At 60.8% G+C, this 45,430-nt stretch carries 37 protein-coding genes and 1 pseudogene; 11 read left to right on the top strand and 27 right to left on the bottom strand.

Annotated features, from left to right (window positions below; all coding sequences use genetic code 11):
* Positions 1-393 (bottom strand): circularly permuted type 2 ATP-grasp protein (locus tag R3355_RS21810; protein ID WP_318963163.1); only part of this gene is annotated, 393 nt, incomplete at its 3' end.
* Positions 394-821: 428 nt separating this feature from the next.
* Here R3355_RS21810 and R3355_RS21805 point away from each other — a divergent pair.
* From R3355_RS21805 to galU, 4 genes are all read left to right on the top strand, one after another.
* A complete protein-coding gene (locus R3355_RS21805; protein ID WP_318963161.1) occupies positions 822-4,343 on the top strand; it encodes a chemotaxis protein CheB in 3,522 nt (1,173 codons plus the stop codon).
* A gap of 45 nt (positions 4,344-4,388) precedes the next feature.
* Complete coding sequence (locus R3355_RS21800; RefSeq protein WP_318963160.1) at positions 4,389-7,349, top strand: EAL domain-containing protein; 2,961 nt, start codon at positions 4,389-4,391, stop codon at positions 7,347-7,349.
* A 109-nt stretch (positions 7,350-7,458) separates the two neighbouring features.
* Positions 7,459-8,823 (top strand): UDP-glucose/GDP-mannose dehydrogenase family protein, encoded by a 1,365-nt coding sequence (locus R3355_RS21795; protein WP_318963159.1) that lies wholly within the window; start codon positions 7,459-7,461, stop codon positions 8,821-8,823.
* Positions 8,824-8,859: 36 nt separating this feature from the next.
* A complete protein-coding gene (gene galU / locus R3355_RS21790) occupies positions 8,860-9,699 on the top strand; it encodes a UTP--glucose-1-phosphate uridylyltransferase GalU (protein WP_318950717.1) in 840 nt (279 codons plus the stop codon).
* 45 nt (positions 9,700-9,744) lie between these two features.
* Here galU and R3355_RS21785 read toward each other — a convergent pair whose 3' ends face one another.
* A complete protein-coding gene (locus R3355_RS21785; protein WP_318963158.1) occupies positions 9,745-10,167 on the bottom strand; it encodes a VOC family protein in 423 nt (140 codons plus the stop codon).
* Positions 10,168-10,261: 94 nt separating this feature from the next.
* On the opposite strand from R3355_RS21785, the gene gorA reads away from it, so the two are divergent.
* The 4 genes from gorA to R3355_RS21765 all read left to right on the top strand — a co-directional run bounded on the left by gorA (position 10,262) and on the right by R3355_RS21765 (position 15,729).
* A complete protein-coding gene (gorA, locus tag R3355_RS21780; protein WP_318963157.1) occupies positions 10,262-11,623 on the top strand; it encodes a glutathione-disulfide reductase in 1,362 nt (453 codons plus the stop codon).
* Positions 11,624-11,630: 7 nt separating this feature from the next.
* Positions 11,631-12,254: a trimeric intracellular cation channel family protein gene (locus R3355_RS21775; protein ID WP_318963156.1), complete on the top strand. Its 624-nt coding sequence runs from the start codon at positions 11,631-11,633 to the stop codon at positions 12,252-12,254.
* 390 nt (positions 12,255-12,644) lie between these two features.
* Entirely contained in the window at positions 12,645-14,366 is a 1,722-nt protein-coding gene (locus tag R3355_RS21770; protein WP_318963154.1) for a type I secretion system permease/ATPase, read from the top strand.
* Positions 14,359-15,729 carry an HlyD family type I secretion periplasmic adaptor subunit gene (locus tag R3355_RS21765; RefSeq protein WP_318963153.1) on the top strand — a complete coding sequence of 457 codons (1,371 nt, stop codon included), beginning with the start codon at positions 14,359-14,361 and terminating at the stop codon, positions 15,727-15,729. The genes R3355_RS21770 and R3355_RS21765 overlap by 8 nt, the downstream gene beginning before the upstream one ends.
* A 239-nt stretch (positions 15,730-15,968) precedes the next feature.
* Here R3355_RS21765 and R3355_RS21760 read toward each other — a convergent pair whose 3' ends face one another.
* A complete protein-coding gene (locus tag R3355_RS21760; RefSeq protein WP_318963152.1) occupies positions 15,969-21,578 on the bottom strand; it encodes a putative Ig domain-containing protein in 5,610 nt (1,869 codons plus the stop codon).
* Between the two features lie 310 nt (positions 21,579-21,888).
* On the opposite strand from R3355_RS21760, the pseudogene R3355_RS21755 reads away from it, so the two are divergent.
* Positions 21,889-22,163, top strand: a pseudogene (locus R3355_RS21755) (hypothetical protein); the annotation flags it as partial.
* A gap of 429 nt (positions 22,164-22,592) precedes the next feature.
* Here the strand turns inward: R3355_RS21755 and R3355_RS21750 are convergent.
* The 6 genes from R3355_RS21750 to R3355_RS21725 all read right to left on the bottom strand — a co-directional run bounded on the left by R3355_RS21750 (position 22,593) and on the right by R3355_RS21725 (position 26,881).
* Complete coding sequence (locus R3355_RS21750; RefSeq protein ID WP_318963151.1) at positions 22,593-22,763, bottom strand: hypothetical protein; 171 nt, start codon at positions 22,761-22,763, stop codon at positions 22,593-22,595.
* A 159-nt stretch (positions 22,764-22,922) separates the two neighbouring features.
* A complete protein-coding gene (locus tag R3355_RS21745) occupies positions 22,923-23,645 on the bottom strand; it encodes an LrgB family protein (RefSeq protein WP_318963150.1) in 723 nt (240 codons plus the stop codon).
* On the bottom strand, positions 23,642-24,007 hold the full coding sequence (locus tag R3355_RS21740; protein ID WP_318949317.1) for a CidA/LrgA family protein: 366 nt from the start codon (positions 24,005-24,007) through the stop codon (positions 23,642-23,644). Before R3355_RS21740 ends, R3355_RS21745 begins: the two co-directional genes overlap by 4 nt.
* Complete coding sequence (locus tag R3355_RS21735; protein WP_318949310.1) at positions 24,004-24,528, bottom strand: DUF934 domain-containing protein; 525 nt, start codon at positions 24,526-24,528, stop codon at positions 24,004-24,006. The genes R3355_RS21740 and R3355_RS21735 overlap by 4 nt, the downstream gene beginning before the upstream one ends.
* Positions 24,525-26,195, bottom strand: a complete 1,671-nt coding sequence (locus tag R3355_RS21730; protein WP_318963149.1) for a nitrite/sulfite reductase — start codon at positions 26,193-26,195, stop codon at positions 24,525-24,527. Before R3355_RS21730 ends, R3355_RS21735 begins: the two co-directional genes overlap by 4 nt.
* A gap of 221 nt (positions 26,196-26,416) precedes the next feature.
* Positions 26,417-26,881, bottom strand: a complete 465-nt coding sequence (locus R3355_RS21725) for a nuclear transport factor 2 family protein (RefSeq protein ID WP_318963148.1) — start codon at positions 26,879-26,881, stop codon at positions 26,417-26,419.
* A 98-nt stretch (positions 26,882-26,979) separates the two neighbouring features.
* Here R3355_RS21725 and R3355_RS21720 point away from each other — a divergent pair, with 98 nt between their 5' ends.
* Entirely contained in the window at positions 26,980-27,387 is a 408-nt protein-coding gene (locus R3355_RS21720; protein WP_318949307.1) for a helix-turn-helix domain-containing protein, read from the top strand.
* A 4-nt stretch (positions 27,388-27,391) separates the two neighbouring features.
* Here R3355_RS21720 and R3355_RS21715 read toward each other — a convergent pair whose 3' ends face one another.
* The 3 genes from R3355_RS21715 to R3355_RS21705 are packed head-to-tail and all read right to left on the bottom strand — an operon-like array spanning position 27,392 to position 29,524.
* Positions 27,392-28,366, bottom strand: coding sequence for a saccharopine dehydrogenase family protein (locus R3355_RS21715; RefSeq protein ID WP_318963146.1), 975 nt, complete (start codon positions 28,364-28,366; stop codon positions 27,392-27,394).
* Positions 28,363-28,764 (bottom strand): VOC family protein, encoded by a 402-nt coding sequence (locus tag R3355_RS21710; RefSeq protein ID WP_318949305.1) that lies wholly within the window; start codon positions 28,762-28,764, stop codon positions 28,363-28,365. The genes R3355_RS21715 and R3355_RS21710 overlap by 4 nt, the downstream gene beginning before the upstream one ends.
* Positions 28,765-28,780: 16 nt before the next feature.
* Positions 28,781-29,524, bottom strand: coding sequence for an SDR family NAD(P)-dependent oxidoreductase (locus tag R3355_RS21705; RefSeq protein WP_318963144.1), 744 nt, complete (start codon positions 29,522-29,524; stop codon positions 28,781-28,783).
* Between the two features lie 138 nt (positions 29,525-29,662).
* Here R3355_RS21705 and R3355_RS21700 point away from each other — a divergent pair, with 138 nt between their 5' ends.
* Positions 29,663-30,556: an AraC family transcriptional regulator gene (locus R3355_RS21700; RefSeq protein ID WP_318963142.1), complete on the top strand. Its 894-nt coding sequence runs from the start codon at positions 29,663-29,665 to the stop codon at positions 30,554-30,556.
* Positions 30,557-30,743: 187 nt separating this feature from the next.
* Here the strand turns inward: R3355_RS21700 and R3355_RS21695 are convergent, their stop codons facing one another.
* From R3355_RS21695 to R3355_RS21625, 15 genes are all read right to left on the bottom strand, one after another.
* Complete coding sequence (locus R3355_RS21695) at positions 30,744-31,241, bottom strand: hypothetical protein (RefSeq protein WP_318963141.1); 498 nt, start codon at positions 31,239-31,241, stop codon at positions 30,744-30,746.
* 241 nt (positions 31,242-31,482) lie between these two features.
* On the bottom strand, positions 31,483-31,875 hold the full coding sequence (locus tag R3355_RS21690; RefSeq protein WP_318951440.1) for a GFA family protein: 393 nt from the start codon (positions 31,873-31,875) through the stop codon (positions 31,483-31,485).
* A 456-nt stretch (positions 31,876-32,331) separates the two neighbouring features.
* Entirely contained in the window at positions 32,332-33,186 is an 855-nt protein-coding gene (locus R3355_RS21685; RefSeq protein WP_090504760.1) for a helix-turn-helix transcriptional regulator, read from the bottom strand.
* Positions 33,187-33,199: 13 nt separating this feature from the next.
* Positions 33,200-33,847 carry a nucleotidyltransferase family protein gene (locus R3355_RS21680; protein ID WP_318963165.1) on the bottom strand — a complete coding sequence of 216 codons (648 nt, stop codon included), beginning with the start codon at positions 33,845-33,847 and terminating at the stop codon, positions 33,200-33,202.
* A complete protein-coding gene (locus R3355_RS21675) occupies positions 33,837-34,808 on the bottom strand; it encodes an XdhC family protein (RefSeq protein WP_318963140.1) in 972 nt (323 codons plus the stop codon). The genes R3355_RS21680 and R3355_RS21675 overlap by 11 nt, the downstream gene beginning before the upstream one ends.
* Before the next feature lie 668 nt (positions 34,809-35,476).
* A complete protein-coding gene (locus tag R3355_RS21670) occupies positions 35,477-36,103 on the bottom strand; it encodes a UbiX family flavin prenyltransferase (protein WP_090504755.1) in 627 nt (208 codons plus the stop codon).
* Entirely contained in the window at positions 36,087-37,040 is a 954-nt protein-coding gene (locus R3355_RS21665; protein ID WP_090504751.1) for a LysR family transcriptional regulator, read from the bottom strand. Before R3355_RS21665 ends, R3355_RS21670 begins: the two co-directional genes overlap by 17 nt.
* Positions 37,041-37,063: 23 nt before the next feature.
* Positions 37,064-38,506, bottom strand: a complete 1,443-nt coding sequence (locus tag R3355_RS21660) for an aldehyde dehydrogenase family protein (RefSeq protein WP_318963139.1) — start codon at positions 38,504-38,506, stop codon at positions 37,064-37,066.
* 71 nt (positions 38,507-38,577) lie between these two features.
* On the bottom strand, positions 38,578-39,366 hold the full coding sequence (locus R3355_RS21655) for a fatty acid hydroxylase family protein (protein WP_318963138.1): 789 nt from the start codon (positions 39,364-39,366) through the stop codon (positions 38,578-38,580).
* A gap of 51 nt (positions 39,367-39,417) precedes the next feature.
* Positions 39,418-40,167: an SDR family NAD(P)-dependent oxidoreductase gene (locus R3355_RS21650; RefSeq protein WP_244527339.1), complete on the bottom strand. Its 750-nt coding sequence runs from the start codon at positions 40,165-40,167 to the stop codon at positions 39,418-39,420.
* Between the two features lie 79 nt (positions 40,168-40,246).
* Positions 40,247-41,509 (bottom strand): TRAP transporter large permease, encoded by a 1,263-nt coding sequence (locus tag R3355_RS21645; protein WP_090504741.1) that lies wholly within the window; start codon positions 41,507-41,509, stop codon positions 40,247-40,249.
* 3 nt (positions 41,510-41,512) lie between these two features.
* Positions 41,513-42,091: a TRAP transporter small permease gene (locus R3355_RS21640; RefSeq protein ID WP_318963137.1), complete on the bottom strand. Its 579-nt coding sequence runs from the start codon at positions 42,089-42,091 to the stop codon at positions 41,513-41,515.
* 75 nt (positions 42,092-42,166) lie between these two features.
* Positions 42,167-43,147, bottom strand: coding sequence for a TRAP transporter substrate-binding protein (locus tag R3355_RS21635; RefSeq protein ID WP_318963136.1), 981 nt, complete (start codon positions 43,145-43,147; stop codon positions 42,167-42,169).
* 141 nt (positions 43,148-43,288) lie between these two features.
* Positions 43,289-44,743 carry a UbiD family decarboxylase gene (locus tag R3355_RS21630; protein WP_318963135.1) on the bottom strand — a complete coding sequence of 485 codons (1,455 nt, stop codon included), beginning with the start codon at positions 44,741-44,743 and terminating at the stop codon, positions 43,289-43,291.
* 497 nt (positions 44,744-45,240) lie between these two features.
* Positions 45,241-45,430: OprD family outer membrane porin (locus tag R3355_RS21625; protein WP_318950560.1), on the bottom strand; the 190-nt coding region annotated here is incomplete at its 5' end.

Raw genomic sequence — 45,430 nt, 5'->3', positions numbered from 1 at the left:
CAGGCCCTGCATGGCGATCTGATAGCCCTCGTTGGCCAGCACCTGTTCGGCCGGAATGATCCCGGCCTTGATGATGCGCTGCTCGTGATAGAGGTCGGCGAGGAACATGTTCAGCGCCTGCACGCGCTGGATGCAGCCGCGTTCGACGATGCGCCATTCGCTGGCGGGAATGCTGCGCGGAATGGTGTCGAAGGGAATCAGCCGCTCGGTACCGAGCTCATCGCCATACAGGGTAAAGGTGATGCCGGCGCGGTGAAACAGCAGATCCGCCTCGCGGCGGCGCTGGGCCAGTTGCTCTGGAGGGATTGCCGCCAGCCAGCGGGCAAACTCTAGATAGTGCGGGCGACACTTACCCTGTGCATCGTACATTTCATCGTAGTACTTGCGATCCATACCGCATTCCTCATCCGCTGATGACGATCACTATCGCAAATCGCCAAGCCTGTGCCATCCAGAAATTTGCTTTATTTGAAAAAGTTGTCGATACACAAATTTTCCGAGGTGATTTTTCATTATCAGTTTTCCCCAACGGTCACTTCGGCCAACTGCGCAGGCCAGTGTTTCGAGGCGCCTCTTGGGGGGGGCGATTCAGTAGCCGCCACGAGGCCAATAGAGGAGCGTAGGCAGGCGATCGTCGCCAAGCAGCTGATGCTGTTCCGCGCAACTGGAGTCCACCAACAACGCTCAACAGCCTGCTGTTTCATGCGTGCGCGGGAGGCAGTTCCTATTGCAGGTATTGGCTTGAATTGCTCTGCTCAGTTGCCCCCTTACTTGCCTGAACGAGAGGGAAGGGCATAACTGGTTAGTGTGCAATTGTCTGGATGCCCGCGTTACACTCCACAGCAAATTCAGGGTGTCTATACATGGCAAAAAGAAAAACAGGCTCCGCCAAAATGGCACAAGAGTCGAGTGATGCGCGGGCAGTTGAGAATAAGTCGACCACCCGTAGTACTGAACCTGGAGATACGCCGGCAAACATTGCGGCAGGCTTTCCCGTGGTAGGGATTGGCGCATCTGCCGGTGGGCTGGCTGCGTTCGAGGCGTTTTTCTCCGGCATGCCGAGCGACACCAATCCGAACATGGCGTTCGTGCTGGTCCAGCACTTGGCGCCTGACCATAAAAGCATGCTCACGGATCTGATTCGACGCTTTACCCGCATGCAGGTCTTCGAGGTGGAAGATGGCATGCGGGTAAAGCCCAATTGCGCCTACATAATCCCGCCCAATCGCGACATGGCCTTTATCAACGGCACCTTGCAATTGCTCTCGCCGGTCGAACCACGTGGCCAGCGTCTGCCGATCGATTTCTTCTTTCGTTCACTGGCCCTCGATCAGCGGGAGCGGGCGATCGGTATCGTGCTCTCAGGTACAGGCAGTGATGGCACCCTTGGTGTGCGGGCGATCAAGGCCGAAGGGGGCATGCTCATGACCCAGGATCCGGACTCTGCGGAGTTCGACGGCATGCCGCGTAGTGCCATTGCCACCGGGCTGGTCGATTATGTGCTGCCGCCGGCCGAGATGCCGGTGCAGCTCATGGCCTATGTGGCTCATGCTTTCGGCAAGCCGCCGCTGTTGGCCAGTATCCCGATATCCAAGGCCGAAGACGCCTTGAAGAAGATCTTCATTGCGCTGCGCAGCCATGTTGGTCACGACTTTTCACAATACAAACCCAGCACTATCTTGCGCCGCATCGAACGGCGCATGGCGGTCCATCAGCTTGAGACCATAGACAGCTATGTCAGGTATCTGAACCAGGCCCCGAGTGAGGTGGAGTCGCTATTTCGCGACTTGTTGATCGGCGTGACCAATTTCTTCCGGGATCCGGCGGCGTTCAAGGCGCTTGAGGAACTGGTGATTCCCAAGCTCTTCGCCAACAATCCACCAGGCTCTGCAATCAGGGTCTGGTCAACCGGTTGTTCGACCGGCGAAGAGGCCTATTCGCTGGCCATTCTCTTGCAGGAATACCGCGAGACGCTCAAACAGGAACACACGGTCCAGGTATTCGCCACCGATATAGACAGCCGCGCGATTGCCACGGCTCGCGCCGGCATTTACCCGACCAGCATGACCGCCGACATTACCCCTGAACGGTTGAAGCGGTTTTTCACCCTTGAGCCGGACGGTAGCGGCTACCGGATCCACAAAAGCATTCGCGACATGCTGGTCTTTTCCGAACAGGATCTGATCAAGGATCCACCATTTTCCAAGCTGGATTTGATTTGTTGCCGCAATCTGCTGATTTACCTGGGCGCCGATTTACAGAAAAAAATCATTCCGCTGTTCCACTACGCACTCAAACCGGGTGGCATCCTGTTTCTTGGCACCTCGGAAGGTGTCGGCAATTTTGACGACCTGTTCGACGTGCTCGATCGCAAGGCGAAGCTGTATCAGCGCAAGGAAGACTTCCATGGTATGCGCCGCACCTTTCTCAGCCGCTTTCTTTCCCCGGTGACAGCCACCGACATGATCAGCGTTGCGCGCCCCCCAGGCAGTGCCAAGGCGGTCAATCCCGGCAAACGACCACTGCGCGAGATAACCGAGCAGACGCTCTTGCAGCACCTCGCGGCGGTCGCTGCGCTGGTCAACGCCCAGGGCGACATCCTCTACCTGCATGGCCGCAGCGGCATGTATCTGGAGCCTGCGCCGGGCGAGGCGGGGATCAACAATATCCTCAAGATGGCCCGCGAGGGCTTGCGCTCCAGCCTGGCCAAGAGCCTGCACCAGGTGGCGACCAGCAACGAGACCGTTCGGCTCAAGGCGCTGCAGGTTAAAACCAACGGTCATTTCACCCCGGTCAACCTGAGTATTTGCCCGGTGAAGTCCGGGCCTGCTGCACCCGTGGAAGCGGCCCTGTTCCTGGTCATCCTGGAGGAGGCGGCAGTCCTGGCTGCGCCGCTGGCACCACAGATTGCCGATCAGGCGGGTACGTCTGCAGCGCAGCCTGGCGGTGACATGGACGAGCGCGTTGAGTCGCTCAAGCAGGAGCTGCAAAGCAAGGAAGACTACCTGCAGAGCACCATCGAGGCGCTGGAGACCTCCAGCGAAGAACTCAAGTCCTCCAACGAGGAAATGCAGTCGGTCAACGAGGAGCTGCAATCCACCAACGAGGAGCTGGAGACCTCCAAGGAAGAGTTGCAATCGGTCAACGAGGAACTGGCCACCATCAATGCCGAGCTGCAGACCAAGGTTCTCGAGTTGTCGCAGGCCAACAACGACATGAACAACCTGCTGGCCGGTACCGGAATAGGTACGGTATTCGTCGATCTCGACCTGCGAATTCTGCGGTTTACTCCGGCGGCATCGCGAATCATCAACCTGATCCCCAGCGACCTCGGTCGGCCGGTCGGCCATATCGCCTCCAATCTGCTCGGCTACGACCGTCTGGTGGCCGACGTCAAGGCGGTGCTGGATACCTTGACGCCCAAAGAGATCGATGTGCAAACCGTGGAAGGGCGCTGGTACAAGATGCGCATTCTGCCGTATCGCACCCTGGACAACGTGATCGAAGGCGCGGTGATCACCTACGTCGACATCAATGAGCATGAGACGCTGCGCCTCAACGAGGAGCGTTATCGGTTGGCGGCCAAGGCGGCAAGAGACGTCATTTGGGATTGGGACATCATCAGGGGCGAGCAGCGCTGGAATGAGGCAGGCATTTCGCTGTTCGGCTGGAGCGACATAGTGTCGGCGCCGCAATCGACCACGTGGTGGCTCGAACGCATCCATCCGGAGGATCGGCAACGGGTCAACGACGGCATCCACGCGGCCTTGGCCGACGTCTCGTGCACGCACTGGGACGATGAATATCGCTTTCGCAAGGCCGATGGCGCCTATGCGACCGTACTCGATCGTGGGTTTGTCCTGCGTAACGAGCGCGGACAGGCCATTCGCATGATCGGGGCAATGCTCAATATCACTGAGCGCAGACAGGCTGAAGAGGTGCTGCGGATCAACGAGGCGCGCCTGCGGGTGGCCCTCGATGCTACGCCTGTCGTGGTATTCAACCAGGACAAGGCATTACGCTACACATGGATCTACAATTCTAATTTGCCAGTCCCTGCCGAAGAGTTTCTCGGCAAGACCGACGCCGACCTGTTACCGGCAGAGGCCGCAGCCAGCTTGACCGCGATCAAACGGCAAGTACTGGAGAGTGGGGTTGGTACTCGGCAGCGAGTTCTCAGCAACATTTTTGGCAAAGCGACCCCTTGTGATTTGACCGTGGAACCGCTGCGTGATGATTCAGGCACCATCATCGGTATTACCGGCGCATCAATTGAGGCCACCGATCAGCAGTATCAGGATGCAGTGCACACAGGGCCGAATCCGCACCTCTCCGGTGAATAAGGGCTGCCAATGAAAGATCATGACACTCGAAAGGAATCAATTGCCATGCCGGCGAAGGCACGGGCATTGTTGCGCCGGATTGCGGAAGAAATCATTGAAGACGATGTGCGGGAGCCGCAAGAGCAGCTGCTGCTCCTGTCACCGGAGGCGGTGCAACAGGCTCTGCACGAGTTGCGCGTGCACCAGGTCGAACTGGAGATGCAGAACGAGGAACTGCGCCATGCGCAGGCCAAGATCGAAGATGCCAAAGAGCGTTATTTCGATCTCTATGACCTGGCCCCGGTCGGCTATCTGACGCTCAGCATGCAGGGCTCGATCCTCCAGGCCAATCTGACGTCTACCCATCTACTGGAAGTGGTTCGCGCCGAGTTGATCAAGCAGCCGCTCACGCGCTTCATCTTTCGCGACGACCAGGATATTTTCTACCAGCTGCGTAAACGGCTGATCACCACAGACGACCCACAGACGTGCGAACTGCGCATGGTCAAAAGTGGCGGGGCGATACTCTGGGCGCACCTGGACGCCTCCAAGGCGCTAGACGAAGGCGGCGTACCGGCCCTGCGTATCGTGCTGAGCGATTTCAGCGCACGCAAACGTGCTGAAATCGCACTGCAGGAGAGCTACCAGGCCCTGCAGAGCATTCTGGACGCTACCCTCGACGGTTTTTGGCGCGTTGATATTCACGGCAATATTCTCGATGTAAATCCGACCTACTGCGAGCAGTCGGGTTACAGCCGTGAAGAACTGTTGAGGATGAACGTTCTCGATCTTGAAGTGGCGGAGTGCGCCGCGGCTACGGCGAAACAGACCCTCACCCTGATCGAAACCGGTCATGGGCAGTTCGAGTCCATCCATCGCCGCAAGGACGGAACTCTTTGGCACGTTGAAGTCAGCAGTACTTATCGCGACGCTGCCGGGGGTCAGGTTTTCGTGTTCCTGCGTGATATTTCCAAGCGCAAACAAGCCGAAGAGAAACTCCAGCTCGCGGCCAGCGTGTTCTCGCACTCCCGCGAAGGCATCATGATCACCGCGGCCGACGGCTGCATTATCAATGTCAATGCCGCTTTCACCCGGATCACTGGCTATAGCCGCGACGAAGCTATTGGGCAAACCCCGCGCATTCTCAGTTCAGGCCGTCACACCAGCGAGTTCTACCAATCCATGTGGCACAGCCTGACCGAACAAGGCCACTGGTACGGAGAAATCTGGAACAGACGCAAGAACGGCGAAATTTATGCCGAAATGAAAACCATCAGTAGCGTGCGCGACTCCCAGGGTAAAGTCGTCCAGTACGTTGCGCTGTTCTCGGATATCACCGAAATCAAGGCGCACCAGAGCAAGCTCGAGCACATCGCGCACTATGACGCCCTGACCTCGTTGCCCAACCGCGTGCTTCTGGCCGACCGCTTGCGGCATGCCATCGCTCAGGCGCAACGGCGAGGACAACTACTGGAAGTCGTCTACCTGGATCTGGACGGTTTCAAGGCGATCAACGACAAGCACGGGCATGAGGCTGGCGACAAGCTGCTGATCGCCCTGTCTGCGAGCATGAAGCAGGCGCTGCGTGAATGCGACACCCTGGCACGAATTGGTGGCGACGAGTTCGTTGCCGTGCTGGTCGACCTGCCGGATGTAGCCTCCAGCATGCCGATGCTCAGCCGGCTGCTTGCCGCTGCGGCGCAAGTGGTGCATGTGGGCGACCTCGCGCTGCAAGTGTCGGCCAGCATGGGGGTGACCTTCTGCCCGCAGCAGGATGAGGTGGACGCGGACCAACTGCTGCGTCAGGCCGATCAGGCCATGTACCAGGCCAAGCTGTTGGGCAAGAACCGCCTGCACTTCTTCGATGTCGAGCAGGATCGCAGCGTGCGCGGCCACCACGAAAGCCTGGAACACATTCGCCTGGCACTGGCCGAACGCGAGTTCGTTCTCCACTACCAACCCAAGGTGAACATGCGCAGCGGCAAGGTCATCGGCGTCGAAGCCCTGATCCGCTGGCTAAACCCGGAGCGGGGGTTATTGGCTCCGGCGATATTTCTACCGGTAATCGAGGATCACTTGCTGGCGATCGAACTGGGTGAGTGGGCGATAGATCAAGTCCTGACCCAGATGGAAGAATGGCTCAAGCTCGGGCTGGACATCGAAGTCAGTGTCAATATTGGTGCTCGCCAGTTGCAGCAGAAGAATTTCGTTGAGCGCCTGCGCGCCATCCTCCACGCTCACCCGCAGATAAGCCCCTCGCGCTTGCAACTGGAAATTCTGGAAACCAGCGCATTGGAAGACGTTGCGCATGTATTTCAGGTGATAGAGGCTTGCCGCGGCTTCGGCGTGATGTTCGCGCTGGATGATTTTGGTACAGGTTATTCCTCGCTTACCTACCTGAAACATCTGCCGGTAGCCTTGCTCAAAATCGACCAGAGCTTTGTCCTCGGCATGCTCGACGATCCGGATGACCTGTCCATTCTCAAAGGTGTGGTTGGCCTGGCCAGCGCATTTCGCCTCGAGGTCATTGCCGAAGGCGTCGAGAGCCCGGAACACGGTGCTCTGCTACTGCAACTGGGCTGCGAGCAAGCCCAGGGCTTTGGTATCGCCGCGCCGATGCCGGCAGACGAACTGCCCGACTGGATTGCAACCTGGTGGCAAGGCTCGGGTTGGTGCGACTTGCCCTTGGCGAGCAAAGAGGATCTATCACGGCTGATTGCCAGTGTGGAGCTGCGCGCCTGGATCAAGGCGCTGAACAACTACCTCAGGGGCGAGTGCGCAACCCCGCCGCCCCTGGATCGGCAACAAAGTTACTTCGGTCGGTGGCTGAAGGGCGAGGGCCTGGTCTGTCATGGTCATCAACCATTGTTTGCCTCTCTCCCCGGGCTGTACCAGCAAACCCATGCACTCTCGGCTGAACTCTGTGAGCTGTACGCCATGGGTAATAGCGCCGCAGTGCGGGCTCGGCTGAGCGAGCTTGGCACGCTGCAGGAGGCCTTGCTCGTTCAGTTGAAAGAGCTCGCCTAGGCGCGTTTCGGCGCCTATGGCTTGCCTGCCACAGGACTGTCGTGTCCGTGTCATACCCCTGCCATGCGCATTCGCTGCAATCGCTGTAACTCATCAGGGGAGTGCAGCGATGCGAATCTGCGTGATCGGAGCCGGCTATGTCGGATTGGTGGCGGCGGCATGCTTTGCCGAAATGGGCAATCGGGTGATCTGTGTCGAGCGCGATCCTTTCCGCGTTGCGCGATTGGCCCGCGGCGAAGTGCCGATCCACGAGCCTGGCCTGGAACCGATGCTCAAAGAGCACTTGGCCAGTACCCAACTGAGCTTCACCCAGCACCTCGACGAGGGCATCGCCCAGGCCGAGATAATCTTCATTGCGGTTGGCACTCCGAGCGGGGAGGACGGCTCGGCCGACTTGTCGCATGTCTTGGCGGTGGCCGCGGCATTGGCCGAGCGCCTCAACCATGCCTGCATAGTGGTGGATAAATCCACGGTGCCGGTGGGCACTGGCGAGCAGGTCGCACAACTGATCAATGCCGGTCTGGACAAGCGTGGCAAGCCATTCCGGGTCGCGGTGGCGAGTAACCCTGAATTTCTCAAGGAGGGTTCGGCGATCGACGACTTCATGCGTCCGGATCGGGTCATCATTGGCTGTGACGACGTGGCGGCTACCGAGGTTTTGCGTCGTCTGTATGCACCATTTCTGCGCAACCATGAACGCCTGTTGTGCATCAGCGTACGAGCGGCAGAGTTCAGCAAGTACGCGGCCAATGCGTTTCTGGCGACCAAGATCTCGTTCATCAATGAAATGGCGGGGCTCTGCGCGCCACTCAATGTCGATATAGAAGAGGTGCGCCGCGGTATCGGCAGCGATACGCGCATCGGTACGCACTTTATCTATGCTGGCTGTGGTTATGGCGGCTCCTGTTTCCCCAAGGATGTGCGCGCGCTGATTCGCAGCGCAGAGATGACCGGGGTTGAACCCGGTATCCTGCGTGCGGTCGAAGCACGCAATGCCCTGCAGAAGACTCTGCTGTTCCAGGCCCTGAGCGAACATTTCTCGGGCTATCTGCAAGGGCGGGTGGTGGCGCTGTGGGGCTTGGCCTTCAAGCCGGGTACCGATGATCTGCGTGAAGCGCCGAGTCTGGTGCTACTCGATGCCTTGCTCGCCGCCGGCGTTACGGTTCAGGCCTGTGATCCGGTTGCCACCGCCGGCGTGGCTCTGCTTTATACCCAGGCCATGGAACGTGGCCAGTTACGCCTGAGCGAGTCACCCTACAATGTCGTAGAGGGCGCCGATGCCCTGGTACTGGTGACGGAGTGGAAGCAGTTTCGCCAGCCCGATTTTGCCCGCATTCGCGGCTTGATGCGTTTACCGGTACTGTTCGACGGCCGCAACATATACGACGCAGAGCAACTCGGTGAACTGGGTTTTCTCTACCGCGGCATCGGTCGGCCGGAGTCCCAGCGTTGTATGGTCCGCGCAGCCTGCTAGACTGCCCGGGTATTCTGTTTCCCGTTAAGGAATTCCATGATCAAGAAATGCTTGTTCCCTGCAGCCGGTTACGGCACCCGCTTTCTACCCGCAACCAAGGCTATGCCCAAGGAAATGTTGCCGATAGTGAACAAGCCACTGATCCAGTATGGCGTCGAAGAGGCGCTTGAAGCGGGGCTGACGGAGATCGCCATGGTCACCGGCCGTGGCAAGCGCTCGCTGGAGGATCACTTCGACATCAGCTACGAGCTGGAGCAGCAGATCCGCGATACCGACAAGGAAAAATACCTGGTCGGCATCCGTCGCCTGATCGATGAGTGCAGTTTTTCCTACACCCGTCAGGTCGAAATGAAAGGCCTCGGCCATGCGATTTTAACCGCACGTCCATTGATCGGCGACGAGGCCTTCGCCGTGGTGCTGGCCGATGACCTGTGTCTGAATCTGGACGGTGACGGCGTATTGACCCAGATGGTCAAACTGTACAACCAGTTCCGTTGCTCGATTGTCGCGATTCAGGAAGTACCCGCGGAAGAGACCCACAAGTACGGTGTGATCGCTGGCGAAATGATCCGCGATGACATCTACCGGGTGAATAGCATGGTCGAGAAACCCAAGCCGGAAGATGCGCCGTCCAACCTGGCGATCATCGGCCGCTACATCCTCACCCCGGATATCTTCGACATCATCAAAGACACGCCACCGGGCAAGGGTGGCGAAATCCAGATCACCGACGCGCTGATGAAGCAGGCGCAGAATGGCTGCGTGCTGGCCTACAAGTTCAAGGGCCAGCGTTTCGACTGCGGCGGTGCGGAAGGCTATATCGACGCCACCAATTTCTGCTTCGAGAACTTCTACAAGGCAGGCAAGGTTTCCTGAACCAGTAGTGCTCCGTACAAGCCACCTTCGGGTGGCTTTTATGCATCAGGGGATCGGCATCGCCTCCGAACCGGGACCCAGTGGTTGGCCGTAACTGAACTCGACGTAGTTGCCCGCGGGGTCACGTAGCCCGCAGTAATAACCGACAGGGTAGGGCTCATCACGTGGCGCCCAGATCAGGCAGCCGGCCTCTTGCGCCTTGGCGGCGACCCGGTCGACCTGTTCGCGGCTGTCCACGGCAAAACCGAAATGGCTGTAATCGTCGGCGGCCAGCTGCCGATCCTGTCCGCCCGGCATGATCACGAAGATGAACCTGTGTTCCTTGCCTGGCTCGGCCATCCAGACGATACGCGAACCTTTGCCCGCACGCTGGTGGATTACCTGCATGCCGCAGAACTCGGAATAGAACGCCACACAGGCATCCAGATCCGGCACATGCAAAGCCAGATGGGTGAGGGTAGGGCGCATGGCGTTTCTCCTCTTGGCGATGTTTCAAGCTTAGGCCCCACTCAGGATTCACGCGCGATTGGGTTATGCTGACGACCTGCTAAGGAGGCTGACCATGACCTATGATTTCGACCTGTTTGTAATCGGCGCCGGTTCCGGCGGTGTACGTGCTGCGCGCTTTGCCGCCGGCTATGGTGCCCGCGTGGCCGTAGCCGAGAGCCGTTATCTGGGCGGCACCTGCGTCAACGTCGGCTGTGTGCCGAAGAAACTGCTGGTGTATGGCGCCCACTTCGCTGAAGACTTCGAGCAGGCCCAGGGTTTTGGTTGGTCGCTATCCGCTGAAGCGAAGTTCGATTGGCCGACCCTGATCGCCAACAAGAACCGCGAGATCGAGCGTCTCAACGGCATCTACCGCAACCTGCTGGTGGACAGTGGCGTAACCCTGCTCGAGGGTCATGCACGCCTGCTCGATGAGCACAGCGTGGAGTTGGGCGGCCAGCGTTACAGCGCCAGGCACATCCTCATCGCCACCGGTGGCTGGCCATATATCCCGGAGATTCCGGGGCACGAACATGCCATTGGCTCGAACGAAGCCTTCTTTCTCGAACAGTTGCCCAAGCGTGTACTGGTGGTCGGCGGCGGTTATATCGCCGTGGAGTTCGCCTCGATTTTCCACGGCCTCGGCGCCCAGACCTCGCTGCTGTATCGCGGCGAGCTGTTCCTGCGCGGTTTCGACGGCGCGGTGCGCCAGCACCTGCGCGAAGAGCTGAGCAAGCGTGGCCTGGATCTGCAGTTCAACAGCGATATCGAACGCATCGACAAACAGGCCGACGGCAGCCTGCTCGCGACCTTGAAGGATGGCCGCGCGCTAGAAACCGATTGCGTGTTCTACGCCACCGGCCGGCGGCCGATGCTGGACAACCTGGGCCTGGAAAACACCGCGGTAGAGCTCGACGAGCGCGGCTACATCAAGGTCGACGAGCACTACCAGACCTCCGCACCGTCGATTCTGGCGCTGGGCGATGTGATCGGCCGGGTGCAACTGACCCCGGTGGCCTTGGCCGAAGGCATGGCGGTGGCGCGGCGACTGTTCAAGCCCGAGGAGTACCGCAAGGTCGACTACCAGACGATTCCCACCGCGGTCTTCAGCCTGCCGAATATCGGCACTGTCGGCCTCAGCGAAGAGCAGGCGAGGGAGGAGGGCTACCGGGTTGAAGTCTACGAAAGCCGTTTCCGGCCGATGAAGCTGACCCTCACCGAATGCCAGGAACGCACCCTGATGAAACTGGTGGTGGATGCCGACAGCGACCGCGTCCTGGGCTGCCATATGGTCGGTCCGGAAGCAGGGGAAATCGTCCAGGGACTAGCCGTGGCCTTGAAGGCTGGCGCGACCAAGCAGATTTTCGACGAGACCATTGGCGTGCATCCGACGGCTGCCGAAGAGTTTGTTACCATGCGCGCCCCCGTGACCAGCTGAAAACGCCATGCCACAACTTTTCTACCTGGCTGACCTGTTCGGCGTAGCCGTATTCGCCATCACCGGTGCCTTGATGGCCGGGCGCAAATCCATGGACCTGTTCGGCGTGCTGGTGATTGCCGTCATCACCGCGCTGGGTGGCGGCACTTTGCGCGATGTGATTCTCGACAATCACCCGGTCAGCTGGATACGTGACGACACCTATATCGTCGTCGCATCCCTGGCGGCTATCGGCACCGTGGTGTGGGTGCGCTTCACCCAGCCAATCCATGAGAAGGGACTGCTGATCGCCGATGCTTTCGGTTTGGCCGTATTCACCGTGATCGGCACCGAAGTGGCCTTGCAGCACAACGTGCCGCTGAGTACCGCGGTGATCATGGGGGTCATGACCGGCGTCGCCGGCGGGGTCATGCGCGATGTGATCTGTAATGAAATCCCGCTGATCTTCCAGAAGGAAATCTACGCCACCGCCTGTATCGCCGGAGCCCTGGTGTTTATCGGACTGCGCGCGCTGGATACGCCGCACTGGCTCGATACCGGCGTCGCCATGCTCACCGTGCTGTTTATCCGTCTGGCGGCCATCCGCTGGCGTTTCTCGTTGCCACGTTTTCATTTGCTGGATCGGGACTGAGCCAGATAGAAGGACTGGATCACCTGGTCTCATCCTTGCCGATATCGTCCGCACGGTCGATGCAGCAATGAACCTAAGCAGACGTTATCGAGGCCGAAGCCCGAACGACCACCATCCGACCAGTGCTGCGCAATGCGTTGAGCCGAGGTCGAGCGACAAGCGATCGTGGCGCTGTGCAACATTCCCGCCCGTCACCCACATGAAAACCCAGCCCGTCGAACCGGCACTAACCGCCGGTTGCGTTGTCAGTAATTGGCATCTGTAGCGACGTGGATCGTCTCTGATAGCGGCACGTCAGGCTACGTTCAGTGTTTTCTCCAATGCCTTAGGGCAAAACGCTCGCGATTGATTGCGTCTTGGACCAACTATTCCTTTTGCGGGCGACATTCTATGGGTTTGCTTCTCGATCCTCGTCATGAGATTGATGCCGCTTTATTAAGCTATCGCCGGGTGTTCTGGGCGCTGGCGCTGTTCAGTGGCGTGATCAACCTGCTGGTGCTGGTGCCGGCGCTCTACATGATGCAGGTGTACGACCGGGTCCTTACCAGTCGCAACGAAACCACCTTGCTCATGCTCACCTTGATCGTCCTGGGACTGTTTCTGTTCAGCGCCCTGATCGAATGGGTACGCGGCGAGGTGATGATTCGCATGAGCGCGGGGCTGGACGAAGCCCTGGGCGAGCGGGTTTTCGACGCGGCCTTCGCCCGCAGCCTGCGCGAGCACAACGCCAACCCGGCGCAGGTGCTCAGCGATCTGGCGACGCTGCGGCAGTTGATCACCGGCCAGGGTCTGATCGCCTTGCTCGATGCGCCGTGGTTGCCAATCTTCCTGCTGGTGGCGTTTATCTTTCATCCCTGGTTCGGTGTGCTGACGCTGGTTCTGGCCCTGGTGCTGATCGGCTTGGCGCTGTGGGGTGAGCTGGCGACGCGGGCACCGCTGGGGGAGGCCAATCGCCTGGGTGTGCAGTCGGCGGTCTATGTAAACAGCACCCTGCACAATGCCGAGGTGATCCAGGCCCTGGGCATGCTCGGGCCGCTGCGCCAGCGCTGGAGCCTGCTGCAGCAACGCATCATTGCCGCCCAGGCCCATGCCAGCGATCGCAGTGCGCGAATTACGTCGGCGAGCCGTTTTGTGCGCATCTCCGGGCAATCGCTGGCTCTGGGCCTGGGGGCCTTGCTGGTGCTCGATGGCCAGTTGTCGGCGGGCATGATGATCGCCATGTCGTTGCTGCTGGGGCGTGCCCTGGCCCCCGTGGAAATCGCCATTGGCTCTTGGAAGCAATTCAACTCCGGCCGCCAGAGCTACCAGCGCCTGAGCCAACTGCTTGCCCAGCATCCGCGTGAGCAGCTGCGTATGCCATTGCCGCCGCCCACCGGCGCGGTGCGTCTGGAGCAGTTGTATGTAGGCCCGCCTGGTGCCTCGCAACCCACTCTGCGTGGCCTCAATTTCAGCCTGGTTAAAGGCGAAGTACTCGCGGTCGTCGGCCCCAGCGCCAGTGGTAAATCGACGCTCGCCAGGGCGTTGGTGGGGATATGGCCGGCCATGGGCGGATCGGTGCGTCTGGACGACGCAGAGATCAGCCAATGGTCCCACGACGCCCTGGGCCCCCATCTCGGCTACCTGCCGCAGGACATCGAGTTGTTCGATGGCAGCGTGGCCGACAACATCGCCCGCTTCGGCGAGCAGGACGCCGACAAGATCATCGCTGCCGGCCGTCACGCCGGTATTCACGAGATGATTCTGAGGTTTCCCAAAGGCTACGACACGCCACTGGGTCCCGGCGGGCTTGGCTTGTCGGGCGGACAGAAACAACGCCTCGGCCTGGCCCGCGCACTTTATGGGCAGCCGTCGCTGATCGTCCTCGACGAGCCCAACTCCAACCTCGACGAAGCCGGCGAGTTGGCGTTGGTGCAGGCCATCAATGCGCTCAAGATCGCCGGCAGCACCGTGGTGTTGATCACCCACCGGCCCAACGTGCTTGCGGTGGTTGACCACATCCTGGTGCTCAAGGACGGCACCCAACAAGCCTTCGGCCCACGGGGGCGGGTGCTCAAGGCATTGATGCCGGGGCCCAGACCGGCCGCGGTGAGGGAGGTTGGCGAAGATGCGTGATCTGACCCCGGATACACAGGCCTACAGCGAGCAGGGGCTGAGCGTGCGCAGCGCCAATACGCTGCCCCGCGCCAGTACCGACGCCGGTGGTGCCGCGCGCTATGGTGTGGGTTTTGTGCTCCTGACGCTGGGCGGCTTTTTGCTCTGGGCCTGCCTGGCGCCGCTCGATCAGGGCGTCGTGGGCAGCGGCACCGTGGTGGTGGCGGGGGAGCGCAAGGCCGTGCAGTCGTTGGTCGGCGGGGTGGTGGAAAGGCTGCTGGTCAGCGATGGCGATCGCGTCAGCCAGGGACAGTTGCTGGTGCAGTTCAATACCGTGCAGGCGCAGTCGCAACTGGACGTGACCCTGGGCAAGTTGCTCAATGATCGCAGCATCGAGGCGCGCTTGATTGCCGAGCGCCTGGGCAGCGCCGAGATCCAGTGGCCCGCTGAACTGCTGGAACGCGCCGGCGAGCCGCGGGTCAAGGCCGCCATGGCCTTGCAGAGCCAGTTGTTTCTGACCCGCCGCGCGGAGCTGGGCAGCCGCTTGCAGATCATCGAGCACGAAGTGGCGGCCTTGCAGCAGCAATTGCTCGGCTACGAGGGCGTCAAGCGCAACTACGACGCGCAGATGCGCTTCCAGCAGCAGGCGCTGGAAGGTCTGCGTGATTTGGCCCGTGAAGGCTACGTTCCACGCAACAAACTCTTCGAGGCCGAGCGCAACGCAGCCCAATTGGCCGGGCAGCTTGCCGCTGGCGTGGGCGATGTCGGCAGGACCCGCCAGGCGATCAACGAAAGCCGACTCAAGGACTTGCAGGCGCAGCAGGAATTTCGTCGCGATGCCGAAACCCAGCTCAGCGAGGTCTCTGCCGAGGCGGCAGGTTATGCCGATCAGATTCATGCCTTGCAGTTTGAAGTCGACAACGGTGCGATCCGTGCGCCGGTGTCCGGGCAGGTCATGGACGTGAGCATTCATACCGTCGGGGGCGTCGCGCAGGCCGGCCAAATCCTGATGCAGGTGGTTCCGTTGGATGCGCCGATGGCGATCACCGCGCGTTTCGAACCGCTGATGGCCAATAAGTTGCGCCCGGGGCTGCCGGTGCATGTGCATTTCACCGCGCTGCAACGGGTGGATACGCCGACCGTCACCGGCACGGTGAGCACGGTGTCGGCGGACCAGTTGATCGACGAACAGACACACCTGCCGTACTTCTCCGCCAAGGTCGAGATTGCCGCCGACACCGTCGCCTCGTTACAGGCCGCCGGGCTGCTGGTGCGCCCCGGCATGCTCGCCGATGTCACGGTGGTAACGGGGGAGCGCACCTTTATGAATTACCTGATGAAACCTTTTCGCGAACGCTTGCTTGCGGCCTTCAAAGAGGAATGAGCGTGACCGACCGTTGCGGCTATCGCTGCGGTGTGCTGCTGAGCCTGTGTAGCAGTTGGGCGGCGATCAATTTTTAACGGGGGCTGACCACTGGGGCGTCATTCAGTGAGCGCACCGCTTGCTCGCGAATTCTGTAGGAGCGGTGGGGGTGCCTAACCCATGCCCCGCGATGGCGCTGGGGCAGTCGGCAACAATACCGAATGCCCCACCGCCTTCACGAGCAAGCCCGCTGCCATAGCTCAGGCGAAGTCGCTGGCTTGCAGTTCCTTGACGCCCACCAGTTCGATCTCGAATTCGGCGCTGGCGTCGGCGTTGACACTGCCGTAGAGGATGCCATCGGCAAAGCGCAGCTCGCCGGTGGCGTCGCTGGCAAAGGCATTGCTGCCGATAAATGTGAAAGCGTCGAAGTCGGCGGTCAGCGGGTTGGCGTCCAGGCCGGTGAAGTCCAACTGGTCGAACTCCGTGCTCTTGAAACTGATGATCACATCGTGCAACGCGCCGACGCCCATGTCCGCCAGCGCACCGAACACGTAGATGTCCGAGCCAGTGCCGCCGGTCAGGCTGTCGGTGCCTTCGCCGCCGATCAGCCGATCATCGCCCGAACCGCCCACCAGCGTATCGTCGCCGGCACCGCCGTGCAGAATGTTTGCGCCACTATTGCCCGTCAGGTTGTCGGCGTAGGCGCTGCCGGTCAGGTTCTCGAAGTACTTCAGGGTATCGAGCCCGGAACCCAGCGTGCTCTGTTGTGCGGACGTCGAGAGGGTGGCGGTAACCCCGGCCATGGCACGTTCAAAGGATACCGTGTCGTTGCCTTCGCGCCCGTCCAGCACGTTATTACCAGCTCCGGCGTACAGCGTGTTGTCCAGCGCATTGCCCGTGCCGTTGGCAGCGTCGGGGGTATTGATATACAGGTTCTCGACATTGTTGCTGAGCGTATAGGCCGCCAGGCTGCTGTGCACACTGTCGATCCCGCCAGACACCGAGTCGCTGTTGGTTTCAATCACGCTATCGCCGGCGTTGTCGACGTAATAGCTGTCGTTGCCATCGCCACCGCTCATGCTGTCGTCTCCGGCTGCACCATCGATAACGTTGTTGGCGGCATTACCGGTGATGAAATTACGCAGCTCATTGCCGGTGCCGTCGATGTCCGACACGCCGGTCAGCAGCAGATTCTCGAGGTTGGCACCCAGCGTCCAGCTGACCGAGGCCTGGACCGTATCGATCTGCGCGGTCGAGGTGTTGGTTTCCACCACGCTGTCGAACACGTTATCGACCACATAGATGTCGTTACCATCACCACCGGTCATGGTGTCGGCACCGAGGTCGCCGTCCAGCGTGTCGTTGCCCGAGCTACCTACCAGGGTGTCCGCCTGATCGGTGCCGGAAATCATTCCGCCTTCGTTTTGTGCGTCGTCGAAGATGTCCTGCACACTGTTGTTATCGTCGGGATTGCCCTGGAAGCCCAAGTCATCGGCGATGTAGTCGGCCAGGCGCTGGCCGACGATTTCTGCTGACTCCTCGTGCAGGTGCCAGACGTCGTCGGGATACACCAGTGGATCGACTTCGTAGCGCAAGGGCAGGTCGGTGTAGTCCACCGCCAGCTTCACATCGGCGTGCTCGGCGGCGATGGCCTCCTGGGTGGCGCGGACATAGTCGACACCCTCGACAATGTCGGCAATCTTTTCTTCCGAATAGCCACGGGCACGCGCGGCGTCCTGCGCGTAGTGTCCGGTCTCCATCATGTACACGTTGAAACTGCCGAACTGGGCGTGCAGGTAATCAAACACCGCCAGCGTAGCGGCCTTGTAAGCAGCCGCTGCAGCAGGCTTGTCGGTGGCACGGGCGATCTCCTGGGCGGCTTCCTCGCCCTGACCCCAAACGATGCCCATGGTGACGTTATCGATGGACTTGAGCTCGGTAAGCTGATCCTGCAACAACGCCACGGCGCGCAACAGCGCAGGCCCGGGTTGGTTGGTGTCGGTCAGCCACCAGCACAACTTGAGTTCCTCGGCGCCCAGGGTCGACAGGCCGTTGACCGTGCTGCCACCGACCGCGATATCGATGCCATTGCCGTCGGCATCGTCGAACTGGCTGCGTACGTCATAGGTGGTGTACTTATTCAGGTCATTGACCAGCATCGACGTACCGGACTGATCGTCGTCCTCGCTCATGCGCAGCAGGCGCGCATTGGATTGGCCGAGGGTCGGCAGGTAGAGGATGTCTTGCTGGGCGCGTTCGCCGAACACGAAGTCATCGGCAGTCAGGGTATTGAGGTAGTTGCCGCTGAGGGCGATTTCATAGCGATTACCGTTGGCGTCGGCTTCGCTGGATTTGATGTAGGTCTTGTCGCCGGCCGAGTTCAGGGTCATGTACAGCGTGCTGTTGCTGCCATTGCCGAGGCCGAGAAAGCCCAGGCCGGAGACATCGATCTTGTCGACGCCCGCGGTGAAGTCATAGATCGTATCGGTGGCTGTAAGGCCGCCGCTGTTGTAGTCGCGGTAGCTGTCGAGCACGTCGGTGTAGCGGAAGGTGTCGGCACCGTCGCCGCCGTACAACGAGTCGCGTCCAGCGCCACCGTCGACGATGTCCATGCCGGCACCGGCCCTGATCGTGTCGGTACCGCCCAGGCCGAGGATCAGGTCCGCGCCCGCCGTGCCGTTGAGGGACTCGGCGTTGTCGGTCCCGGTGATGGTGTTGGCGGGCGCGTCGGCCACCGCCAGGGCGAAGCTGTCGCTCACCGAGGCACCTGACGGATCGCTGGCCTTGACCAACAGGTTGTAGTTGCCTGACGCGGTGCTGGTCGGCGTGCCGGTGAAAGTCAGGTTGGCGGCATTGAAACTCAGCCAGGCGGGCAGGGCGCTGCCGTCGGCCAGGGTCGCGGTGTAGGTCAGTACATCCTGGTTGGCGTCGCTGAAGCTGTCGGAGGTAACGGTGTAGGTGAACGGCGAGTTTTCGGTGGCGTTCTGGTCGAGCAGGGGAATGACCACCACCGGCGCCACGTTGCTGGGCGCGTTCTGGTCGGCGAACAGAAAGTGACTGGCCGTCAGGCTGTTGACCAGGTTACCCGCCAGCGACACTTCGAAGCGGTTGCCGTTGGCGTCGACGGTGAGGTCTTTGAGATAGGTGCGGTTGGTTGAGGCGCTGTAGGAGACCAGCAGCGTGCCATCCTGGCCGTTACCCAGGCCGGTGTAGCCGAGCGCCGACACATCGATCTTGTCGGCGGCCACATCGAAATCGAGGATCTGGTCACTGAAGCTGGTGGAACTGGTGCGGTAGCTGTCGAGTTCCGAGGTGTAGCGGAACACGTCGGCACCCGCGCCACCGGTGAGTTTGTCCGCACCAGTGCCGCCCACCAGAATGTCGTTGCCGGCACTGCCATTAAGGGTGTCGTTACCGGCGCCACCGAACAGTTGCTCGTTGGCCGCGGTGCCGGTCAGCGTGTCGTTATTCGGCGTGCCATTGATCACAATGGGCGCGGCTGGCACATCCTGCACCGCCAGGGTAAAGCTGTCGCTGACGGGCGCGTTGCTGCCGTCGGTCGCGGTGACCTGGATAGCATAAGTGCCCGAGGCCGTATCGCTTGGTGTGCCGCTGAAGGTGCGACTGGCGGCATCGAAGATCAGCCAGCTGGGCAGGGCGCTGCCATTGGCCAGTTTGGCGGTGTAGCTGAGGCTGTCGTTATCCGGATCGGTAAAACTGGTGGCCGGCACCACGTAGCTGAACGGGGTGTTTTCGGTCGCGTTCTGATCCAGCAGCGGCGTGGCCAGCACCGGCGCCTGGTTGGTGGGCGACGAAGTGGCGAAGACAAAATTGGCGCTGGTCAGGGTGTCGAGGTAATTGCCGTCCAGCCCCACCTCGAAGCGGTTGCCATCGGCGTCGACGTCCAGCGATTTGATGTAGGTCTTGGTAGCGGAACTGTTGAGCGCCACATATACGCTGTCATTCCTGCCGTCGCCAAGGCCGGTGAAGCCCATGGCGGAGAGGTCGATCTTGTCGGCGGTGACATCGAAGTCGGTGATCACATCACCGAGGTTTGCACCCTCAGTGCTGTAGTTGCGGTAACTGTCCAGGCGGTTGGAGAACACGAAGGTATCCGCCCCGGTGCCGCCGGTGAGGGTGTCCTTGCCTGCACCGCCGTCGAGCCTGTCATCGCCCGCGCCGCCACTGAGGCTGTCATTGTCCGCCAGGCCGAGCAGGGTGTCGGCCGACTCGCTGCCCATGAGTGAGTCGCTGCCGCTGGTGCCGGTGACCACCCGATTGAAGATGAAGTTGCTGGCGGTCAGGGTGTCGGTAAGGTTGCCCGAGAGAATCAGCTCGAAGCGATTGCCGCTGGCATCGGCATCGTAGTCCTTGATGTAGGTGCGGTCGCTGCTGGCGCTGTAGCTGATCTGCAGAGTACCGCCACGGCCGTTACCCAGGCCGGTAAAGCCCAGCCCCGCGAGGTCGATCTTGTCCTGGGTGACGTCGAAATCGGTAACGATGTCATTGAAGCTGGTGGTGGCGTTGCGGTAACTGTCGGACTGGCTGGCGAAGCGGAACGTATCGGTGCCGGTGCCGCCGGTGAGTCTGTCGATGCCCGCGCCGCCCACCAGGATGTCGTCTCCGGCGTCGCCATTGATGGTGTCGTCACCGGCACCGCCGTAGAAAATCTCGTTGGCGCTGCTGCCCAGCAGGGTGTCGTTGCCAGCCGTGCCTTGTACGGTGGTTATCGGCACCGTGGCGCTGACATAGCTGCCGTCGCCATAGACCAGCGTGGCACCCTTGCTGGTATGACTGATGGTGTTGGCGATGATGGCGTTACGATCGGTGCCGTCTTCGTTGCGCTCGGCGACGCCGTAGGTCGACAGATCGCTGCCGCTGATAATGTTGTCCTGAATAAGGTTGTCGCTGCCGTTGAAGTATCGGCCGGAGACGCCCAGGGTGTCGTCGTAGGACTGGATGATGATTTCCGGTACCGGGTTGCCCAGGGAGTTGTTGTTGAGCGTGTTGTCGGTCACTTCGACATGGTTGCTGCCGTAGATGCGAATCCCGGCGCTGGCGTTATCGTGAATATCGATGCTGCTGACGGTCACGTCGCTGGACAGCTTGATCAGTACCCCTTCGCCGCCATTGCCATACACCTCGCCACCGGTAATGGTGATGTTGCTGGGCGAGGGGATGTCCTCGCTGCCGCGCTGCACCACGATGCCGTTGCCGCCGTTGTCGTAGGCAACGTTATTGGTCATGGTGAAGTCGTGGGTGCTGGTGACGACGTTGAAGCCGTGGCGGTCGTTGTTGTAGGCGATGTTGTTTTCGAAGGTGCTGTTGCTGAGGAAGTCGGCGACGAAGCCGTCCAGGCCGTTACCGTGGGCCACGCTGTTCTTGATGACCATATTGACGGTCTGCTCGTGGGGGTCGAAACCGTACCCGGAGCAATCCTTGATCTCGACGCTGTCGAGGGTGACGTTGGAGTCGTAGCCTTCTTCGCCTGGAATATAGCCGTTGAACCAACCGTCGATCTTGCCCGTGGTAGCGTCGCGGTTGCCGTCGATGGTGAGGTGGCTGACGCCGAAGTCGTGGGTTTCCTCACCGTAGGCCGAGCGGATGATGCCCGTGATCTTGGTGTCGGAGCCGTCGGCCACCTTGACAGTGGTTTCACCCATGCCGTCGCCGTACAGGGAGACGTTGCTTTTAAGCATCAAACAGCCGTCGGACGGTTCCTCTCCTGCCGAAACGATATAAGTCCCGGTCGGCATATACACCTGCCCGCCGCCTGCCGCGGCCGCCGCATCGATCGCGCTTTGTATCGCCGCCGTGTCGTCGCTGATGCCATCTCCTTTGGCGCCAAAATTTTGTACATTGAAAATCATTAGCTTATCTCCGTATAGGGCTTAAACCACGGCATATGCCAATATTCCATCGGCGGCCACGGTGTTAGGGTCCAGCGGAGCGAAAAAGTTATTACCGCATATCGGGTAAGTGTCAAAAAACCTAACTGGCTGATCAACGGCTGGGGCTAATTTATGAAAAGTAACGTTCTGTTGACGATCGCCCAGGTGGCGAGCGATGCCCCTGTGCTAACGGGTTCCGCGGCGGATTGGCATCACCTCCCAGGGTACGGCCCACGCGATAACCTCGAATAAACTGTCGCCCGGTGAAGAAGGGTGGCCGAGGAGGCTCATGAGTTATCCGCTGTTTCTGACCTTGCACCTGTTCGCCGCGCTGGTTTTCATCGGTACGGTGTTTTTCGAGGTGCTATTTCTCGAGAGCATCCGCAAACAACTGCCGGCAAAGGCATGGTGCTGCTGGAACAGGGCATCAGTCGGCGTGCCCGACAGCTGATGCCCTGAGTGCTGCTGGTGCTGTTCGGCGCAGGCGGAACCATGGTCTGGCTGCGGTACTGGTCGGTGCTGTTATCGTTCGGGTTATTGCTGGGGTTGAAGATTGTGCTGGCGGGCAACGGCGCCGCATCACCATCCTGCACGAGCAGCGGTACACGCTGACCTGAAGAGAAGAGAAATGCCACTGAGCAGGCTTCATCGGCAACCACCGCATTCAATGACTCGCCGTGAACACGAAGTACATGGCTCTTTAGGAGAGAGGGTGTTGGAGCAGGATTGTCGAATCAGGACCTTACGAAGCGCATGAGCATGAGCATGTATGACATGGCATCCTATTTAACATAATATACATTATGCGAAGTCACTGGTGGTTAGTGCGAAGGGAACAAACCGCCAGAATGATCAGGATGCTTTTGCCGCTAGTCAGGCTTGTCGGACCTGCTGGGCGGTTTGCTGATGGCTTCGAGTACGATTGCACCGGAGCTGGTTGACTCACTGACGTTTACCCTGGCGTGTGTCTGCCGACGTTCTTCTCTATTTCAATCACGGCTGTTCACCCCAGGAGTTTTTCTCCTGTGGATTGGCGGTTCCTTCGTACTTGGTTTTAGCGCCGCTCAGCACGAACAAAACGAATCCTGAGTTGCGCAGCACTGGCCACAAAGTGATGATTTCTCTCGCCTCAGGCAGCTCCAAGCTATCTGCTGACACTGACATGTCCCTTCATCGCCCTGAGTCCTGCACCAAGTACGAGCTGGAAGCCGAGTTCCTTTTATTGCACAGACTCCGCGCCAATCTGCTTCACCAGACACTCGGTGGCGAAATCTCATGCACTGACATGCAGTGTGCTCTGTTCTAGTCCGCGCGCTGGTTTCACTACAGGAACAGCCAGTTTGCCGCCAATGGCAGCACAACTGCCGTCATCACGCCGAGCAGGCTCATGCCCAATGCGGCGAAAGCGGCGCATTCTTCGCCTTCTTCAAGCGCCCGTGCAGTGCCGATGGCATGGGCGTTGATGCCGTAGCTAAGGCCGCGGGCGGCTGGATGATCGACCTTCGCCCAGCCTAGCAATAACGGCCCCAACGCGGTGCCTATGACTCCGGTGAGCATCACGGCTACCGCCGCCAGCGGCACGATGCCCTCGAGTTGCTCCGTGACCAGCATGGCAATCGGCATGGTCACGGATTTGCTCGACAGGCTGGCCAGTACCGGCACGCTGGCACCCAGGGCCTGGGCGATCAACAGGGTCAGCAGCACCGTCAGCGTGCCGCCGAGCATCACGGTCAGCAACACGGGCCAGAGCAGCAGGCGGATACGCCTCAGGTTGCTATACAGCGGTACTGCCAAGGCCACGGTCGCAGGCCCCAGCAACAACGCGATGGGCGCGGCACCCTCGCGGTAGCTGGGGTAATCCAGGCCGCAGGCGAACAGTGCTGCCACCACCAATAGCATGGCGACCATCACCGGTTGCAGCAGCAACCAGCCGCTGCGCCGATACAGCCAGAGGGCAAGCTGAAAGGCCAGCAGGGTCAAGCCCAGTGCAAACAAGGGATGGTGGACAACGCTGTGCCCTCCCCCCTGCAGCTCCGCCAGGCTCATGGACGTTCTCCCGACTTGTCTGCTGATCTATTTATCAGGTGCTGCAGTAGCCAGCCGCAAAATGGAATGGTCACCAGCAATGACAGCACCAGCGCCACAGCAATGGCCAGACCGTCTTCGCGCAAGGCATCACCAGCCAGCATGATCCCGGCAGCAGGCACCACCAGCAGCAATGGCAGGTAAGCAAGCAAGCCGCTGGCCGCCTGATTGAGCGGGTCGCCCACCTGGCCACGCACGATGAGCACGCCGAACAACAGCAACATGCCGATAATTGCTCCTGGCAGCATGGGTAGCCACAAGGCGCTGAGCAGTGTGCCCAGCAGTTGCAAGAGCACCAGCCAGGTCAAGCCCTTTAGCATCAGCCCTCTCCCCTGCTGCGCCGACGAAACAACGGCCGCGGCTCGATGGCCGAGCGGCCGTAGAGCACGCTCATGCCGGCCAGGCCCTTGAGCGCGTCCGCGGCGGATTTGTCCTTGCGCACGGCGAAGGTATCGAAGCCGCACTGGCGCATATGGCTGAGCTGGTCGCGCAATACATCGCCGAGCGCGCGCAATTCGCCCGTCCAGCCCAGCCGAGTACGCAACAGGTAGGCCTGGCTGTAACCGCGGCCGTCGCGGAAGCTGGGGAACTCGATGGCGATCAGCGGCAGCACCGGCAGATAGGCCGCAATGCTCTCGACCTCGTCATCCGGGGCCAGGCACAGGCCATCCAGGCTGAAGCGCCGGCCCGCGAGCGTCGCCTCATCCTGGCGCGCCAGCCAGGCCGCCAACGGCAGGATCAACGGGCCGGCGGGTCGCGCCTGGTCCGGCTCGCGCAGCCACTGCCAGGGATCATCCGCCACCACCCGGGCCTCGCCTGCGCTCAAGCGAATCAGGTTGTTCATGCCGGCACCTGGGTCTTGCGATAGACCTGTTCCTTGAACGGTTCGAGGCCGATGCGCTGCACCGTATCGACGAAGCGTTCGTCAACCTCGCGGTAGTCGCTGAAGGTCTTGACCAGGCCTTCGATCACCTCGGGAATCTCCACCGCGCTAAACGAAGGCCCAATCACCTTGCCCAGGGCGCTGGCCTTGCCCTGGGCCCCGCCGATGGTCACCTGGTACCACTCGCTGCCGTTCTTATCCACGCCGAGGATGCCGATATTGCCAATATGGTGATGGCCGCAGGCATTGATGCAGCCGGAGATATTCAGGCTCAGCTCGCCGAGCCTGTGCAGGGCGTCCTGGTCGGCGAAACGCTGCTGGATCGACTGGGCGATGGGGATCGACTTGGCATTGGCCAGGGCGCAGTAATCGCCGCCCGGGCAGACGATCATATCGGTCAGCAGGCCGATATTTGCAGTGCCCAGGCCATGGCTCAGGGCGCGCTGGTAAAGGTCATGCAAATCGGCCTTGGGCACATCCGGCAGCACCACATTCTGCTCGTGGGCGATGCGGATCTCGCCGAAACCGAAGTCCTCGGCCAGGTCGGCGATGGCGTGCATCTGCGCCGAGGTCACATCCCCGGGCGGCGAACTGGCCCCCGGCTTGGTCGACAGCACCACCGAGGCGTAACCCGCTACCCGGTGCGGGCGTACATTGCGCGAGACCCAGCGGGCGAAGCCCGGGTCGCGGGCCAGGGCGCTGCCGAAGTCCAGGTCGGCTTCATCCAGGCTGGCATAGACCGGCGCGACGAATGCCGCCGCCACCCGCTGATACTCGGCCGCGGTCAGCTCCGCCGGGCCGTCCTTGATCTGCTGCCACTCGGCCTCGACTTCCCGGGCGAAGGCCTCGATGCCCAGGGCCTTGACCAGAATCTTGATCCGCGCCTTGTACTTGTTGTCGCGCCGGCCGTGGCGGTTGTAGACCCGCAGCACGGCCTCGACGTAGGACAGCAGATGATTCCAGGGCAGGCCCTCGCGGATCTGTTGGCTGAGGATCGGGGTGCGCCCCAGGCCACCGCCGACCATCACCCGCAGCAGCAACTTGCCGGCCGCATCGCGATACAGGTACAGGCCGATGTCGTGCATCATCACCGCCGCGCGGTCTTCCTGCGCGGCGCACAGGGCGATCTTGAATTTGCGTGGCAGGTAGAGAAATTCCGGGTTGACCGTCGACCACTGACGCAGAATCTCCGCCAATGGCCGCGGGTCGAGCAGCTCGTCGGCGGCGACCCCGGCGAAGGCCTCGGTGGTGATGTTGCGCACGCAGTTGCCGGAGGTCTGGATCGCATGCATCTCGACCTCGGCCAGGCGTTCGAGAATATCGCCGACCTGCTCCAGCTCGATCCAGTTGAACTGGATATTCTGCCGGGTGGTGAAGTGCCCGTAGTTGCGGTCGTAGTCCCGGGCGATACCCGCCAGGGTGCGCAGTTGCCGTGCGGACAGGGTGCCGTAGGGAATTGCCACGCGCAGCATATAGGCATGCTTTTGCATGTAGAGGCCGTTCTGCAAACGCAGCGGCAGAAACTCTTCCTCGCTCAACTCGCCGCTGAGCCGCCGCTCGATCTGATCGCGAAACTGCGCCACGCGCTCGCGCACCAGAGCGCGGTCGTATTCATCGTATTGGTACATCGGCGGCCTCGGCTGTTATCGATGGCCACACTATGCGCGTGGCCCTGATAGCGAAACAGCTGCAGATCCAGCGGAAAAATACGGAGCAGATTGGATGCCTCCGGCGCGCGATGCTGCCAGATTCAGAACGCCCATTGTCTCAGGCGACACTCACGCGCCGAATGCATTAGCTGCCAACAGCTAAGGCTCTGGTGTTGCGCGACCGGGCATCTGTGAATTGTCTAAACGCCGGAGAGCACGCCTGGATCGCCGGTACGCCAGACGTTATCAATCGTGACGCGCTGAATCAGCCAAACCTCGCCCTTTCTCATAAGTTCGACGTCGTAGCGGTTTTTCATGAGGTAGTGGCGCGAGTGATCGTTCTGCGGCACGTGTTGCGCTTCCACGAGCGCTTCCAAATGCGCCTTGTCACCGTCGACGCTGACCCGAGGATTGTTCACGGAATGCGTCGTGTCGATCAGGCTTAAAGCGTCCGACAGGGCCGCGACGATAATCTCCCTACCTTCCAATACAGGGTATTCAAAGCCAGCTTTTGCCGCGGCAGGCCTGAAATCGGAGATCGCATCATCGGCAAACGCAGACGCGAGAAGGTCACGATCACGCAGATCAATACCTGCGGCAAATCGGTAGAGGGTTTCAACTACAGCGAGCTTGTCTGCAGTTTCATTTGGCTGTGTGAACGACATGGTTAACGCCTTATTGAAGATGAGTCGCCATGGTATAAGTTGTATACCAGATATCAATTACGCACTTTGAAGTCATCAGGTATATCGGAGGAAACCGCATGCAGGAAAGGGGCGATCAGGCGCTGACCCAAATCGGCTCAGATACAGAGGACAACAGAGTCGACTGCTCGAGCCGTTACTTGCTGGATCAGATCGCCGATAAGTGGTCGGTGCTGATCCTCACAGCGCTTTGCAAGGAGCCGCTGCGGTTCAATGAACTCAAGCGCTGCCTGGACGGCATTACCCAAAAAGCGTTGACGCAAGCCCTGCGCCGCCTTGAACGCAATGGCATTGTTGCCCGTCGGGTAATCCCATCCTCGCAGATCGCGGTGGAGTACAGCATCACGCCATTGGGCCGGACACTGGAGGAACCGTTCCGGGCCTTATACCTCTGGACGATCAATCATTTGCCCACCGTCATACAAGCGCAGTCGGCATTCGATGAGCGCGAAGTCGAGGCGTTGTAGCACCCTATAAATCAGTGATTGTGGTCCCTGCAATCGTCTCGGCGAAACCGACTCCGAACATCCGTCCAGGGGTTTCAAAGCCTGGTCGCCGCTCACCGCCCAGCGCCCGCCGCGCCGCCTCCACAGCCGCTAAAGGTGTGTAGGTGTAGCCGTTGACGGTCTCGATCACTGAACGCGCAACCATGCCGTCAGCCCCTGTCACTTCAGCCACTGCGCGGGCGCGGTTGGCCTCACGCTGCTGAGCGCTTGGGCCGTCGGGAAGTTGTGAGAGATCGCCTTCCGGGAAGGCATCTCCGGTGATGTGCACGAACATGGCGATATTGCGGATCCCGGTGGAATGCCAGCCGGTGATCAGGTCACCAAAGGACAGCGGCGCGCACAGTGCCGGGCCATCGCCAAAATCGAAGTGCTGCGGCTGCGCGTCGGGTGTTGCCACCAGCAGCCCGTCAACCCGTGCCAAGAGGCCCGCGCCAATGATCTCGCTGACACTCAAAGCCGATCCCCGTGACATGGAGCCTGCGACCTGTAGCGCCACCTTCAGCGACTGCGGATCCTGTACACGGCGAGCGACATGCATTGCCAGGCAGTCTGTCGGCACCACGTCCCAGCCGACCCCAGGCAGCAACATGACACCCGCCTCGGCGGCCTGAGCGCCAAGCCGTTCCGCCTGCCGATAGACGTTGATCTCGGCGGTAATGTCCAGGTAGTCGACCCCCGCCTTGATGCAGGCCTGCATCAAGGCGTCCGCCGTCTGTGCAAAAGGCCCTGCGAAATTCAGCAGCACGCCGATGCCTTCCACGGATTCAGCTGCCTTATCCGGGGTGAACACGCGGTAAGCAACGTCCAGTTGCGCAGCGAGAGACGCCAATCTTTCGGCATTGCGCCCAGCGATCACAACGTCCAGCCCCAGCGCTTTGGCATGCTCGGCAGCCATGCGACCGGTGTAGCCCGTCGCGCCGTAGATCATTAATTTATTCATTGGTCGTGCTGCCAGTTCTTGTAGACGAACTCGAGGCTGTAGCCGTCCGGGTCAAGGACATTGGCAGCGTAGTAATTGGGGTCGTAATACAGACGTGCGCCTGGGGCGCCGTTGTCGCGAGCGCCATTGTCCATGGCCGCCGCGTAGGCCGCATTGACCTCGGCCTTGCTGTTCGCCACGAAGCCAACATGAACGGCCCTCCCCTCCACTACGCCCTCGCGCAACCAGAAAAATACCCGCCCATTGGCGCCGAATCCCTTGAGATCCGGGTGGCCTGGAGGGCCATCCTTGCCGTCGTAATCAAGTCGCGCGGTAATGCCAAGCGGGGTCAGTGTTGCGGTGTAGAAACGGATGGAACGATCAACGTCGCTTACCGAGATAAAAATATGATCAAGCATGCGCTAGCCTCGCTATTTAGATGATGTAGCCGCCCGCGACTTCGATAGTCTGAGCGTTGATCCAGCGGCCTTCTTCGGACAGCAGCATGGCGATAACGCGAGCGACGTCCTCCGGTTCGCCCACCCGACCAAGAGCGGTTTGCGACGCGAGTAACGCCTCGAACTCGTCATTCAAACCGCCACCCAGTTCGGTGCGAATCGCCCCCGGCGAGACAGCATTGGCACGGATACGCCGAGGGCCGAACTCCTTGGCCATGTAACGGGTCAGCACGTCGAGCCCGCCCTTGAAGGCCGCATAAGGCGCGACTCCCGCAGTGGCGACGCGGGTCGTGGCGCTGGTCAGGTTGACGATGCAGGCACCCTCCTCCATCAGCGGCAGCAAGGATTGAGTCAGGAAAAACGGACCCTTAAGGTGCACGTTCAGCAAACCGTCAAACTGCGCCTCGGTGACCGATTCCAGAGGATTGAACAAGCCATGCCCCGCGTTGTTCACCAGGCCGCCGAGCGTTGCCACACCCCAGGTTGCCTGCAAGGTAAGCGCCACGGCTTCCCGGAAACTGTCGAAACGGCTCACGTCGGCAACGTCCAGTTCAAGCGCCACGGCCTTGCCGCCCGATGCCTGGATACGATGGACGACAGAGGTTGCTGAATCAGCATTGGTCTTGTAAGTCAGGATGACTCCCATGCCGCGCTGAGCGCAATGTTCGGCCGCACTGGCGCCGATGCCCCGGCTGCCACCCGTAATGACGATAACGCTCATTCGCTGCTCCAATGTCACTGAGTTGAGTCACCACAGTAACCATCGCCTTCGCAGCGAGCGCCGCCGTTCCTACTCGAATCCTGCCTGTTTCTGCTTTTTGCTTGCGTGGACGCATCAGCCTGGGTTCAGATGGTTCCTATGACAAACCCATTGAATGAACTTCGCGCCCTGGCTTCCCGGGCCGAAAACCGCCGCACGGAAACGGGCATCCCGCGCGTAGCCATGGTCCAGGGCAAAATCCCTGAGCACCTGCTGGCCGCGGTCTACGACCCAATGATCAACCTGATCCTGCAAGGCAGTAAATCGATGACTATCGGCGACCGCACGCTTCGCTATGACCCGGCGACCTATTTCGTCATGTCCATCGAATTGCCAGCGGTCGGCCAAGTCCATCCCGCCGCATCCGGCGAGTCTTACCTGGCGGTCAGCCTGACACTCGACCCAGCGGTCCTGGCGACATTACTCGCCGATCTGCCAGAACCTATTGGTCAATACGAAAAGGACGCAGGCTTTTCGGTAGCCGCCGTGACGCCCGACCTCATGGATGCCTGGGTACGCATGCTGCGGTTGATGGACCGGCCTGAAGAAATTGCGGCCCTGGCGCCTGTTTACGAACGGGAGATTCTGTACCGTGTTTTACAGGGCCCCCACGGCTGGATGCTGCGTGATATCGCGGCACCCGATAGCGCCATGGCCCGGGTCAGCCTGGCCATCCAGTACATTCGCCGGGAATTTGCCGAGTCCATTCGGGTGGAGGCACTGGCACAACGGGCGGCGATGAGCGTGTCAGCCTTTCACCGTCATTTCAAAGCCGTCACCGCGCTGAGCCCGTTGCAATATCAAAAAAGGGTTCGATTACTTCAGGCTCGGACGTTGCTGGTGGCCAACGCCAAAAGTGTCACCAACGCGGCGCTTGAGGTCGGCTATGAAAGCGCTACCCAGTTCAGCCGCGATTACGCACGGGTATTTGGCTTACCGCCAGCACGAGATGCGGCGAGGATTCTTGGGGAAACTCGCGGCCAGAGAAGATAGGTGAAAATGACGGTTAGCCAGCCAGGTATCGAGTCGGCTTGGCAGCCGTTCTTTGGAAGCACCACGCTATAGGGCCAACAAATCAATCTTCTGATGGATCGGAAGCTGCCCCTTGATGACAGGCCGCTTTCGGTTGGACCGGACACCGGCCGAATGGACTTGCCTACAATGGCTGCTCGGCGCGCGGCTAAACGCGGGCGCCTGGGGTGCCGCGAGCGTTCTTCTTCTGCAGGATCATCGACGCTTCGTTGTAAGCATTCTGGAAAGCGTCGCTGCCGATCCACTCCACTGCCGTGTCTTCGTCCTCATCGTGGAAGATCCCGCGATAGGTGATCAGCAGACCCATCATGAAGTCGGTGGCCGCGTCTTCCGCTTCCTCGGCCACCACCAGCTCCAACACCGGGTATTGCAGGAACACCAGGCACATCGCCAGCAGGCTGATGCCCTCGCCTACTCTCATCGCCTGGAACAGATCGTCGAAGTGCGCCGGGTCGAAGCCGTTCTCTTCGATGTCTTTGAAGTCGAAGGTGCTCAAGTCGATTTCCACATCATCGAACGGCTCGTTGACCAACGGATTGGCCAACAGCGGATGGACGACATTGGCTTTGGCCTTGCCCGAACGATTCTGCTTGGCCTTGGCTTTGGCCCGCTGGGCGCGTTTTTGCTGTTTATCTGCGGAGGCCATGGAGGCGAGTTCCTTGTGCGATGAAGCCATATCTATGGCCCAGGGTAATCGGGGCATATTGTATTCAGTCTTGGCTGGGTTCGTCGGCCAAAGGGGGGTTTTTCCGGGTCTACACGCTTGCTTTCGCGCCAGCAGCGGCCTACCGGAAACGGCGGATAACGACCCACAGCGGCCAGACGCGACAGGCAGGCCCTGGCCGATATTTGCCGGTTTTCAACGGCAGCGTTGGGGTTTTGTGCCACTACTCCTCAAAGCGACCCGTGGCGTCACGATCACGCTCGTATCGTCTCGTGAGCGGAAAGGACGGCAACCAGGACTCGCGACGGACGGTCCAGAGTTCATAGGATGGCATCAGTTGGTCAGGGGCATCCAGGGATCCCAGGTTCACTTCGATTTCGTCTGCGCTGCGTGCGAAAACGGACGAGCCACAGCGGGGACAAAAAAACCGCCCTGCGTAGTCGCGTGTTTCGCCATCAATCGTCACCGCATCCTGGGGGAACACCGCCGAGGCGTGAAAAAGAGCCCCATGATGCTTGCGGCAGTCGAGACAGTGACAAAGGCCGACCCGGAATGGGCGCCCCGACGCCACAATTCGGACATTGCCGCAAAGGCAACCGCCCGTGAATCGATCCATGCTGCGTCTCCTCTAAAATCAAACGCTCGGAATGTTCACAACGAACCCCGGACTTCCACGAGGCTCTACCCCATGGGCCACGACGGAGCCATTGCGCGACGCTTGAGCATTTCGTTGATGGCTAGCGCAAGGCCGGCCTCCCCGGCTGACGCGCCGGCGTGATCTCGCAAACGGCCATTATCGGCGATTGTCAAAATAGCAGCTCAACGACTGCAAAGGGTCGTTGTTGCAGCCCTTTGTGACGGGCAGCAGTCGGCCCGGAGCTGCCCATGAGCACAGGCAGGAATCGGAGGTAGGTGGACCTTCAGTTGCGTATACAAAACTTGGGGCGATTCAGTCCTTCTTACCTTTTTCAGGAAAAAAGCATCGTGGAGGGACATGCCCACAATTAACAAAGGGCGCACCGCAAAAACAGCAACACTCCGCAAATTCTATTCAAAGCCAACGATCTATGGCTCAGGAATGCGGGTAACTGTCCACCACCCGCTGGTACTGGCTCGGCGAGGCGCCGATGTGGTGCTTGAAGAAGCGCGTGAAATGCCCCTGCTCGGAGAAACCCAACGACTCGGAAAGCAAGCCCAGGGTGCCACTACGCTCGCTGTCGAGCCAGGAAAAGGCACGCTGCATCCTCGCCGCGTTGAGCAGCAGGTTGGGTGTCATGCCGGTATCCTTGCGAAACAGGGAATAGAAGTGCGCGCGTGACAGACCACAGAATTTGGCCGCATTGTCGATTGGCGCCAGGTCATCCAAGTGATTGAGCAAATAGTCGGTACCTTTGCGCACTCGCGCGTCGCGGTATTCATTGGCGGTGCGAACGCCCATCCGACAGAGATGCCGCCACTGCGAGGAGTCTTCGATCAGCTGGATGAGGAGGTCGAACAAGTAAAACTCAATACGCTCCTGCGGAACCAGGCCAAGGCTGTGCATTTCAGCAATCAAGCGATCCGCCAGATTGCGGTTTTGCGTGCTCAGCTCCATGGAAGATTGCGCAAAAAAGTCTGGCCGGCTGCTCAAGGCTAGCGACTGTTGCGCGGTGGCAAGCCAGGCCGGCTCGATATACAGAGCCAGAATCAAGGTATTGCCGGCACCTGCCTGGTAATCGAAATAATGCGGTTCCCAGGCGTTGACCAAGACAGCATTGCGGTCAGTCAGCGGCACCTGACGGCCTCGGACGTTGAAGAAGGTGTCGTCACCCGCCACTTTCACCAGTACATGGCATTCCGAATGGGTATGCATGACTAAGGGTTTATTCATGTTCAACAAGGCAACTCGGCCGAAATTGCCATGAAATACGCGTTGTGCGACTGACATAAGCTGTTCTCCCTCATCCGTTGGATGGGTGTTGTCCGCGGCGCTTGACGATATCTGCGCCGTCTTGGAAGGTTGCCCTCGCAATAGTTGGCCGGAGCCCAGCAGGCGTATCGATATCTTGGAGGATACCAGAATCCTCCACGTCAACATTTACACACACAGTGCGCTGTTCACGGAGCAGTTCACGGGCACCGTTATCGCCATCGAGTCGCCGCAGGGCGGGCCAGAAGTTTCGGCCAAACAACACCGGATGTCCTGGCCCACCTCGATAGTGCGGACGAACAATATTTGATCTATTCACCCTCGTGCACAAGTACCGCTGAGTCGTAGCGTCGATCCAGGGCATATCGCCGAGGAATACCGCCAGCGCCTCGGCCTCGCTCTCTGCCAGCTCGGCAACCGCTTGCGCCAGGCTGGCACCCATTCCGCGAGTGGCGTGTGGTGCCCGGATCACGCCAATACCTGGCGGAACGCCCAAAGCGGCAGGCGAGTCCTCCGCGCGCAATACTACATATACTCGCGCAAATACCTCCGCCACCGCGACTAGGGTCGACTCCAGCACACCTCTACCGTCGGCCAACAGTGCCATTCGTTTGTCGGTACCGAAACGCCTGCTGCTGCCGGCTGCCAGTACCAAGGCAATGACCTGATCACAAGGCATGGCGCGCCCTGCCATGGTATACACGGAGGACATCCGCCATTACCGCCAGGGCTATTTCCGCCGGCGCCTTACTGCCCAGATCCAGACCGATGGGCATGTGCAGGCGCGCGATCTGCTCGTTGGACAGGCCACCAACGCGCTTGAGCCGCTCGGCGCGCTTGGCCGACGTGGCCTGCGAGCCCATGGCGCCGATGTAGAACGCCGGGGTGTGCACGGCCTCCATCAGGGCCAGGTCGTCGATACGTGGATCATGGGTTAACGCCACCACCGCGGTGGCGGCGTGGCAACCTCCAGCGCCGATGAACAGCGAGGGCAGGACACGCTGCATCTGCACACCGTCAAGCACGATGTGCTCGACTTCCTCACGGGGGTCACAGGCAATCACCTCGCAGCCGATGGCGCGGGCAAAAGCGGCGCAGGCCTCGGCCACCGGGGAGAGCCCGGCGAGAATCAGGCGCAGGACCGGGCCGACATGAATGCGCACCGTTTCACCCACGACTTGCACCCGTTCGCTACCCTGACCGGCGTCCGGATCCAGGCGCAGCGCACCACTGGTAAGGTCGACATGACGCACTAGGCGATGCTGACCGAGCAATGCCACCTGCAGGCTTTCCAGGTGCTCGATCCACTCGCCGCTGGGCGCGCGGTGCTCCACCAGCACAACCAGCACCCCACCGCACGGCAAACGCAGGCGCCGACTCTCCTCGGCGCTGTCGCCGTAGCGGACAATCTGCGCCGACTCACGCAGCTCGCCACGGGCCAGGCTGGCGAGGAATTCTTCCTCGACACAGCCGCCGGAGAGCGAACCGACATGCTCACCAGCACCGCTGGCCACCAGCATTGCCCCCGGCGCGCGCGGCGCCGAGCCATAGGTCGAGAGTACCGTACAGAACCACAGCGCACGACCGGCACGGGCCCATTCGAGTGCCTGGCTGACAACCTGTAGATCGAGATGGCGCATGATTCCAGTACCTCGTAACGATGACATCGCCCAAGCCCCGGCATGGAAGCCAGCAGGCGAGAACTTGCCCGATCCGCACTAACCCGGGCATGTGCTAGTGCGGAAAACCATCTTGGTGATGGGCATTTCATCAATCGGCCGCCGTACGGTCAGGCTATGGCAACGGAATGGCGCACGCCTTGCCAACTCAATGGAATATTGACCCTGTAGCCCACAAATTTGCCTTTTAGTCTGATTGATGCGTAAAAGGCCACGCGCTGACGAATAAAAAAGACCCTAGGGTGCTCGCTAGTATCGCCCTGGCGCCACGTATCATCATCGAAACCTACAGCCTCGATGGTATCCGCTGTACCACCGCCGCCTGGCGTTTCACCACGCTGACAATATCGAGTGCATCTTTCACGGTGGAGCGACAGCTGACTGCACCCGGACATTCCCCTGTCCGACCTGGAGGTGCATCTGGCGAACATCCGCCGGTCTTTGTTGGTAATCCAGGGCTTGCCACGCCGGAGCAAGTGGTTATTGTTCAGCTCCGCATGGCAGACCCCTGCCGCGCAGTGCTGCTGGACTACTGCTGGCCCTTTTCGTAGAACGAGGTGTGCGTGCAGACCCTGCAACTGATCACTGACTTATTGCAGAGCTACCTGGCTGAAGCCGCCGTATCTCAGTCATGCATCAACTCGCACCTCGTCCAGAGTCGCGACATTTTCCACTTGCTCGCGCCAGCGGCGGACAATGCCCAACTCGATATCGAACATATCCAGCACCCGCCCCAGAGTGTGATCGACCATCTCTTCCAGGCTGCTCGGTTTGGCATAGAACGCCGGCACCGGCGGCGCGATCACCGCGCCGAGTTCGGCCAGCTCGCTCATGCTGCGCAGGTGGTTGCGGTGTAACGGCGTCTCGCGAACCATAAGTACCAAACGCCGACGCTCCTTGAGCACCACGTCGGCGGCGCGGGTCAACAGTGTCGAGGTCACGCCGCTGGCAATCTCCGACATGCTGCGCACCGAACAGGGTGCAATGACCATGCCCATGGTCTTGAACGAGCCGCTGGCGATGGCCGCGCCGATGTCCTGGTTGGAGTAGCTGACATCCGCCAACCCCTTGAGCTGTGACCAGGACAGCTCGGTCTCGTGGGCCAGAGTGATCAGCGCCGACTTGCTTACCACCAGATGTGTTTCGATCGACGTGTCCTGCAGCAGCTCCAGCAGGCGCACACCGTAGATGGCCCCGGAAGCGCCGGAAATGCCGATGATCAGCCGCGGCACGCGGGGTTTAATCAACTCGCTCATGCTCGCTCTCCTCAATCTGGCCTTCCTTGTAAAAATGAATGGTATTCAGTGCCGCCATCATGTTTTTACCGATCACCTCAATGAACAACATCGCCGCCGGGGTCAACGGACGGCGCGGGTCGTACACACAGACCATGCGCCGGGTAATCCCCGGTGCGGCGAGTGGGTAGGCGCGCAGAGCGCCTTCGTGCAGGCCGCGGTGCAGCACAGTAGCCGGCAGCAGGCTGACCCAGTCGCTGCGACGGAGGAAGTCCTCGATCACCGCCAGATCGTCCACCTCCAGCTGGGGAGTAACCTCCAACCCCAGGCTGGCGAGCCGCTGGTCGATGACCATACGCAACCCGTGGCGACGCGACGGCAGCACCAGCTTCAGCCCAGGCAGGCTGGCCAGTGGCAGCGGCAATGGGCCGTTCAGGCGGTTGGCCGCTCCGGTGGCCAGCAGCAGCTCCTCGTCGAGGATGTCGTGCCCCAGCAGGCTGTCCTGTTGAAAGCTCTGGTTGATCACCGCGAAATCCAGCACGCCGGCCAGCACCTTCTCGATCAGTTCCTGGCTGTAACCGGATGTCACGCACAGCTCCACCTCAGTGTGATGCTCAACGAAGTAGGCCAGGGTGTTGGCCAAAGCATTGTTGGTCGCTGAGGCGATGAGCCCGGCGCTGACCCGCCCACCGATCTCGCCGCTACGATTGATCAGGGTCTGCCGCGCCTCGAGGATCTGCCCGAGTACCGGCATGAACAGTCGGTAGGCCTGCTCGCCGGCCTCGGTTGGCGTCATGCCCTTGGAGCTGCGCTCGAACAATGTCTGGCCGAGCTCCTCCTCGAGCCTGGCGATCTGCATGGATAGTGCCGGCTGGACGATGTTCAGTCGCTGCGCCGCGCGGGTGACCGAGCCTTCCTCGTAAAGGCAGGTGAAGTACTTCAGTTGGCGCAGTTCCACCGTCGTCATCCTCGCCTTTGCCGTCAGCCCAGAGTGCCGACGCTCTGGTAGATGTGTTTGAGCTCGCTAAAATCCAGCAATGCATCGACCCCGTGCAAGCGGCCCAAGCCACTCTTGCGGTAGCCGCCGGTCTCTGCCTCGGCGAACAGCTTGTTGTGGTCATTGAGCCATACGGTACCGTTGCGCAGTGCGCGGGCGACCCGCCAGGCCCGCGCGCCCTCATTGGTCCAGACGCTGGCGGAGAGGCCGAACTCGCTGTGGTTGGCACGGGTTACCGCTTCGGCCTCGTCGTCGAAAGCTTCCAGCACCAGCAGCGGGCCGAAGATTTCCTCCTGGCAGAAGAACGCGCCGCTATCACGGTGGGCGATCAGTGCAGGGGCGAGGAAGGCGCCCTGCCTCAGCGCGCCATCCGGGCGGCCACCGGCCAGCAGCACCTCGTCGCAACAGTCCAGCGCCTCGGCGATACGCTTCTCGACCTTGTCGCGCGACTGCCAGTCAATCAGTGGGCCCATTTGCGTCGTCGCCTCCAAACCGTGGCCCAGGCGGATTTCGCTGAGCGAGGCACTGAGCGCACGTTTCATCTCGGCAAAACGGCTGGCCTGCACCAGCACGCGCCGTGCGGCGGTGCACTGTTGGCCGGAAATGATAGTTGCTGCTGCCGCCAGCTTCGGTGCGATAGCCTCGACGTCGGTATCCTCGAAGACCAGGCAACAGGACTTGCCGCCGAGTTCAAGGGACAGCTTCTTCATGGTCGCTGCGGCGTCTTGCATGATGCGCTGGCCGGTTGCGGTGGAGCCAGTAAAGCTGAGCACATCGACCAGCGGCGAAGCCACCAGGTACGCCGCGCCGACATGCCCAGTTTCAGCGAATAGGTTGACCACTCCGGCCGGTAGACTCGGTAGGGCGAATAGCGGCTCGAGCATGGCCGCGTTGAATAGCGCGGTCTGCGGCGCCGGCTTGATCACCGCGGTGCAGCCGGCCGCCAGCGCCGGAGCAAGGGCGCGCACCAGCAGCACCGCCGGGGCATTCCATGGGATGATCAGGCCCGCGACCCCGGCCGGCTCACGCAACATGGTGGAGAACTCGCCAGGCGCCACCTCCAGCACATGGCCGGGGTTGTGCCGGGCCAGACCGGCATAATAGACAATCTCGGAAATCGCCCCGGCTATCTCACCGCGCGATTGCGCCAGGGCCTTGCCGTTCTCGCGGGTAAGCAGCTGCGCCAGCTCCTCTTGGCGTGCCTTGAGTCCTGCGGCCCAGTCCAGCAACAATTGCTGACGCAGGCGCGGGTTCTGTGACCACTTCGGGTTGGCGAAGGCACGCGCGGCGGCGGAGACCGCCGCTTGCGCCTCGGCTTCGCCGCCATCGGCGAAGCGGCCGATCAACTCGCAGCTGGCTGGGTCGAAGCTGTCCGCCCAACGTCCCGCATCGGTCCATTGTCCATCGATGAAATGTCTACTTTGCATGAGTCCTCCGGTATTCCGTGGATCAGCGAGCCGCGGTCGACCACCAGAGCCGACCGCTCGCTGATTCGCTGTCAGAGCTGGTGTTCGGTAGCCGCTTTGGGCGCGCGCTCGACCTGCTGCGCATCAACGCGAGCCTGGTCCTCGGGTTTGCGCGCCGCATCCGACATACCGTTGAACAGCGTGCCCAGCACGCCCTTGTTCAAGTCACTGGTGCCAAACAGTGCATCGCAGATCGGAAAAGTCAGGTTGAAATTGCGCGTGTGCATGAAGTCCGGGTTGTGATGCAGGACATGCATGCGGCGCACCGTGTTGACCAGCGGCATGGCATCGAGCAGCGGATGCTCAAGGTGCGACAGCGTGTGCAGGCCTTCGTACATCAGGAAGTAGGCCGCCATCGTCAGCATTGCGATATAGCCTGCGTTGGCCGTCCATAACGTGCCCAGCAGCAGGGCCAGCGGCAGCGCGGCCAGCACGAACAACACAGGAGCGAATGGGGGAAACAGCAGAGCGCGCCAATCCTGATGGCCGTGATAGTCCAGCGTCTTGTGCGAGAAGAACTGATGGTGGGTGGCGACATGCCGCTTGTAGGCCGGCTTGAGCCAGCTCCTCGGGCTGTGTAGCAAATAACGGTGGCCCGCCCATTCGGCCCAATTGCCGAACAGGAACATCGGCACTACCACCAGCAACCACTCCTGCCAGCTCGTATCGACAATCTGGCTGGCGCAGTACCAGAGCACCGCGCCGGTGAATAGCAGAGTGAAAGCCAGGTGCATTTCGCCGCGATACCAGCTGGGCGTGGACGCACGATAGCTCTCGCGGTATGCGTGCGAACGCTCAACGATTTGTTGTTCACGATTCATAACGGTTTACCCTTTCAATGAAATATCGGCTGCGCATGGATTCCCCCCCTATCAGTGGGTCACCGAGCCGCCGTCGACCACCACAGTCTGGCCGCTCATGAAGTCGCTGTCGGCGCTGGCCAGGAACAGCAGTGCGCCGATCAAGTCTTCCGGCACTGCCTCGCGTTTGAGGCAACGGCTGGCGATGTTGTTGCGCACGATATCGTCGGCCCAGGCGGCATTGGCCTGCACGTTAGTGCTCATGGTCAAACCGGGGGCCAGGCAGTTGCAGCGGATCCCGGTATCGCCCACCTCGCGGGCGATGGAGCGGGTCATGGCGATCACCGCACCCTTCGAGGCGACATAGGCAAGCATCATTGGCGCACCCTTGAAGGCGGTGGCCGAGGCAATGTTGACGATCTTGCCGTAGCCCTGTTTGCGCATCACCGGTAGCACCGCCTTGGCGCACTCGAAGGAGCCGCGCACGTTGACCGCCATGATCTTGTCCCACTCCGCCGAGCTAGTCTGCTCGAAGGGCTTGAGCTCGAGGGTGGCGAACAGCGCGGCGTTATTGACCAGCACCTGCACGCCGCCGAATTCCGCCACCGCCGCCTCGACCATGGCTTGCACGGCGGCACCGTCGGTGACATCGCAGGCCAGCGCCAGGGCGCTGCCGCCCTCGGCGCGGATCGCCGCCGCGGTCTCGTTCGGGGTATTCAGGTCGCAGAGGACGACCTTCGCCCCCTCGGCAGCCAGTGCCTTGGCGTAGGTAGCACCTATTCCTTGCGCGGCGCCGGTAATGATCGCCACCTTGTCTTTCATTCGGTTCACAGCATTTTCTCCAGGTTGATCTCCGGCGGGGATGGCCGGGTGAGAGTTCCGCCCACTAAGGAGGGGCCTTTCATGAAATGAATGCGGTCACCAAGCCGGGCTGCCAAGCAATCAGCACCATGGTCAACAGAGTCACCAGCAGGAAAGGCAGCAGAGGCCGCATGATCTCGCTGGGCCGACAACCCGTAACGCGGGAAGCGACATAAAGGGCCGCTCCGACAGGTGGTGTCAGCAGCCCCAGAGTGAGGTTGATGCACATCACTACCCCCAAGTGATAGGGGTTGATGCCATAGACGCCCTGGGCCACCGGCAACAGGATCGGTACCAGCAGGATCAGAGCCGCGATGCCGTCGATGACCATGCCCACGACCAGCAGCAGGGCGATCACCAGCAACATGTAGATGAATGGATCAGAGGTCATGCTCTGCATCACCTCGCCAAGCTGCTGCGGAATCCTTTCATAGACGATCACCCAGCCGAAAACCGCGGCGGCCGCCACCAGGGCCAGCACCACGCCACTGTTGATGCCGACCCTCAACAGCATGCCGCCCATACGCTCGAACTTCATTTCTCCATGGGCGAAACGCCCGACCAAAACTGCCATCGCAGCGCCCACGGCGGCGGCCTCGGTCGGAGTAGCCACACCACCGAGAATGCTGCCTATCATCACCACGGGCACGCTGAGCGACGGCAGGCTGCGGAGAATGTTGTTCAGTTTCTCTGCCCGGCTCAGGCGCTCGCTGGCCGGGTACTGATAATAAAAGCCGAGCAGCGCAATGATGGCGACAAAGCCTCCGGCCATCAGCACTCCCGGCACTATGCCGGCGATGAACAGGTCACCGATGGAGATCTGCGCCAACACGCCGAAGATGACGAACAGCATTGACGGCGGAATCACCGGTGCCAGCAAGGCCCCGGCCGCCGTGGTCGCCGTGGCGAAATTGCGGTCATAACCCTTGCTGTGCATCTCCGGCACCATGACCTGCGCCATCACCGCCACTTGCGCAGTGGCCGAGCCGACAATGGACGCCAGCATCATATTGGCGATGATGTTGATGTAGGCCAGGCCGCCGCGGACGGCGCCGAGAAAGACCGAAGCAAAGGCCACCAACCGCTTGGTTATGCCCCCCTCATTCATCAGCTCCCCCACTAGCATGAACAACGGAATCGCCAGCAAACCGTAGTTATCCAGCCCACCGAAGAATTGCTGCGGATAGGAGAGAAACAACACACTATTGCCACTCAGCTGGATGTAGGACATGGCGGTGACCGCCAGTACCAGCGCGATGGGCAGGCCGATGAACAGCAGCACGATAAAAATAGTCGCGGCCATAGGTCACTCTCCAGAATTGACACGGACTGTGTGCTTGAGAAACTCCGCCTGAGGTACGGTCAGCGTCTGCAGCAGATTGGCCAAGGCGTGCACACTGCTGGACAACGCCACCAGCGGCAAAATCAGCCAGAACCAGACCTTGGCAATGCCCAGGGTCGCTGTGGGTTCCTGATAGATGAAGTTGAATGATTTCGCGGCAAATGCCTGAAAGTCGAAGCTCATACTGATCAACAAGAGCGGATCGAACCACAGGTAGCAGAGCACCAGCATGGCCACGGCGAACCCCAGTACCAGGCCATCGGAAATGCACTGCAGGCCCCTTCTGAGCGCTGGGGAAACGGCATCCTGCAGCAGGGTCACCGCGACGGCATCACGACTCTTGAGGGTCACGGAGAGGCCAATCATGGCCAGCCAAACCATGGTCAGAATGGCCAGCTCATCTAGCCAGAAGATCGGCATTTTCAGGGCGCGACCGGTGACGTTGACTAGGATCATGAGCGGTAGAGCGAGAACCAGCACACGCATCAGTCCCCGCTCGCACCAACCAATCCCGTTACTGAGCGTTTGAATTGAATGAACCATTTGCACTCCTTGAATACGGTCAAGCAGGAGCAGCCCGTCCGGCAGGCAGCGCTGCCGAACCAGGGGAGGCTTCGATTATCGAATCGATTCGGCTTCGCGGCGCAGGTCAGCCAGCACCGGCGCCTTTTTGAGCCAGAGGGTTTCCCATTGCTGCAGCTTGTCGCCGAAGAACTCGGGACCCGCCGGAACCACCTTGACGCCAGCCTTCTGCACGTTCTCCAGCATCTCTGCCTCGATAGCCGTGTATTGCCCGAAGAGGTTGTTCAGGTGCTTTTTCGTCAGTTCGCCGAGCATTGCTCGGTCCTCTGGGCTGAGCTGAGCCCAGAGCCGGCCGGAAACCAGGCCAACGACTGGGAACATCATGTGGTTGCTCTGCACCAGCACGCTGCCGCGCTCATACAGCCGCAGCTTCCAGACCAGCTCCAGATCGGCGTCAACGCCGTCGACCTGACCGTTGGCCAACGCGTCGTATACATCGGGTAGCGGCATCGGAGTCGAGGCCGCGCCAAGCAGCTGATAAAAATCTTTAACCGGCGCAAAGGGCGTAATACGCATTTTTCGGCCATTAATCGCGGCGATGCTGTTGGTCGGGTAAGCATTGAGCATCAAACGCATGCCTGCAGTGCCATAGCCCAGGCCCACAACACCAGCCTCCGCCGGCAACTTGTCGAGCAGGCCCTGTGCCGTCGGGCCATTCAGTAATGTGCCGGCCTGTTTGACGTTGTGCACGAGGTAGGGGGCATAGAGCACGCCAAAATCGGGGATGCGGTTGGTGATCTCGGCCGTGGTCATGAAGGCCATGTCCAGTGCCCCGGTTTGTAGTTGCTGCAGCATCCGCGCCTCGCTGCCAAGCTGGCCGGCCGGGAAGATGGTGATGCTGTAGTTGCCGTCGGAGCGTTCTCGCAGATCGTTGCCCATGGCTGTGGCCGCGACGGACCAGGCGTGGGTTCCCGGCACGATCAGGCCCAGCCTCAGGTCCTTGGCGCTCGCTGCTGCACTGAACACGAAGGCTGCTGCAGCGAAGATGACACCCATCATTTTTGTTCTTGTCTTCATTGGATTTCTCCTTGGGTAGTGTGGATCACATCAGACGATCTATTGTTAGGCAGGACTGCTATAGCGATGGAAAGGCAATGGTGAGCCACGCCCCCCCGCTGAGGGGGCTGTCGAGCGCCAGGCACCTTTCAGGGCGGGTCATCAGCTCGGTTCATGACGGCTCTCCGCCGTCGTTTCAGCCAAGACTCGCTGACGCCAGTCACCTGCCGCGTCATCTATTACCTGGGCAAGATCCACCTCTGACTCGCCTGGCACCTGGATTCTCAGAAACTTGAACGACGGCGCACTGAGCGGCACCGTGGCATCGAACCCCAACTTGGAGCCCACGCCTTCACGGGTGGAGGGGTCGAGCTTGGAACCTTGCGACTCGTGGATCTGCACCAGGTCGCGATCGGCCTGGAAGCGCGTGGCGATCGCCCACTCCACTTCGCTCGGGTTGTGGATATCCACATCCAAATCGACCACGGTGACGTGTTTGATGTCGTAGTGACCGCCGAGGGCGCCGAGGATCACGTTCTTCGCCTCACCCTCGGAGCGTTTGTCGATCTGCACGTAGAGGTGGTAGCGGCACACCCCGCCCTTGGCCAGGTGCACGTCGCGCACGCAGGGAAAGCTGCGGCGCAGATGGGCGAGCATGCTTGCCTCGCGCGGGATACCCCCGAGCAGCAGGTGCTCGAGACCGCCGCCGACGATGGTGTGGAAGATCGGCGCGCGGCGGTGGGTGATGGCGTCAACCTCGATCACGTGGCGCTCGGCGCGCTCGCCGTAGTACTGTGGGAATTCACCGAACGGGCCTTCCATTTCCCGCGCCTTGGCCAGCAGGCGGCCCTCTATGACGATCTCGGCCTCGGCCGGCACGCGGATCCGGTTGGTCACACAACGCGCCACCGGCAATGGCCGTCCGTGCAGGGCGCCGGCAATTTCCAGTTCATCGTGATCGATCGGCACGATGGCCTGGGAAGCCAACAGGGTCAGCGGGTCGGCGCCGATCACCACCGCCACCTCCAGGTCCTCGCCGCGTGCTTCCACCTCTTGAAAGAACGCCAGGGCATGGCGCGGCAACAACAGCGCACCGAGGCGGTTCGGGCTACTCACCTGAAGGCGGTGGATAGAGACGTTCTGCACCCCGGTGCGCGGGTTGCGGGTGATCAGCAGGCCGGCGGTGATGTAGGGGCCACTGTCGTGCTCGTTATGAGTGGGGATCGGCAACTGTTTGTTCAGGTCGACTTCACGGTGCACCACCTGCTGGCACGGCGCATCGAAGATTTCATACCAGGGCAGCGGATTGAGGCTGGCCTGTTCGAAACGTGCCAGCACCTCGCCGGGCTCGACGCCCATCGCCTCGGCCATCCACTGACGATCGGAGAGCAGACCGGATACCACCGGGATCGTATGACCACTAGGCTCGGGGAACAACGAGGCACTTTTTCCGTCCAGACGATTGGCAATCGCCGCAATGCCGAAACACAAGTCCACGCCGGGGTGGATCACTGCCAGGCGTTGGTGCCGCTGCAGATGGTCAAGCCAGCCGCGCAGACAGCTGCCTGCTGGCAAGGCTCCGTCGGTAGCTGGTGTGGGAGTGGTCACAGGCTGCATGGCCGTACCTCGTTGTTATTGTTTTGGCGACTTGTCGTGTTGCTGGGCGACATGTCGGTTAAGGGTTTCCGCCCGTGGCGGGGTGTGCGCTCAGCGCCCCTGCTGTCGCTCGGTCGAGGACAGAGGCAGAGGCAGGGCCGCTTGGGCATGCAGGGGGTACAACAGCGCTAGGTTTTTTCACGGCGCAATCTCCATTGTTGTTGTTTGAAATCGCTGGGCCAGTTCTCACCCTAAAAGTACGGAGGAGGATTTTCTATTAACTAATATTGATGCCACCTATCAGCCCTGATAACGAGGGGCAGCAGGCTTGCTGCACCCCGTCACCTGAGCTTCATCGTGTGGGCAGCCCAGGCTGCCCTGCCTTACCAAGTCAATGAACACTTTCCCTGTCGACTGCCGGTTTGTGTTTGCATCTGATTCATGTGCAGAGGGCGCCGACTGGAGAAAAAAGGCCCGCGAGGGCGGGCCAAGCCATCACCCGGGCTACCGGGAAGGGCTCAAAATAACGCTAGGGTGTAGTTGAGGATCAGCCGATTCTCGTCGACGTCGCTGCGGTAGTTGGAACGCGCGGTGACGTTGCGCACCTTCACCCCCAGGCCCTTGAGCGAACCGCTCTGCACCACGTAGCCGACGTCCAGGTCGCGCTCCCACTCCTTGCCCTCGAAACCGCGGCCGGTGTCGACGTTG

It is taken from the genome of Pseudomonas sp. (genome assembly GCF_033723075.1).
Lineage (GTDB): Bacteria > Pseudomonadota > Gammaproteobacteria > Pseudomonadales > Pseudomonadaceae > Aquipseudomonas.
Note: the sequence above shows the minus strand (reverse complement) of the source record. Positions and strands in the feature narration are given on the sequence as shown.

Excerpts from the sequence above, each read along its gene's own strand:
- R3355_RS21735 (WP_318949310.1), bottom strand. The coding sequence starts at position 24,528 with ATGAACAACCTGATTCGCTTGAGCGCAGGCGAGGCCCGGGTGGTGGCG.
- R3355_RS21640 (WP_318963137.1), bottom strand. The coding sequence starts at position 42,091 with ATGGTTCATTCAATTCAAACGCTCAGTAACGGGATTGGTTGGTGCGAG.
- R3355_RS21745 (WP_318963150.1), bottom strand. The coding sequence starts at position 23,645 with ATGAGCCTGGCGGAGCTGCAGGGGGGAGGGCACAGCGTTGTCCACCAT.
- R3355_RS21645 (WP_090504741.1), bottom strand. The coding sequence starts at position 41,509 with ATGGCCGCGACTATTTTTATCGTGCTGCTGTTCATCGGCCTGCCCATC.
- R3355_RS21775 (WP_318963156.1), top strand. The coding sequence starts at position 11,631 with ATGCCACAACTTTTCTACCTGGCTGACCTGTTCGGCGTAGCCGTATTC.
- R3355_RS21765 (WP_318963153.1), top strand. The coding sequence starts at position 14,359 with ATGCGTGATCTGACCCCGGATACACAGGCCTACAGCGAGCAGGGGCTG.
- R3355_RS21660 (WP_318963139.1), bottom strand. The coding sequence starts at position 38,506 with ATGCAAAGTAGACATTTCATCGATGGACAATGGACCGATGCGGGACGT.
- R3355_RS21725 (WP_318963148.1), bottom strand. The coding sequence starts at position 26,881 with ATGTCGTTCACACAGCCAAATGAAACTGCAGACAAGCTCGCTGTAGTT.
- R3355_RS21705 (WP_318963144.1), bottom strand. The coding sequence starts at position 29,524 with ATGAGCGTTATCGTCATTACGGGTGGCAGCCGGGGCATCGGCGCCAGT.
- R3355_RS21685 (WP_090504760.1), bottom strand. The coding sequence starts at position 33,186 with ATGTCAGTCGCACAACGCGTATTTCATGGCAATTTCGGCCGAGTTGCC.
- R3355_RS21630 (WP_318963135.1), bottom strand. The coding sequence starts at position 44,743 with ATGCAGCCTGTGACCACTCCCACACCAGCTACCGACGGAGCCTTGCCA.
- R3355_RS21760 (WP_318963152.1), bottom strand. The coding sequence starts at position 21,578 with ATGATTTTCAATGTACAAAATTTTGGCGCCAAAGGAGATGGCATCAGC.
- R3355_RS21680 (WP_318963165.1), bottom strand. The coding sequence starts at position 33,847 with ATGCCTTGTGATCAGGTCATTGCCTTGGTACTGGCAGCCGGCAGCAGC.
- R3355_RS21730 (WP_318963149.1), bottom strand. The coding sequence starts at position 26,195 with ATGTACCAATACGATGAATACGACCGCGCTCTGGTGCGCGAGCGCGTG.
- R3355_RS21695 (WP_318963141.1), bottom strand. The coding sequence starts at position 31,241 with ATGGCCTCCGCAGATAAACAGCAAAAACGCGCCCAGCGGGCCAAAGCC.
- R3355_RS21715 (WP_318963146.1), bottom strand. The coding sequence starts at position 28,366 with ATGAATAAATTAATGATCTACGGCGCGACGGGCTACACCGGTCGCATG.
- R3355_RS21670 (WP_090504755.1), bottom strand. The coding sequence starts at position 36,103 with ATGAGCGAGTTGATTAAACCCCGCGTGCCGCGGCTGATCATCGGCATT.
- R3355_RS21710 (WP_318949305.1), bottom strand. The coding sequence starts at position 28,764 with ATGCTTGATCATATTTTTATCTCGGTAAGCGACGTTGATCGTTCCATC.
- R3355_RS21655 (WP_318963138.1), bottom strand. The coding sequence starts at position 39,366 with ATGAATCGTGAACAACAAATCGTTGAGCGTTCGCACGCATACCGCGAG.
- galU (WP_318950717.1), top strand. The coding sequence starts at position 8,860 with ATGATCAAGAAATGCTTGTTCCCTGCAGCCGGTTACGGCACCCGCTTT.
- R3355_RS21650 (WP_244527339.1), bottom strand. The coding sequence starts at position 40,167 with ATGAAAGACAAGGTGGCGATCATTACCGGCGCCGCGCAAGGAATAGGT.
- R3355_RS21785 (WP_318963158.1), bottom strand. The coding sequence starts at position 10,167 with ATGCGCCCTACCCTCACCCATCTGGCTTTGCATGTGCCGGATCTGGAT.
- R3355_RS21750 (WP_318963151.1), bottom strand. The coding sequence starts at position 22,763 with ATGTCAGTGTCAGCAGATAGCTTGGAGCTGCCTGAGGCGAGAGAAATC.
- R3355_RS21635 (WP_318963136.1), bottom strand. The coding sequence starts at position 43,147 with ATGAAGACAAGAACAAAAATGATGGGTGTCATCTTCGCTGCAGCAGCC.
- R3355_RS21675 (WP_318963140.1), bottom strand. The coding sequence starts at position 34,808 with ATGCGCCATCTCGATCTACAGGTTGTCAGCCAGGCACTCGAATGGGCC.
- R3355_RS21805 (WP_318963161.1), top strand. The coding sequence starts at position 822 with ATGCCCGCGTTACACTCCACAGCAAATTCAGGGTGTCTATACATGGCA.
- R3355_RS21720 (WP_318949307.1), top strand. The coding sequence starts at position 26,980 with ATGCAGGAAAGGGGCGATCAGGCGCTGACCCAAATCGGCTCAGATACA.
- R3355_RS21795 (WP_318963159.1), top strand. The coding sequence starts at position 7,459 with ATGCGAATCTGCGTGATCGGAGCCGGCTATGTCGGATTGGTGGCGGCG.
- R3355_RS21770 (WP_318963154.1), top strand. The coding sequence starts at position 12,645 with ATGGGTTTGCTTCTCGATCCTCGTCATGAGATTGATGCCGCTTTATTA.
- R3355_RS21800 (WP_318963160.1), top strand. The coding sequence starts at position 4,389 with ATGCCGGCGAAGGCACGGGCATTGTTGCGCCGGATTGCGGAAGAAATC.
- gorA (WP_318963157.1), top strand. The coding sequence starts at position 10,262 with ATGACCTATGATTTCGACCTGTTTGTAATCGGCGCCGGTTCCGGCGGT.
- R3355_RS21690 (WP_318951440.1), bottom strand. The coding sequence starts at position 31,875 with ATGGATCGATTCACGGGCGGTTGCCTTTGCGGCAATGTCCGAATTGTG.
- R3355_RS21700 (WP_318963142.1), top strand. The coding sequence starts at position 29,663 with ATGACAAACCCATTGAATGAACTTCGCGCCCTGGCTTCCCGGGCCGAA.